The organism is Kribbella jiaozuonensis, from assembly GCF_005233875.1.
GTDB classification, from domain to species: Bacteria; Actinomycetota; Actinomycetes; order Propionibacteriales; family Kribbellaceae; genus Kribbella; species Kribbella jiaozuonensis.
Genome location: NZ_SZPZ01000004.1, coordinates 168970 through 225798, shown reverse-complemented (window position 1 = coordinate 225798; position 56829 = coordinate 168970). Strand labels below are relative to the sequence as shown.

Below are 56829 nucleotides of genomic sequence, written 5' to 3'. Positions count from 1 at the left end.
GTCGAGGACGCCGCGGACCTCGTCCTCAGCGAGCCAGTTGAGGTCGGCGCCGTCGGCGTACGCCGCTTGCATCAACTCCACGCGGAGGTGCTCGGGGAGCGGTGTGGCGTCGGACGGATGCCGATCGGTGTGGCGGTGCGGGATGTGTGCGGCCAGGTCGGACAGCTCGTCGTTCCGGGCGGCCGTGGGCTCGAGGACGATGCGGGCCAGCAGATCGGGTTCGTCCGGGTACGGCGCCAGCCCGAACCAGGTGCCGTACCCGAGACGCTCTGCGGCGCAGCGGAGGTTGAACGTCGCCGCGCCGGCAGCGATCCGCATCGCCCGACCGGTCGGGTCTTCAGCGGGCAGCGTCCGGGAACCGTCCACGTAGACGTCGATCACGTGACCTTCGACCTCGAACCGCCACGGCTGGGTGTTGTGCATGCTCGGTGCGGCGACGGCCGCCGCGAGCAAGATGTCGACGTCCTCTTTGGGCAGCTGCGCGGACACGGGGGGCTCCTCCCACTGGTTCTCCTACTTCAGCTTCGCCGGTAGGAGGTGGGTGGCGCTGCGGTCAAGAGTCCCGATCTGTTGGGCCTTTCGGCCGTCAGTTGTCGGCGATCGGCGCGCTCAGTTCGACGACGGTGCCGTGCGGATCGTTGTCCCTGATCTGCACACTGCCGCCGAGGGCCTGCGCGCGTTCGGTGAGATTGCGCAGGCCGCTGTTGCGCTTCCGCGGCCCGATTCCGATCCCGTCGTCCGAGATCCGTGCGATCACCTGGGTGCCGTCCACCCTGACCTCGACCGTGGCCGCGGACGCTTCGGCGTGGCGGACGACGTTCGACAGCGACTCCCGGATGGCGGCGAGGATCTGCGGTCGTACGGACGCCGGCACCACGGTGTCGATCGGTCCGGTGCAGATCAGCTGGGGCCGGAAGCCGAGCGGTTCGGCGTACTCCGCGACGAGTGCCTGCACGTCGCCGCGCAGCGAGCTGGACTCGGCGGTCTGCTGCAGTTCGAAGATCGCGGCCCGGAGGTCGTGGATGGTGGTGTCGATGTCGTCGACCGCGCGACTGATGCGTTGCTGGTGCTCGGGCTTCACCAGGCGATGCATGCCCTGTAGTTGCAGGCCGGTCGCGAACAGCCGCTGGATCACCAGGTCGTGCAGGTCCCGGGCGATCCGGTCGCGGTCCTCGAGGACGGCGAGCATGTCGCGGTCGCGTTGAGCCTGGGCGCGTTCCATCGCGAGGGTGGCCTGGCCGGCGAACATCCGGACCAGGTCGGCGCCGTCGGCGACGCGGGTGCTCGAACCCTGCTGCATCGCGACGGCGAGAACTCCGGCGGTGCCTGGAGTGCCGGCCGGTAAGGGAGCCAGCGTCGTGCGGGCCAGGGCCGCGCCCTCGGGGAATTCGGTCAGTCCGCCTCCGTCGTTCAGCAGCTGGGCCAGGTCGTCGATCACGATCTGTTCGCCGGTGGCCGAGATGACGCGGCTCAGAACGGGTAGGTCGGCAGGGATCCGCCGGCCGACGTACTGCGTGAACTCTGCCGGCCCATCGACGGCGCGCACGACCAACTCGTCGCCGTCCGCGAGCAGGACCGACGCCACCTGGGCGCCGGACACCTCGCGCGAGCGTTTTGTGATCAGCTGGAGCGCCTGGTCGATGTCGAACTCGCCGAGCATCAGCTGGGTGATCTCGGCGGTGACCTCGTGCCAGCGTCGGCGTTGCTCGGTATCGGCGTACAGGCGGGCGTTGTCGATCACGACTCCGGCCGCGGCGGCGAGAGCGGTGACGGTGCGTTCGTCGTCCTCGGTGAAGTCGGCGCCGCTGGTCTTCTCGGTCAGGTAGAGGTTGCCGTACGCGTGTTCGCGGGTGCGGATCGGGACGCCGAGGAAGCTCTTCATCGGCGGGTGGTTGGCCGGGAAGCCGTACGACCTGGGATGCTCGGCCAGGTCGTGCAGCCGGATCGGTTCCGGGTGCTCGATCAGCAGGCCGAGGATGCCGTGGCCCTCGGGGTACGGCCCGATGGCGGCGATCTCCGCATCGGTGACGCCGTGGGTGATGAAGCGGACCAGTCGCTTGCCGTCCGGCCCGACGACGCCGAGTGCGCCGTACCGGGCGCCGGCCAGTTCGCAGGCGGCGGTGACGATGCGGTCGAGGGTGCTGTTCAGGTCGAGATCCGCGCCGATGCCGACGACCGCGTCGAGCAGAGCTCGCAGGCGCTCCTGGTAGTCCATGATGTCGTCGACCCGGCTGAGGAGCTCCTGCAACAGGGCATCAAGCCGCACCCGGGACAACCCGGCGTACTCCAGTGCGCCCTCGTCCCAGCTTCCCCGCCCAGAGCCGGCCACGCGATCAGCGTACGTACGGTAACGGGGGATGTGAACTAGCCCGATCGGGGTCGCTGACCCCACGGCACCAGTCTGCGCCCATGGACCGACTCGATTCCGAGCCGAACGAGCTGAGGGTCGTCCATCGGCAACCAGGAGTGCAACGGCAGCCTCTGGCGCAGTTCGGCGGTCTCCTCGGCCGTGACGACCGACAGGTGCCCGATGGCCGTGACCGTCCAGCCGTTGTGACGCTCCAGATCGACGTCGTCCGCCTCGAAGGCCACCACATCACCCCGCTCGGCGGCGCGGAACTTGTCACCCTTCCCTGTGCTGAACACGATCGTGTCATCGTCCACGACGAAGTTCACCAACCTGATCGCCGGCAGGCCGGCGTACGTGTAGACCAGCCGTCCCAACGGAACCGACCCGAGCAACCGCACACAGTCCACCGGCCTGAGAATCTCCAGCCGCGAACGGTCGAAAAGCCGTGCTGTGCTCATGGCGCCCTCCTGAAGTGTCCTTACGTCCACGGTCGGCCGACAGCGAGCGCGGCAGTAGGGCCGAAAGTCCTCAATTAAACGCTGCAACGCCGATGGGGTTCGTCCACCGTCTTGTCCTTTGTGGGCTGCAGGGATTTGATGAGGTGATCCCGATCGGAGGTACGGGGAATCAGTCCTCGTGCGCCGTCGGGACGGGGGTGGGACCATGTCGACTCGTTGGTCGAAGGTAGCGATTTTTCTCGCAGTGATGTTGGTGGCAGTCGCAGTTCCGACATCAGCCCAAGCTACTTTTCCTGGCCGGAACGGGTTGATCGCGTTCACGGCAGGCACAGACGCCGGCAGCCAACTGTTCACCGTGCGCCCCGACGGCACCGGGCTTCGGCAGATCACGCATGTGGACGGTGACGCCGTCAACGTCGACTGGGCGCCGGACGGCGGCCGCATCGTCTTCTCCATCGGCGGCGAAGACTCGGTCCGGATTGCCGTCGCCCGACCGGACGGAACTCGGCTCCGTGTGCTGCCACAGCCCGCGGGCGTCTTCGACGACCAGCCGTCGTTCTCGCCCGATGGACGCACCATCTACTTCGAGCGGTTCACCGCCGCGACCAACGACGACGCGATCTGGCGCATGTCGAGCGACGGCAGTCATCAGCGCCGGGTGCTCGGCCCGTTCCCCAACGGTTTCGTGACCGATCCGAACGTGTCGCCGGATGGTAAGACCCTCAGTTTCCAGGGCTTCGACGGTTCGGTGACAGGTCCGCCGCCCAACCTGGAGCCGGCCCAAGGCCTGTTCACGGCCGATGTCGACGGTCGTCACATCAGGCAGATTCGTCCATATACGGCCGATGAGACGATCAAGGCGGACTGGGCCCCCAGCGGTCGTCGGATCGCGGCGACCGAGAACGCGAACCACTTCCATCCCGAAGACTCAGCGAACATCGTGACGATGCGCCCGGATGGCTCGGCTGTTCGAGAAGTCACTCATTTCCACGACGGCCAGACGAATGCGTACCTCGGATCGTATTCGCCCGACGGCCAGTGGATCGTTTTCAGACTAGAGATCGGCGGCCTGTTCGGCCTCTACCGCATGCACCCCGACGGAAGTCACCGAAAGGCGATCCTGAAACCGTCGGCATTCCGACCATCCCTCATCGACTGGGGTCCCTCGCACTAGTTCCCTATTCCAGACCGTAAGCTCGAATGGCGTTGCCGCGAGCAAGCATTTCGACGTAGCGACGGGCGTCGGTCGCGCCGATCAGATCGTCGGACAGCCATTCGTCGAGGATCCGGCCGACGGCCCGGCGCCAGAGCCAGGATCCGCACGCGTACAGCTCGGGCAGGCCGAATGCGTCCGAGGCGTAGAGCAGCTTGTGCATCGGCGCCATCTCCAGCGACTCCCGCACCAGCGTTTCGCTGGACGGCCCGGTGTGGCTGACTGCGCAACTGGTGTCCAGCCAAACGTGCGGGAAGAGCTGCGCGAGAATCCCGGCCTGACGGATGTACGGGTAGCAGTGCAGCAGCATCAGCTGAGCTCCCGTCGTACGTGTCGCGTGCGCGAATCCGGTGAGGTGGGACGGATCGCAGCGGTGCAGCACGACGTCCGGGTCGCCGTACCCGACGTGCAACTGGATCGGCTTGCGGAATTCCACCGCCCGCCACAACAAATGCCGCAGCAGCACCGGGTCCGCGAGACGCGGCGGCGAGCCGGCCTCGATTTCCGTCAGCCAGCGGCCCGAGGCCGCGGTTACCTGAGCCGGTTCGGGTGGAGCCGGGTCGAAGTCGAGACCGTACCGGTAGGCGATGATCGATTTGACGCCAACAGCGTTTGTGGCGGCCGCCTCGAGCGCGTCGTCGAAGGCGCTGGCGAAGCGGGCGGCAGTACAGCCCGGCGTGATCGACTCGGCGAGCGTTTCCAGGCGCACGATCTCGTCGGTAGCCGCGCCGGTCAGGGTCGCCATCTCGTCCGGTGTCGTGATCGTCGAAGCCCGGAAACCGGTGTCGAGCAGGTACCGCTCGGTTCCGCTCGAAGCCAGTAGCCGCGCGCTGACTTCCGTGCCTCCCAGCTCGCCGCGGCGCCGCAGATACTCCTCCGCGGTGCAATGCCGCGGCAGGTCGAGCAACGGCGCGCACACCGAGCGCACCGTGATTCCGAACGGGTTGTCGAACACCGACGTACCCGGCGGGGCAGGCCAATCCGATTCGGTGGCCAGCAGCTCCACCTCCGCATCGGTCGCGGTGCCGGTCTGTACGCCGTGGCAGTGGTGGTCGATCAGCGGCAGTTGGAAGGCCAGCTCGGCGACACTTTCACCAGTCCGCACAACCGGGATCGCTCCTTGATCGGTCATGCGGACCACGCGAACCGCAACCGGTCGGCTACTGAGGACGGATCCTGTCCTTCGAAGGCGGTCGCCTCGTGCCGCCGTACGGCGAGAAGCGCGGATAGCAGATCTGGGCCGAGTATGTGTTTGGCCTGGGCGGAACCCTGGAGCGCGTCCAGCGCCGCGGTCTGATCGGTAGGCAGTGTCCCGTGCTGCGCGTCGGCCGGATGGGTGGTGACCTCGGCCGGCAGCGGGGTCCTGCGCCGCAATCCGTCCACGATCAGGCCGAGCACGACCGCGGTCGCGAGGTACGGGTTGGCGGACGGGTCGATGCATTTGACCTCGAGGTTGGCACTGCCTGCCTCGACCGCGCACAGGCGTACTGCGGCCTCGCGGTTCTCCAGACCCCAGCAGGCAAACGCGCCCGCCCAGTGCCCGGGAAGCAGCCGCTGACCCGACAACACGGACCCGGCGAGTACGCCGACCACGCCGGGGAGCCCGGCGAGGATGCCGCCGATCGCCGACTCACCCTCCACGGTCAGCCCGTGCGGTCCAGGCCCACCGGACAGTACCGGCGTACCGTCGCGATCGAGCGAGACATGGACGTGAGCCCCGTTGCCGCTGCCACCTGCGAACGGCACCGGCGAGAACGACGCGGCAAGCCCTGCGCGTCGCGCCGCGCGGCCGATCACGATGCGCGCCAGTACGACCATGTCGGCCGCGGCGATCGGATCGGCGGGGGAGAAGGAGATTTCGTACTGGTTGTCGCCATACTCGGCATGGCACTGCACGACGTCGAGCCCGGCGGTTCGGCAGTCGTCGAGCAATCGCAGGAGGAAGTCCTCCCGGTCGAGTCCTGCGATCAGGCCGTAGCAGTTCCATGGGCGTTCGGTCAGCGCCGCGCCATCGGCGGCGGTGAGTACGAACTCGACCTCGCAGCCGACGGTCGCGGTTAGGCCGAGTGACGCCAGCTCGCCCACGGTCTCCCGCAGCCGCCCGCGTGTGCACAGCGTCGAGGGCGAGCCGGACTGTTCATAGAACTCCGCCGGCGCCCAGGCCAGCCCGCCGCCGAGGACACGCAGCGCGCGCAGGTCGGGACGCAGCCGCTGGTCACCGACCACACCCAGCTCCGGCGTGAACGCAATGCCGTTGTCAATGCAGAAGACATGCCAGCTCGGCGCCACCCCCAGCCCAGCCCGGTGCGCCTCCACGACCTTCTCGCGCGGCACGAACTTCGCACGAAGCACGCCACCGGGATCAACGGCGGTCACCGCGAGCACGCTCACCGCGGCCCGGGCAAGATCCGCGTCGAGCTCAACGAGCTCATGGTCGCCAAGGACGGAAAGAAGATGCGAGTCCATACAAGAGACCGTCTCACCTCACCCGCCGCTTGACCTCGTACGAGACGGCCCCGCGTGTCTAGGGGCGCGGACCGAAGTCGTACCGCTCTGCGGCGGGCCAGTGTCCCAGCCCACCGACAGGCCGGCGAACAGGATCAAGCCATCACGTCCATGTCGGGTAGGCCGGTGCTGCCCGCCCGGCGACGCCGTCCTGGCGGACAGACCCTTCCAAGCCGCATCGCATCCGTTCGCCTGCTTCCTCGCCCGCGCAGTACCGCTGCCCCAGCGCCAGCGAACGGTGCCACCAAGAGAAGCACCAACGAGATCCCAGACCCACTGCCAGCCTGGCGGATCAGTAGGTCGAACAGCTCCGTCGTCGAGGCGTCGATCGACCGGCTCGCAGTAACGAAACGGGTCGGGGACCAAATCGGGCACTCCTGTTGTTATATGCAGTGACGGCGCAGCCAGCGACGTCGGGAAGGGAGAAATCGTGTCGCACGACTACCGGAAGACGCCGGAGGCGGTCAGTCGCCTCACCGACAGTCAGTTCCGGGTGACGCAGAAGGACGGGACGGAGCCCGCGTTCCGAAACCAGTACTGGGACAACCACGAGGCCGGGATCTATGTGGACGTGGTGTCCGGGCAGCCGCTGTTCTCGTCGATCGACAAGTACGACAGCGGTACCGGGTGGCCGAGCTTCACCAAGCCGATTGAGGTGGACGCAGTTCGCACGAAGAGCGACAGGACGCTGTGGATGACCCGAACCGAGGTGCGGTCCTCGGGCGCCGACAGTCACCTCGGTCACGTCTTCGACGACGGCCCCACTGCAGCAGGCGGCCAGCGGTACTGCATGAATTCCGCCGCCCTACGCTTCATCCCGGTAGCGGATCTGGAGCGTGAGGGGTACGGCGAGTACCGGGCACTGTTCGACACGTCCACTGACACCAAGGCCGCAGAGGAGAACGCATCATGACCAGTGGAATCCATGACACCGGGCAGGTCACCCGCAGTCCCGGCACCGAGACGGCGGTCCTCGCCGGCGGGTGCTTCTGGGGTGTGGAGGATCTGATCCGGCGGCAGCCAGGCGTCCTCCAGACGCGCGTCGGATACACCGGCGGTCAGAACGATCACGCGACGTACCGCAACCACCCCGGGCACGCGGAAGCCGTCGAGATCGTCTTCGACCCGACGCAGACGACGTATCGGGACGTCTTGTCGTTCTTCTTCCAGATCCACGACCCGTCGACACTTGACCGTCAGGGCAACGACATCGGCACCAGCTACCGGTCGGCGATCTTCCCGCTCTCCCCGGAGCAGGAGCAGGTCGCGCGCGACACCATCGCCGACGTCGACGCGTCAGGCCTGTGGCCAGGCAAGGCCGTCACCACGATCGAGCCCGCAGCCCCGTTCTGGGAGGCCGAGCCAGAGCACCAGGACTACCTGCTCAACTACCCGGCCGGCTACACGTGCCACTTCGTACGCCCCAACTGGGTGCTACCACGGCGCGCGACCGCCTGATACAAACGCGAGTATGTGCCCGCCGCAGACGCGACGGGCACATACTCAGCAGGCAGTCACGACGACCACATCGGCCACATCTTCGAGGTAGAGGTCGGCCCATTGGGCGACCGTGTGGATGAGTTGTGTGTCCGAGGCCGGATACGCACCTTAACCACACGCCTCGAACTCGGCTCTGGTGAGGCGTATCGGACACCGTGACAACAGATTGATCCCGGCCGAGGACCCGCAGCGGTTCGCGGGCCTCGCGATGCAGATGACCGCGACGATGAACGAGGCCTACCCCTGCGCGATTCTGTGGGGCTTCGGGGAGGCGACGATCCCGGCCGATGCCCGGCCGGCGGCATTCGATGCCATTCGGCACATCATGAGTCTCGGTCTGTCCAGTTGCGATCGGCGGCTTGGATGGTCAGTGCGACGTATCCATGACGACACGCCGCTCGATGTCGTCGACGGGATGAGCGGCGCGGAGGGTACGTTCACGATCTGCTCGTTCTGGCTGGTGTCCGCGCTGGTCGAGATCGGCGACCTGGGCGAGGCTACGGCGCTGTGCGAGAAGCTGCTGTCGTATGCGAGCCCGCTCGGTCTGTACGCCGAGGAGATCGATCCGCTCACTGGACGCCAGCTCGGGAACTTCCCGCATGGGTTCACCCATCTGGCCATGATCAACGCCATCACCCACATCATCCGAGCCGAGGAGGCAGCCGGTACGTTCATCCCTCCCCGGCAGCGGTTCTGGGGTCATGCTGCCTGGTTCACGTAGTCGGGCAGCGACCAGCGGGGATCGTCATCGGTCAAGTGGTTGACCAGGGCGTTGACCGCGATCTGGTGGAGCTTGGGCTCGAGAATCCCGGCCTTGGTCGCCGCGTCGAGGACCTCGAGGTACGTCGCAACGGACTCGATCGTGAGACCGGCGCCGAACTCCGCGAAGGTCTCGTTGGCGATCTCGGCCGCGATGGCGTCGAGGTCGTGCGGCTCAACAGCAATACTGGATGGCGCGACGATTTCTAGGGGCTCGGGATCATCCAGCGATCGGGTGCGGGGACCAGTCGGTCGCCCATCGGACTTCCGTTGAGCATGGGGGTTCGAGGGGCGTGAGCGGGGCCGTGTAGCCGCCGCGACCAGTGTCGGCCGGTCCGGGCGCTGGCCCACTCGCAGAGGCGGGGGCCGGTTGACGTGGGTGGTCAGGGGGTCTGTGAAAATGTGGGTGCCCGGCGTGTCCGCCTCTTCGAGGGATTTCCGCAGCGCGTGGCACACCGTGCACCTTGACCAGGAGACAGCGCATCGATGCGATCACCGCAAGTCGAGGTGGCTACGGAGTCTGCCTGGCGTTACTTGATCGGGCATGTCGTGCTGCGATGGCTTTTCGTGGCCATGTTGATGTCGGGCTTTGCCCTGTCGTTGAGCTGGCCGCAGATGGGCCTCTTCCTGACTCAGGAGCTGCATCTGTCGGTGCGGGCCGCCGGGCTGTACTACGTGACGAACCTGGCTGCCCCGGTCGCCGGATTCCTCGTCGGTGCGCTCTCGGATCGATTCGACAAGCCGATCCCGCTCGCCGTGGGAGGTTCGCTGCTTGCTGCCGCGGGCTGGACCGTGATTGCGGTGTGGGAGCAGCCGTGGGTGCCGTACGTGGTGAACGTCGCGGTCCTCAGTCTGGCCGGGACCTCTGGTGGACTGCTGTTCACCGTGGCCCGTGGCTATCTGGAGCGGCATCCGACACCGTCGCGGTACGGTGTTCTCGCGCTGTTGCGGATCAGCCAGGCGGTCGGCTGGATCACCGGGCCGGCGCTCGGTGCGTGGCTCGCCACAATGGCCGGGCTGCGGGAGACGCTGCTGGCCACGGCCGCGTTGTCGGCCGTCGGGGTGGTTCCTGTGGTCCTGGCCGGTCGGCACCTGCCCTCGCAGCGTATGAAGCCGCGTTCGGATGCGACTGCTGTGGCAGCTCGAGAAGCCGAGCCGGCCGTGCCGCGAGGCCGGTTCGCGTTGTTGGCGATGTTCACGGCGGTCGGTGTGCTGGTGATGTCGGGTGAGTCGATCAAACTGTCGTTCCTCTCGATCTACATGGCCGAGACCCTGCGCGTGAGCGCGTTCGCCCGTGGTGCGGTCATCTCGTTGCAGCCGCTGCTGGAGGTCGTCTTCATGGCTACGTTGGCGCGGCTGGCCGGGCGGTTCGGCGCGCTGAGGGTGTTCGCGCTCGGCATCGTGGCAGCGTTCGGGGCCTACCTGTCCTACGCCGTCGCGCAGAACCTCGTCGCGATCGCGATCGGCCAGGTGTTCATGTCGGTCGCCGTCGCGGCGACGGGCGCGTTGGGCGTTGCGATCGCTCAAGACCTCGTGCCCGAACGGCTCGCCACCGCGACGAACACGTTCAGCAGTTCGGTGATGGTCTCCGGAGCGCTCGGCGGTCTCTACACAGGCATTGCGGGTGACAGCCTGGGTATCCCGCGTCTATTCGTGCTGCCGGCCGCGGCCGCTGTAGTAGCCGCGGTGCTGTACGGCGCGATGGTGTTCGCCCGGCGCGGGCCTTGGGGCCGTGGTCTGCGGCACTGACTTGGAGGGCTACATCGTCGGGGTGGCTATACGGGCCGGGCTCCAAGTCAGTTGAAAATCTGACCTACACGTTTCGGTGCCATCAGTCAGGCTCGCTCCCGTGGTGAGGGTCCGGGCTGGGGATAGGGACTCTCGGCGGCACGCGCTCGATGCGGGTCCAGCCCTTCCAGCCCCGTTCCTCCATGATCGCGAGTAGCCGCGCTGCTTCGGGCGCGGACTCGAGCATGACCGCATCCAAGAGTTCGATGAGTTGATCGTCGAACGGTTCGTCGCCCAGCTGACCGGCCTCGGCGGCGCGGAGGTACGGGCGTTCGAGGATGTCGGCGATCTCGACGAGCAAGGCATCGTCACCCTGGTTGTCGACGGCTTCGCTCACCAGGCTGTAGAGCTTCTGCGCATCGGGATCCTCAAGCTGCTGGTGCTTGGCGGCGATCACGGCATCGATCACATCGGGCACTTGCGCGGCGATCATGATCCACGCGTCGCGCTCCATCTCGAGGTAGCGCTCGCTGACGCCGTGACCGCGCAGCCGGTCCAGGTAATCCACGACGCTCTGCGGGAGTGCCAGCTGCTCGCCGACCGCCAGCCTGGCGAGCCGGCGGCGGCTGGCCTGCAATCGCCGGATCTCCGCACGCAGCTCCCTGTCGATCTCGTGTACGCCGTCCGCGAACTCCTGAGGCGCGGCATCGAGGAGTTCCTGTACCCGGGCCAGCGGCACGCCGGCGTCGGCCAGGGTGTGGATCCGGATCAGCCGTACGACGGCACCCGAGTCGTACGACCGGTACCCGGACCGGTCGCGCGCAGGCTCCGGCAGCAGCCCGATCTGGTGATAGTGCCGCACGGCCCGCACCGTCACACCGGCGTACGTCGCCAGCTGGCTGATGGTGAGCATGGGCCCAAGCCTGCCTCAGGCGGACTTCCGGCGATAGGCGACCATCGCCAGCAGGTACGCCGCGACAAGTACGCCGACGCACCAGGCCAGCGCAGTCCAGATGTCGTTGCCGACCGGTTGCTGAGCGAACAGTGCACGGATCGTGTTGACGATCGATGTGACCGGCTGGTGCTCGGCGAACCACCGCACCGGGCCGGGCATGGTCTGCGTGGGCACGAACGCCGAGCTCACGAACGGCAGAAAGATGAGCGGGTAGGCGAACGCGCCCGCGCTCTCGACCGATCCCGCGGTGAGCCCGGGGATCACGGCGAGCCAGGTCAACGCCAGCGTCGACAGGAGCAGGATGCCGGTTACCGCGAGCCAAGCCTGTACGCCGGCGCTCGAGCGGAAGCCCATGAGCAGAGCGACGCCGACGACGATCACCAGCGCGATCAGGTTGGCGACCATGGAGGTGACGACGTGGGCCCACAGTAGGCCGGACCGGGCGATCGGCATGGACTGGAAGCGCTCGAGGATCCCGCTCTTCAGGTCCATGAAGAGGCGGAACGCGGTGTAGGAGATGCCGGAAGCGATCGTGATGAGCAGGATGCCGGGCAGCATGAAGTTGATGTACTTCGTCCCGGTGGAGATCGCCCCGCCGAACACGTAGACGAACATCAGCATCAGCGCGACCGGGGTGAGCACAGTCGTGATGATGGTGTCGAGGCTGCGGGTGATGTGCCGCAGGGTCCGCACCGTCAGGGCGGTGGTGTCGGTGAAGAAGTACGTGCTCATCGACGGTCTCCGATGATGGCCAGGAAGATCTCCTCGAGCGTCGGCTGCTTCTCGACGTACTCGACCTGCGCGGGTGGGAAGAGCTGTTTGAGCTCGGCGAGCGTGCCGTTGGCGATGATCCGGCCCTGGTGCAGGACCGCGATCTGGTCGGCCAGTTGCTCGGCCTCGTCGAGGTACTGCGTGGTGAGCAGGACCGTCGTACCGGAGCCGGCGAGCTCCTTGACTGTCTGCCACACCTCGATGCGAGCCTCCGGGTCGAGCCCGGCGGTCGGCTCGTCCAGGAAGATCACCGGCGAATCCCCGATCAGGCTCATCGCGATGTCCAAGCGGCGGCGCATGCCACCGGAGTACGTCGACACCCTGCGCGTGGCCGCCTCGGTCAGCGAGAAACGATCCAGCAGGCCGTCCGCGATCACGACCGGGTCGTCGAGGTGCCGCAGCTTGGCCACAAGCACGAGGTTCTCCCGGCCGCTGAGGATCTCGTCGACAGCGGCGAACTGTCCGGTCAGGCTGATTGAACCGCGCACCTGCGCGGCCTGCGTGGCGATGTCGAAGTCGTTGACCATCGCGGACCCCGCGTCGGCCTTCAGGAGTGTGGCGAGGATCTTGATAGTGGTGGTCTTGCCCGCGCCGTTGGACCCGAGCAACGCGAAGATGCTGCCACGCGACACTTCGAAGTCCACGCCACGCAGAACCTCCAGCTTCCCGTACGACTTCTCCAGGCACCGCACCCGGATCGCCGGACCGACGCTCTGCCGGCTCTTCTCGATCAACGTCGTCATCACCTGTCTCCTTTGTGGAGCCGTTCCCGTCAGCTGGGAGAAGCGGCCTGCCACACAGGATGCAGGGCTGACGCCGCGTCAAGGTCAAGTCGCGCGGCAGGCCCGCCTGAAGCTGTAACCCGACGCCGCCCAGGGATTCCTGTTCCAGCAGCACTCGGAATTCGCTCACGATGTCGATGCTTTCCTCACCGAATGACGCGGACAAGGTGTCTCAGGTCGTGAGTGAGGCTCGGCCCGAGTTCGAGGACGTGCCGATCCGGGATTTTGCGCCGTCGCTCGTCGAGCGGGACGCCAAGCAGCGGTTGCGGGAGCCCTGAGTGACGCCGACGGAGAGGGAGGCGGCTGGTGTCGATGAGCGCGGAAGGGCCGCTGCAGGAGGCAGGTGCGGCGTTGCGGCAGGCGGTTGAGGTACTCCGTCACCGTCCTTCCCACGATGTGGCCGCCAAGATGCTGGTCGCGGAGTTTCATGAGCTGCGGAGCCTGATGTCGAGCGCGACTCTGCTGATGCGCTCGTTCGGGGTGTCCGACTTCGCCGAGGTGATGCACGCGCAGGCCGAGGGCGATCGTGCGAACCGGCTGGCCGAAGCTGAGGCCGGGCTGAAGGCGGCCTCGACCATCTGGGCGAGTGTGGATTCAGCGCACATCCCGTAGGCCGTACCCGGAAGGACGTCGGCCATGACCATCCCCAACACTCAGCACCGCGCCGTCGACGGAGTTCGGATCAGGTACGCCGACAGCGGCGGACCGCACCGGACGACGGTGCTGCTGACGAACCCGTTTCACCACGCCGGTCACGCTGATCAACGGCCGCCACGACCGCGTCGTACCGCTGTCCAACGCGGAGTTCCTCGATGCCCGCCTCCCCAACAGCCGCCTAGTGGCGGTCGACTCCGGCCACTTCATCTGGGAGGAAGCCCCGGACCAATACGCCGCGACAATCGTCGAGGCGATCACGTCGAAGGACTGAACAGCTCGATCTCGATGCCGTCGGGAGAGTTGCACAGGGACGCCGGAGACGTATTTGCCGTGCTATCGGCCCGGAAGGGAACGGGGGAGGCCGAAGGGTTGGAGGGTGTCGTTCTCGAATCGGGTCATGGCCGTGATGTGGTCGCGGTTGAGGGTGAGGACGTAGAGGCCAGTTCCGTGGCGGGTGCCGTTCGGGGCCCGGAGGTAGGCGCCGAAGGCCGGTTGGCCGTTGGCGCGGGTTGGGATCAGGTCGAATCTGCGACCGGCGCCGAAGAGGGTGGCGCAGAACTGGCGGACGACTTCGCGGCCTTGGTACTCGAAGGGGAGAGGCGGCATGGACATGAAGACGTCGTCGGTGAGGAGCGCGACGAGGGCGTCGATGTCGGCGGTCTCCCAGGCCTGGACGAAGCTCGTGACGAGGGCGTTCTCGGCGGGTGAGTCTGCGGCTGGAGGGGGTTCCTGGTCGGCTCGTCGGCTCTGTACGCCGGCGCGTGCTCGTTTGAGGGCGCTCTTGACCGATTCGACGGTGGTGTCGAGCATTTCGGCGACTTCGTTCGCGTGAAAGCCGAGGACGTCGCGCAGGATCAGTACGGCGATCTGGCGGGGTGGGAGGAGCTGCAGCGCGGTGACGAAGGCGAGTGAGATCGATTCGGTCTGTTCGTAGCGGGCCTCGGGTCCGAGCGGTACGTGCATCGCGTCTTCGAGGAGTACGTCGGGGAACGGCTCGAGCCAGACGACTTCGCCGAGCCGGGTGGGTTCGGGCGGCTCGACGCCGGGAATGTCCCAGGCCTTCGCAGGCCGGCGGCCGGCTGAGCGCAGCGTACTGAGGCATCTGTTCGTGGCAATTCGGTACAGCCAGGTGCGGATCGACGCGCGGCCGTCGTACCCTCCGAGGCCGCGCCAGGCGGACAGCATGGTGTCCTGAAGTGCGTCCTCGGCGTCGTGGAACGATCCGAGCATCCGGTAGCAGTGCACCTGCAATTCGCGGCGGTGCGGCTCGGACAGCGCCCGGAACGCCTCGGCGTCTCCGGCCCGCGCTCGGCTGATCAGGTCAGCTCCCATCAACTCCACCTTCCTATCACCTGTGTAGACGTCGGCCGAAGGCCGAAAGGGGCGGTGGAGGAGCGCCTCCTTTGTGTACGTCGTGGCGTCAGTCCCAGTGGTAGTCGACAACACTGACAGAAGGAGCACTGCCATGGGAAAGCTGATCGTCAGCGAGAACATCTCGATCGACGGAGTGATCGAGGATCCGACCGGCGAGGACGACGGCGGGCGTGGCAACTGGTTTGCGCGGATCGGAGACACGACCCGCGGTGTATGGGCCGAAGTCGAGCTGAACGAGGCGCTCGGAGCTGAGGCCCTGCTGATGGGGCGCCGCAGTTACGAGTGGTTTCTGGCGCGTGGCTGGGCGACGTCGCGTGCCGGTGCGTGGGCCGACAGGTTGCGGACCCTGCCGAAGTACGTCGTGTCGTCGTCAGCCCTCGAAGGTCCGGATTGGGGCAACGTGACCGTCCTGAAGGGCGACGTACCGGAGGAGGTCGCGAAGTTGAAGGAACAGATCGACGGCGACATCGTCCTGTACGGCAGCGGTCGACTCGTGCACACGCTGTGGGAGCACAACCTGGTGAACGAGCTGCGGCTGATGACCTACCCGGTCGTGGTCGGCACCGGCTCGCGACTCTTCACCGACACCAGCGACGCCACGGATCTACGCCTGATCAACACCCGACCCGTCGGCGAGGACCTCGCCCTCCACATCTATCGGCCCATCCTCTGACGCAGCCGCCCGGCCGTGCCCGCTCTGAGCGCGTCACGGCCGGGCCGTGAACCCCGACTGGACCAGCGTCGATCACATCTGTTCGTGGGCTGAGGCTGCCGGTACGGTCGACTGGAGGGGCTTGGAGGGGGGAGCGGTATGGCGCAATTGGCTCCGGTGGATCTTGGTGGGGGACTGGTCATATACGTCGAGACGACGGACAGCGCGGTGGTTGCGGGGGAATCGCGGATCGTTCCGGCGGGTGCGGAGGACGCGGCGGAGCGGGCCATCGAGATCGGCAACCGGCTTGCGGGGTCGGTGGCCATGCTGTCGAAGCGGATCATCGACAGTTTCCGGGCGCTCGAGCCCGAGGACCGGCCCGTCGGCGCAGAAGTGGAATTCGCCCTTGACGTCTCCCTGGAAGGCAATGTCTACATCGTGAAGGGAACCGGCAAGGGCTGCGTGACCATCCGTTCGCAGTGGCGGCTGGGCGAGAACGATGACGAGCCTCGCTGATGTAGTTGATGCGACTTGCCGGATAGTGAGTTCTGACGGTCGGACGGCTGGGAGTGGCTTCGCAGTTCTGCCCGAAGGCTGGGTCCTGACGTGTCATCACGTCATTCGGGGGCTGCCGGCCATTTACGTGACGCCGCAGGGGACCACGCAGCCAATGCCGGTCGTCTACGACGCCGCCCGGTCGAACCCGGAGGCCGATATCGCCGTGCTAAAGGTGCCTGGCCTCGACCAGGCACCAGTGCAACTAGGCGAACTTCGCGTCAACGTCGACGCCGCCGGTGTCGGTTTCCGGCCGAGTGAACTTGCGGCTCAACCGCGGGGCCGGGTGTTCGCAGGGCGCCTCACACTCGGCCAGGAGCTGCAGCTGCCCGTTCCACCGTTGCCCTCGGCGCTGGCGGCGCTACCTGAGGCGGAGCGCCCGCCCTGGATGCAGGATCAGACGCAGTACCACGGGGGAACCGTCGCGAACTTGGCTGTCTCCGGTGGGCTCGAACAGGGCGTCAGCGGAGGTCCCGTCTTCGATGTCGACGCCCGGCGAGTGGTCGGGCTGTTCCGCGCCATCGAGGGATCGGACCAGGCGTACGTATTGCCGCTTGATCTGCTCGGCGCCACCTGGCCTGACCTTCTCAAGACCAACCGTTCGCAGGTCACTGACACAGCCGTCGACGCTCTGCGCGACAACTACGGCATCGGGCTGGTGCGCGAAGGAGCGAGGCCGCAACGTCCGCAACCCTGGCGCGACTTCGAACCGCTGCTCGCGATGCACCGCCGGTTCGCCGGCCGCGCCGACGAGCTTGCGCGGCTCGACAGCGTCCTTGGCGATTCGCGCGGCACCTACGTGCTGGTCACAGGCAAATCTGGCTACGGCAAGACCGCCCTACTGGCCCATTGGGCCCTGCGCCTCCGCAATCAGGGCGAGACGGTGGTGGTTCATTTCATATCGTCGCGGATCGACGGTGCCCTCACCGCACGCGACGTACTGGGAAGCCTGTCCCGGCAACTGATGGCAGTGCATCGACTCGGCGGCGAGATGCCTGCGCTGGACGTCGACCTACGGCACTTGGTCGCGGATCTGCTCTGCTTTCAGCCGGCAGAAGCGACGAATGTCGTCGTGGTTGTCGACGCCCTCGATGAGGCAATCGGAACGTGGAAGCCGGAGGGCCTCTGGCCCGGCTCGTTGCCCGACCACGTGTACGTTGCCTTGTCCGCCAGGGAGATTGCCGACACAGACTGGGTCAGCCGGCTGTCGCTCGACCCTGGCACAACCGCGGTCATACCCCTCGATCGCCTGAGCCGGCAGGAGATCGCCGAGCTCGTCGAGAGCGCGGTGGGCGAGGACGACCAGCTGGTGGAGCGCGTCGCGACCCTGACCGGTGGCGACCCGTTCTTCGTCCACGACCTTGTCGAGGACATCGTGCACGAGGGTGTCTCGGCGCTCGATCGGCTGGCCGGCCAGTCGATCGACCACCTCCAGTACCTCCGCGAATGGTGGAACGAGGCGCGCGCGAACAATCCCGGAGCAGGTTTCGCGGATCTCATGGGGACGCTCGCCGTCGCCCGGGCGCCGCTGCGTCGAGCCGAGCTCGCGCGGATCTCACCCGACGACGCTCTCGTCGGTGCGGATCTGCCAATCCTTATCGACAGCGCGCGGCGGTACATCGAGGGGACCGACGCCGACGGCTATCGGCTGGCCCACAATCGGATCGAGGAATTCGTCCGTACGACGATGGCTGACGCGATCGGGACCTACCGGCACCGGCTCAGCGAGTTCTGCGTCCGCGAGCCCGACGCAGCGAGCAGTGATCACGAGCGGCAGTACGGCTTGGAGCACGCCCTCCATCACTTGCTCGACGAGGGACGGGTCGATGACGCCTACGCGCTCCTTTCTGCCCGGTGGATCGCGCGCCACTTCCGCGAGACCGGCTCCTACCGGATGCTGGTGGACCAGTTCGGCGACCTCGCCGCCGGCCTGACCTCGGCTGACGCCGCCGCTGACCGACGATCGCTGGCGTTCCCCCTGGTCGCGGCCAGGGAGACCGTGCGCGATCTCATCGCGGCGCTGCCGAGCGACTTGCTGGTGGCGTGGACGCACCTTGGCGGAGCTCGCCAGGTACTTGCGATCTGTGAAGCGCTTGGCGACTACCGTGGACAGACGGCCGAGCCGTTGATCGCCGCCGCCGGTGCTCTCCTGGACGTTCCTGACCCACTCTTCCGGCCGGATGCCGTGCTGTTGCTGAGTCGGGCGATCGCGATGCTGCCGAGGGTCCGAACGAGCGCCTGGATGCTGGAGCGGCTGGACGAACTCGTGGTGGTGCTGGGGAAGACGACCGCCGACGAGGCGGCTGCCTTGATCGATCAGCTTGCCTCGGTCGCCGACGCGATGCCGAACGCGACCCGCCATGTGCTCAGCCTGGCGTCCGCGGCCGCGGCTGCAGCAGCGGTCCAGGATGCGGCGCGCGCCGGGGAGTTGCTGTCGACGGTCAGGCGCGAGGCCGAGTCGCTGTATCCGGAGGGCGACGCCATACTCGCTCGGCTTGTCGTGCTTCCGGCGATCGGTCTGGTCGAACCGGACGCGTTCGAGCCCGCCGTTCGCGCTGGGCTCGCGTCGATCCAAGCGGAACCGTCGTCATCGGTCGAGGACGACCTCCTTGGCCGATGGCTACGCAGCTGGCATTCCGTGGACACCTGGGCACGGGACATCCTGCTCGATGCCGGACCGCAAGGACTCGCCTCGTTGGCTGCGGCTGGGGACGCTGGCGCAATCGCCGTGCTCGCCACGAGGATTGGGGAGGGGGAGCTGGAGGCCAAACGAGCCGTGATCGACGTCGCGCCCGAGCTGTACCGCGTCGGCATCCCGCTTGCCAAGCAAGCTGTGACAAGCGCCTTGGAACCTGCTGGCCTATGGCAGGTGGCGGTCGGATACGCGTCCATAGGTCAATGGGATGCCGCGCTTGCCGCCGCGTCAGATCAGCTCGACGGTGGCCTGGCACTGGAACTCGCGCAGCACGTTCGAGAGCGCAATACCGCGGCACTGCTCGTCGCCGCCGCGGGCAGGCTGAAGGACGAGGAGCAAGCTGAGCTGGCCGCCTCCATCGCACGACAGTTGGCGGCTGTTGACCCTGATGCTGCCAACGGCTATTTACGCACCGCTCTGCACGGGTATCTGGCCACTCTGCCCGAAGGTGACGCGGACCTTGTCGTCCGACTTGCCGCGATCGCCCACGCTGATCAAGGCGAAGACGGGGACGCCGAGTGGCTAGCGGACCGAGTTGTCTGGCCTTCCAACGAGCTGAACACCTACGCCGACATGATCGCGACCTCCTTGGACCGACCCGATGCCCCACTTGTTCGTTGGGCCGCAGCGGTGCGGGAGCGCCTTGACAGCTGGAGCGACGAGACGTTCCGAAGCGAGGCGGTCAGCGCCGCGGTGAGTTGCGCGAACCTGCTGTCGGAGAAGGCGCCAGACGCAGCTCGAGAGTTGTGCCGTGCTGCCGAGATCGCTCTTCCGGTGACAGCCGATGCCGCCGACTTGGCGTCCGTTGGCGTCACATGGTCGGCGTTGGACCAGACCGAGGGGGAGCGCGTTCTTGACCTGGCGGCCGAACGAGTCGCCGCGACGCCCAGGGCGGTCCCCGGGTACCTCAGGGCGCTCGAGCGGCTGCCGTCACCGCAGGCGGAGGAACGCGTAAGAGCCGTTGGCGCCCTTGTGACGGAGGACGCCGACGATCACAAGGCGACGTTCGTGGCCAGGGCGGCCTGGGCTGCCTCGCTTGCCAGATTCGACTCCACGGCAGCGGCGGAAGAGATCTGGCAACTGATCGCCGTACTGCCGGAGACGGCTGAGCGATCCGACGAATCGTCGGAGGGGATTCAGCAGTTCGTGCAGTTGCTCCGTGACTTGACGGGCGGCTCGTCGTCCGAGCTGCCGGACCTTGCGCAGTCAGCCGCGGAAGCGGTGGCGGCGCTCGCGAAGGCGGAGCATCCGCGGGCCCACGAGGATGCCCGCGCACTCATCGAGGTAGCCCACGCGCAGACGAGACCGGACGTACGCCGAGATGCCGCACTCGCGGTGTGGCGAGGCCTCGCCGGATCAGCTTCGGCGAGTGCCGATCTTGCTTCGTGGCCGCCCTCGGTGATGGATGAGCCAGAGCGTAAGAAGGTCGTCGATGTCCTTTCCGACGCCGGCCGCTGGGACGTAGCCGAAACGCTGGCGGCGGACCTCACAGACTCCGGGAGTGCGCTCGAGGAAATCGAGAGCGCACGATCTGCGGCCGCGAGTCCGACCACTGTGCTTGAGCGCACCTTGCTCGAAACCGCTGACAGCTCACTCAAGGGCCTCACGGGCTGGGCCATCCAGATGGCTCACAGCGACGAGTGCGAAGAGGCTCTTGCCCAGTTGCTTGCTGCCGTCACTGATCCCGACTTCCAGGAACCGCGCTTGAGGGTGCTCGGCGACTTCGCTCCCTGCGCCGTACCGCTCCTGCTTGCCACGAGAGGCACGGTCGCCCTCGACAAAATGGTCGACGCTTTCGCCGAGCTCGACGACCGCCTCCGGGAGGCAGCCGCACTCTCCGCCGCCAACTGATTCCGTGTGCGGGTAGTCGGCAGCAATTTGGTTGTTGCAGGCAACCTGTCCCAGAACCACAAGAGCGGCACCGGAGTGCCGCTTGGTTGGGGTGAAGCGAGTGTTTCAGTGTCCGAGGCCGGACACGCACCTTAACCACACGCCTCGATCTCGACGCGGATCCCGTCAGTAGAGCACCGTGATCGTTGATCTTGCAGGAGAGCGCGTGGCGGTGCGTGGTCGGGGATATCGCTGCATTTACTTAACTGCGGCGATGGGCACATGTTAGGTGCTTACAGGCCGACGCTGCGCGATGAGATCGCCCGGCACGTGCGAGACGAGCGCTCAGCGTTGACGCGCGGGATGCCTCGGGTCACCGATCTGCCAGTGTCTACGGCCAGTTCCGGCGCGGAATCCTGTCTGTGCATGGCCTGTACTCGGTGAAAGCCTGCTGAGTCTGCAGCCAAACGCTGCCGGTGTCGATGTCGCCGGCTCGGACGTTTACCTCGGGGGATGTGCCGTCGAAAGTTCCCCGCCATCAACGAACAACCGTCCGATAGCTCGGCAGATGACTGAAGATGACACCGGCAGTTGGGAGCTGACTGTGTTCGGTCGCGTCGGCCGTGGGAACCTGGACGCCACCGCCGATGGGTTCAATCCTGCCCGCCTGATCGGGCGCGCGTTCTTTGCGGAGCTCACGAGGGCGGATCTGGCGGAGACGGTGGAGGTGTGGCTGCGGCAGCCGTTGGTCAGTACGAATCCGGCGCCACGAAGCCACGCCCGACGTGGTGCGCGCGGTCGCGCGGGTTCTCGGTGTCGCGCCGGAGTTGTTCGCGCTCGGTCGTCCGGCTCGGCACCTCGGACGCACATTTCCGAAGCTTGCGCTCGACGCGCGCGAAGGATCGTACGAAGGTGGCGGCACATGCCGAGCAGCTCAGGGAGCTCACTAATGCTTTGGAGAAGCGAGTCGTCCACGCTTGAAACCGGGGCGACACAAACAGATTGGTTCGGGGGACTGGCTCTGATCCGGCGGCTGGTCGCGGACGGTGTTCCGCAGCGGAAGGTTGCGCGGGAACTGGGTGTCGGGCGGTCGACGGTGGCGCGTGCTGTGCCGTCGGACGGCCGCCGAAGTACGAGCAGGCGGCGGTGCCGACGTCGTTCATGCCGTCCGAACCGGCGGTGCGGCAGTTGCTTGCCAAGACAGCCGACATGCCGACGACGATGATCGCTGAGCGGGTTGGTTGGGCGGGATCGACCAGCTGGTTCCGGGACAACGTCCGCCGGGTGCGGCCCGCCGTGCACTTCCGGTTCATGGTCGGGCGGCCGGCCGAGTGCCAAGGGTTCGATCACGCAGCGCATGCCGGCGAACTCTGCTGGAGCTCGTCGCACCTGGCGGAGCTGCTCGGGCAACCTGACAAGCGGCCCCCGTCTCTACATGGTGCGCTGACAGTGCCAGGACATGCGCTCTGGACCGACGGATGACTGAGCTGCGTGCGTTGCTGAGCAAGGGGCTGCGGCCCGGCGTGTACCGCTGGCGTTCCGACCTGAGCATTGATCAGGTGCGCCGCGACGTGACGGCCGCCGGCTGGAACTTCGTCCTGCTCGACACGACCGGCGTACACGACAAGCCCGGCTTCCTCGACGTCTGTGCGACGGCCTTCCACCTGCCGCGCTGGTTCGGACGGAACTGGGATGCCCTGGCCGACTCCCTCAGCGACAGGTCGACCGGTGAGCGCGAGCTGGTCCTGTGGGAAGGCTGGCGGGAGCTGCTTGACCACGACCACGACGCGGTCGGCACGGCGCTGCAGATCTTCGCAGAGGACGCCAACGAATCGGGCCGGCTCCGCGTGTTCCTCCGCGAGGCGAAGGACGTACCGGACCTCGTGAGCGAAGTGCCGGTCGTCTAGGCCGTACGAAACCACCTGATCTGGTGATTCGCGCGCGACTGCTCGGCTCCTACAGTCGGGATTGATTTCCTCACCGCCGAGGTATGGCCGAGTACTCCATCCTGTGGCAGGCAAGGTCGGCGGACACCCGCAGCAGGGAGGAACGGGCATGATCAAAGACCTGATCGATCTCGTCAAGCAGGACCATCGGGAGGTTGCGCGGCTGTTCGACCAGCTTGACCGGTACCGGCACCGCCGGCCAATGCTGCGCCCAGTGTTGTCCACCCTGCTGGTCGCGCACGACCGCGCCGAGGAGGACGTGGTCTACCCGCGGGCACGCGACGCCGGTGGTGCGGCGGGGGTCGGCTGTAGACAGCGCGAACACCTCCGCACCGAAGACCTGCTGGTCAGGCTGGGACGCGCCGACCCCGACGACGCGGTCTTCGACAGCATCCTGACCGACCTCGCCGACAGGGCCGACCACCACTTCCGGCGCGAGGAGACCGAGGTCCTGCCCGCCCTGCGCGATCGGCTCGCCGAGGATCAGCTGGTTGAGCTCGCGGAGCCGTTCATCCGTAGCCGGGAGCACCACTTCGGCGAACGCCCGGGCGAGCGCCGGCCGACCGATCTGCGCCGGCAAGCCGCCAACATCGGCCTGGCCGACGTTGCAGACCTGGCGGACAACGACCTGGCAGACCTCCTGCGCAAACTCGCCGACGAGTGAGTCAGCCCAGGAGCACGTCTCCAGGGGCAACGGTGTGCGACTACGCATTCGGGGGATGCTTGCCCGCCGTACAGATGGAACCGTTCGCGAAGAGGCCACCTATCCGGCAAAGCCCTGACCGTCGAGGTCGCCAAGGATACGTGAGTGGGCTCCGCGGACGCAGCCACTCGCGACGGCGGAGGTGAGCAGGCGGTCATGAGCTAGGTCGGAACGGAGCTGAGATGACAGCCGCGGCGCAACGCGTCACATGTCCGAAGTGCCAGCGCTGCAACGATGTCCCGCCGGCGGGAAAGGGCGCACCGCGCTGCGCCGGCTGCCGGCTACCGCTGCCATGGGTTGTGGACGCAGGCGACGGCGACTTCGGTCAGCTTGCCGACACCGCCACCGTGCCGGTACTGGTGGACCTCTGGGTGCCCTGGTGCTCACCTTGGCGTTTCGTCAACTCGGTGCTCGAGAGGTTGGCGATCGAGAAGGCCGGTGAGCTGAAGCTGGTGAAAGTCAACGCCGGCGAGGCGCCCGCAGTGTCGCGACGGTTCGACACCCAGGCGAATTCCACCTTGATTCTGTTGAGCGGCGGGCAGGTGGTCGGGCGGCACGCCGGCGCCGCGCCGGCCGCCGTACTGAGGCATTGGCTGGAGGATGCACTGACCGGCTAGGTGGCTCGTGAACAGGCGGTGGACCCGCACCTGGCACTGATCCGTCCGGTTGCATCACGCACGCCGGAGGGTTGCGAGGGGCTGCGACTCCTTTGACAAGGAGCAGTTCCTGGAGCGCGTGCGGCACGAGTTCCGCTACAGCAAAAGGCCGAAGATGCGGAAGGCGTCTGCCCAATGCGCTGTCTGCGGATTCTTCACCTTAGGGTCGATGACCTTGATGGTGCGAGCAAGCGCGACGCTCAGCCCTCCCACGACTTCGGGCAACCGGGATTCGGCTTCATCGCTGAGAGTCACGTCGAGCGGTGGCCATTTCGCCAGCTGCGCCAAGATCGGCTGCATTTCGATGTCCTCGTCGATCTCGCGGAACAGGTGAATACTCTCCTGCAAACCCTTGGTGACAGGCAGGTCGCGCGGTTGGAGGATGTCTCGGCCGTTCGCCTTCGCCGTGCCTTGTCCGATCAGCAAGAGGTCGTGGAGTTTGTCGCTGACGAAGTCGCTGTAGCGCTTGAGGTCGTCCTTGTCGACGTCCAGACCCGCTGCGGCGCGGAAGAAGCGCTCGAACCTGTGCACAGCCATGACTGTCATGCCGTCTCCTCTTGGTGCGGGTGCTCGACCACCGGACAGTGCGTCGAAGGGACGCCAACCTTTGCCATGCTGCCGTGCCGAGACGTCCGCGTCACCACGCAAACGTGTAGAACAAGCGCCCGATGATCAGCCTTTGCGATCGTCTGAGGGAGCCGCTGTTCCGAGCGCACCGACCACCTCGGCGAGCAGGCTGCGCGTTTGTGGCAGTCGTCATGGCACGACCGCCGAATGCGCCTTCTCGGATGGTGTCTTTCGCCAGGTAGCCCACAGAGTGGCGACGCCCAGCAGCGACACCAGGGCGAGGAAACCGATGGACAGCACTGTGAACACGTGCACCTGCTCAGAGGTGGGCGTCGGTAGATAACCCATGGACAGGAGCCGGTACTGCCACGGCGTACCGGTGAGCACGTACGTGAGTGCGAGCGCGATGCTGTGCGTGTCGTCCCACAATGCGTGCAGCACCGAGACCCACAGATACATGAGCAGTACCACACGACTGAAGCAGAACCGACCGCCGCGCGCCTCCCGGAACAGCACTCCACCGAGGATGGCCGTCCACAGCCCGTGTCCGAACGGCGCGAGTACGCTCCGGATCAGCTCGGTCTCGACAAGAGCAGGCAACGACAGCCCTTTGACGGTCAGCAACGCGTTGAACGCGTACCCGGCCGACTCGAACGCTGCGAACCCGAAGCCGACCGCAGCCCCGAGCACGAAGCCGTCCCTGCCATGGCGCCGCGCCATGTGGCGGGTGACGAAGATGAGCCCGCCGAGCTTTGCAGCCTCCTCGATCAGGCCGACGCCGAGGAACAGCCACGCGGAGGGCTCCAGCAGGTAGGTCTCCAGCAAGGCTGCCGACAACACCCCCAGCAGTCCGCCGACCACGAAGGCTTTGACGATGAGCTCGGCCGTGAGGTGCTCGTCCCGCCACCTTTCGAACGACCAGGCGACGAATGTGACGGGGATGAGGAAACTGCCGAGCAGGATCAGCGTGGGTACCAGGTTGGCGTTGGCAGTCAGCAGCGTGACGACGAGGCAGGCGAGCCACAGTGTGAAGCCACCGCCGAAGATCTGAGCCCACTCACGACGGCTGCGTCGATGTGCCGATCTGCCGGCTGTGACGGCGGCCATGTCGGTTCACGTCTTCCCGCGCATCCGGTCGCGGACATCGTCCACGAGGAACGCGAGCCCGATGGCGAGGAGCCAGACGTCCTTGGCGATCGGGATGCCCTGATCGGTCGGGCGGAGACTGCCTTGCTGCCGCAGACCTGGGGTACGCAGGTACAGGCCGAGGAGGGTGCCGGAGAACGCGGTCAGGCCGGCGCCGACGATTGCGGGCGGTACCACCGGGACGAGTAGCGCCGTACCGAGTGCGATCTCTCCCGCCGACAGGGCTGCGACAAACCATCGCGGATCGAGCCGACGGAGGGCGGGGTACGCACCGGTGGCGAAGCCGTGGGTCTGATTGGCTGCCGCCTCGTCAGCGCGGAGCTTGACCAGGCCGGAATTGAGGATGAAGGCGCCCGCGGCGACGCGTAGCGGCACCTCCCAGGCCTTCAGTTGCAGATCCACGGTTTGCCTCCTGTCTCGGCGTGCCTCTGGTCAGGCCGGACTGCTGATGGCGGGCTGACGGTCCGCGCTGCCCTGGGTGACGCCGTTCTGCACGGCATTCTCCTGACCGGCGCCACTCTGGGTGATCTGGAGCCTGCGTGGCTTCGTCTGCTCGGCAACCGGAACGACGCGCTGTTCAAGTGCTCCGGCAGGAGAACCGACGACACGGTTCCGAGTCTCGCCAAAGAGACTGATGCCGTCATCCCGGAATCTTGTAGTCCACTGCTCCTGGGCGCCACGTGGACGGCAAACTCGCCTGCCGGGACGTGCGGTAGTCTGCGGTTGATGCAGTAGGTATCCGTGCCGAAGTACCTATGCTCCAGCGATCAGGAGCCCGACCGCCGGCTGTTCGCCGGTAGAACACGTGTCGTACCGTCCCAGCGGGATGCGTTCTTCCTATGCCTGATCGGCCTGTCTACAGTATCGGGGCCCTTGTTCGGATGCTCGGCATCCCGGCGGCGACGCTGCGGACGTGGGAGGACCGGTACGGCATCGTAGTGCCCGAGCGGAGCCCGGGCGGCCACCGTCTGTACTCGCGGTTGCAGGTCGAGCAGTTGCGCTTCGTCGGCGACCGATTAGCGGACGGAATGGCCGCCAGCGACGCATATCGCCTGCTGCAGAGCCGCCTGTCCAGCGGCGTACCGTTGGAGCCTGCCAGGATTCCGGGCGGAGACGGGCTGCTCATCATGCTGGCCGAACAGGATCCGTTCGCCGCCGACTTCTCCGACTACTTCTTGCGGATGGAGGGGTACGGCGTCACGCTTGTCTCCACAGCCGAGCGGGCCTTGGCCGAATCCGTACGGAGGACTCCGGATCTCGTACTGATCGATCTGCTGATCTCCGGCGCGCAGGGTCTGCGGCTTTGTGCCCAGATGAGACAGCAGTTCGATGTTCCGGTGCTGGCGATCTCGACACTCGATCTTCGGGACGACGCGCTGGAGGCGGGCGCGGCCGCTTTCCTGAAGAAACCGCTGGAGCCGCTGCGACTGGTGTCGGTCGTCCGGGATCTGCTGGGGCAGAGCGCCTACCTGCGGTCGGATTCCGTTGCGGAAGCCAGCCCATGAACGACCGAATGACCTCGGGATCGGATCTGCTCGATGTCGTCCTCGGCGGCGGACTGCCCCGCGACGCGATCATCCTGGTGATGGGCGCCCCCGGTGCCGGCAAGACGATATTCGCGCAGCAATGGGTCTTCGCCAACGCCACCCCTGAAGGGTCGGCGCTGTACCTGTCCACGGTCTCCGAGCCACTGGAGAAGATCCTCCGGTACGGTCAGACGCTGTCGTTCTTCGATCCGGGTGCAGTCGGGCACAGCGTGTGGTACGAGGATCTCGGGGGAGTACTCCGCGACCGCGGCCTGCCGGGAGTTCTCGAGCGCGTGCGCGAGCTCATCCGGGTCAGGCGGCCTGCGATGATCGTGATCGACAGTTTCAAGGCGATGCATCCTTACGCCGGCCGGAGTGGTGCCTTTCGCCCGTTCCTCCATGACCTCGCCGGCATGCTGAGCGCCTTTCCGGCGACGTCGCTGTGGGTGGGGGAGTATCAGGAGGACGAGATCCAGCGCTCTCCCGAATTCGCTGTGGCCGACGCGATCATCGCCCTGAAGAGCGTTCATTCCGCCGAACGCACATCCCGGTCTCTGCAGGTACACAAGCTCAGGGGCGGCGGCTTCCTGGCGGGGACGCATTCCTACCGCCTGTCGGAGGACGGCATCACGGTCTATCCCCGACTCGCGGACCCGGCGGATGCGAGGGACTACGAACTCCACGGTGAGCGTGTTCCGTCCGGCATCCGGGCGCTCGACGACATGCTCGACGAAGGCTACTGGTCGGGGGCGTCGACCCTGGTGGCCGGACCTACCGGTATCGGGAAGACCCTGATGGGATTGCATTTCATCTTCCACGCCGTCAACCAGGGCGACGGCGCGATCATCGCGACGATGCAAGAGGATCCGTCCCAGCTGGAGCGAACGGCGTCGCAGTTCGGCTGGTCCGTGAAGTCCGACAACCTGACACTCATGTACCGCAGCCCTGTCGACCTCAACGTGGACCAGTGGGTGTACGAGCTTCTCGACATGATCGAGACGACGGGTGCCAGCAGGGTTCTCCTGGACAGCCTCGCGGACCTGCAGGCTGCAGCACCCGATAAGACGCGCTTCAGGGAGTACCTCTACTCGTTGCTGCACAGGTCGTCGCGTCAGGGTACGAGCCTGATGATGACCTATGAGCTCCCTGAGCTCTTCGGGGTATCCAAACTCTCGGACGTGGCCGCGTCGCACATGGCCGACAACGTCGTTCTGCTGCAATACAAAGGGGCCACCGGAGAGATGTCGCGCACGCTCACGGTGCTCAAGACGCGGGCCACCGACCATCGGTCCGGAGTGAGGGACTTCCAGATCACCGCAGACGGGATCGTGCTTGTGCCCGCGCAGACCGCTGAGTGACTTTGGGGCTGGCCAGAGTGCTAGGCACGCGTAGTTGCCTTCGGCACTTCCTCGACAACCCTAGCGGGTCGTCAGCTATCGGAGAGACTCTCCAGGTACAACGACGCGCTCAATGAGTGATAGGGAAAGGCTCCCATGTACACGCAAAAGCCTCCGGATGGTCGGCTTCGCGGTCGGGTGGGAGAGCTCAAGTCGGTTGGCAGCCTTCTCGACTCGGTGGCGACCGGGTGCGGCGCAATCCTGCTGGTGGACGGTGCGCCGGGCATCGGCAAGACCCGGCTTCTCGACGCGGCCGAGGAGCGGGCAACTCACCATGGTTTCAGCCTCGCGAGCGCTCATGCTGATGAGTTGCCGCGGCCGTCGCCGCTGGCGCCGTTGTTTTCCGGACTGGACCTCGAGCCACCAGGCGATCGACCTGTCCGGGCATCCGCCACCCAGGGGCACATGCTCGCGTGTCTCGAAAAGTTGGCGGTTCACACCGGGAAGCTCGCCGCTCGGAGTCCGGTATTCATCACGTTGGACGATGTTCAGTGGGCCGACGCGACGACCATCATGGCGTTGCGAGAGTTACCCACCTGGCTTGCGGAGTACCCCGTCGCCTGGGTGCTGGTCCGTCGGACCGGGACGCAGCAACCCTGGACAGACTGGTTGTTCAGTGAATGGGCGCACCTGGGAGCATCCCGGATCGCACTCGGACCGCTGGCGGACGATGCCGTGGTCGACGTCATCGGGGACCTGTTGACCGCGCGGCCGGACAACGATCTACTCGCCATGGCTCGCGGTGCGGCGGGGAATCCGCTCCTTGTGAGAACCCTCCTGGACGGACTGCGCGACGAGGGCGGCGTCGCCATCGCCGGCGGCCGGGCACGACTGCTGTCCGAACAGCTACCAGCGCAGGTGCGAGGTGTTGTCCATGACTGGGTCATGCGTCTGAGCCCCCGGGCGCGCCAACTCCTCGACGTCGCGGCGTTCTTGGATCGGTTGTTCGGCGTTGACGACCTCGCTGACCTCCTCGGCTGGTCGAAGGAGCAAGTACGGCCGCCGATTCACGAGATCGTCGCAGCCGACCTGCTCACCACCGTCGAGAAAGATGTATTCGCCTTCCACCACGATCTGGTCCGGCAGTCGGTGGCTGATGGCGTTCCGGTGGCTGTGAGTGGCGCCCTGCGTGGTCAGGTAGCCAGGACACGTCGAGTGTGCACGGCCCTGGCTGCGCCCCGGGGACTCGGCCTGTGTAGCGGCGCTGCAGCCACCGAGGCATGGGACGCCCTGACCGGTGCGGAGCGGACCGTGGCAGAGCTGGTGGCCCAAGGGCTGACCAACCGTGAGGTAGCCGCGCGGATCTTCCTCTCGCCGCACACCGTGTCCTTCCACCTGCGCAAGGTGTACCGCAAGCTCGGCGTCCGAAGTCGCGTGGATCTGACGCGCGCGGCGGTCCACCGCGAACACGATCGACGATCGGGCGCTGACCGCACGGCCGACGCGCTGATGTAATGGGACGGCCGACGCGGTTCGACGTCCCGAGTACGGCGACTTCCAGCATGCCGCACAGACCCTTACACGGCCGGGAGACGGAGTTCCGCCGCCTGAGTGAATCCGTCGTCGCGGCTGCGGCCGGCCATGCGGGTGTCGTCATCGTTGAGGGTACGGCGGGCCTGGGCAAGAGCCGGCTGGTGCTGGAGGCGGCGACCTGGGCACGGCACGTCGGGATCGCCGTAGCCCCCGGCGTCGCCGACGAGGTGCATCGCGCATCGCCGCTGGCACCGTTGCTCGAGGCGATGCGTGGCAGCAGTCCACCGATCATCAGTGATGCGAGGTTCGATCCCGCGCACGTACTCGACTTCGGTGCCTTATGGCTCATCGACCAGCTCGAGAGTGCGCTCAGGAGGACGACCACCCGTCAGCCTGTCCTGATCACGCTGGACGACATGCAGTGGTCGGACTCCCTCACGGTGGTCGCCGTCAGGGCCCTGGCCGAACGTCTGGCGAACAGCCCGATCATGTGGCTACTCAGCCTGCGTCGCTGGCCGTCCGTGCCGACGTTGGACACGTTGATATCCGACCTGGTCGCGGCCGGGGCTGTCCAGCTCCAGTTGGCGCCCCTGCCGTCGGCGGCTGTAGCGGGGGTGGCCGGTGATCTGCTGGGTGCAGTGCCGGATACCACGCTGCTGGAACTGCTGGACAAGTGCGCCGGCAACCCATCCATGGTCGTGGATCTACTCTCGGCGCTCGCCGAAGACGACGAGCTCATCATCGACGCGGCGTCCGCCCGGCTTCTGCCCTCCCGGGAACAGCGGCTCCGCGGATGGCTCATGCAGGTGGGTCCGCTGACCCGGCAACTACTGAGCGTTGCATCGATTTTCGGCCGGACATTCGACGTACCGCCCGTCGCGCGTGTTATGCACTGCAAGGTTGCTGAGTTGTTGCTGTCGATCCAGGAGGCGCTCGGGGTAGGTCTGCTCGTGGAGGAAGGCGCGCAGTTGAGCTTCCAGCACGCCCTCATCCGCGAGGCGGTCTATTGTGCGCTCCCGCAGGGTGCACGAAAGCGCCTGCACCGGGAGGCTGCTGATGCATTACTCGCCACCGGCGGTTCGATGTCCGAGGCGGCAACCCATGTGATCACAGGAGCCGAGCCCGGAGATGCCCATGCTGTCGGATTGCTGGTCCGTGCCTCCGACGAGGTCTCGGCCGATGCTCCCGGCACAGCTGGGGACCTGCGGCTGCGGGCTGTCGACCTGATGCCGGCCGCCGATATCAACCGCCCACAACGTGTCGTGGAGGCCATCGGGCTGCTCCTCCGGGCAGGACGGAGCGCAGATGCCCAAACGCTCGCCGAGGTCGCCTTCCAGGGTGACCTGCCAGTCGAAGTCGAGGCGAGGCTTCGCTGCCAACTCGCCGATTCGCTCGGGATGGCCGGTTATTCGGCCTCAGCGTTGCACCACACCACGACCGCGCTCGGCCTCCCGGGCGTCGACGACCTGACGCGAGCCCTGCTGTTCGCCGCAGCCTCGAAGGCGCATCTGTTGGCCGGCGACGCCACCGCGGCGCTGCGGGCAGGCGAACAGGCGATCACGGTCGGCAGGACGCCGGTTCGCGTTGGCCGGGCTCTGCTGACGATGGGTGCGGCCGAGCGGGTGCGCGGCCGCTTGACGAGATCGCTCGAACTGGTCGATCAAGCTGTCGACGTGATGGGCTCCGATACGGCGGAGGCGCATTGTCCTGAAACCTGTTGGACGCGGGGGCGCACGCTGATGGCGCTCGATCGCTTCGAGGAGGCACAGGCTGCCTTCGATGCCGGGAACCGATCGGGGGGCGCGCCCGGCATGGACGTGTTCGGCTACACCTGCCGTGCGATGCTCCAGCTGCATCGGGGCCGGCTGGACGATGCCGTTGCCGAAGGCACTGCGGGCCTGATCCGAGCCGAGGAGCTGGACTCATGGACGCAGGTGCCCGAGTTGTGCGCCGTAATCGCGGAGGCTTACGCCTATCGCGGTGAGTTCGGGCCGGGGCGCCGCCAGTTGCGACGTGGGATCAGTGTGGTAGGTGAGCCAAGGAGTGTCGGGGCCCAGCGGTTGGCATGGGCGACGGCAGTGCTCGACGACACGGCCGGCGAGGACCCTTCGCGTGTGCTCGCAGATCTGGCCTCGGCATGTGATCAGCTGCCGGACGGCCTGCAAGTGCTCGCGTTCGATCCCATGGCAGGACCGTTCCTGGTAGGGCTGGCAATGCGAGCGAACGACGCGGAGCGGGCGGGTGTGGCCGCCGAGGCGACGGAGCGCCTCGGCCACATCAACACCGGCGTGATCTCCTTCGACGCGGCGGCTACTCAGGCCGGCGGCCTGCTCGACGATGACGTCGACCGTCTGGTAGAGGCTGCGCGGGCGTTCGAAGTGAGTCCTCGGCCTCTGGCCCGGGCGCGTGCCGCTGAGGATGCCGCACGCGCCCTGCAGCAGCGAAGTCGGTGGGCGGAGGCCGTCGAGGAGCTCGCAATGGCACTTGCCGAGTACGACGGCGTCGGCGCGGTCGCGCTAGCTCAGCGCGCCCGAGAGCGCCTGGCCGAGGCGGTCACAGCCGGACGAGTGCCGGTAGTCGGGCAGCCCGCCTTCGGCTGGGCGAGCATGACGGCGGCCGAGCTGCGAGTCGCGCGACTAGCTGCGACCGGACTCACCAACCGTGCCATCGCGGACGAGCTCAACGTGTCCCCCCACACGGTGGAGTCACACCTACGGCACGTGTTTCGCAAGCTCGACATCCGGTCCCGGGTCGAACTGACCCGCCTCGTCCTGACCCGCGAACCGTCGATCGATGGGTGATCGCGCTCTACGCAGTCGCGGGATGCCGCGGGCCGAGGTGCTCGCGAAGATGAGATGACCCTCAGGCAGGAGTAGAGCTATGGAGCGGCAGGCTGTCGGACAAGAACTAGCCCCTTTGCTGATCGAGTTGGTAGATCTCGCACTCACCGCGAAGCAGGCACATTGGAATGTCAGTGGCATGTGGTTCAGGCAACTCCACACGCAGCTCGACGTACTCGCCGATGACCTCAGGCTTTGGTCCGACGACGTCGCCGAGCGCCTGACGACGATCGGAGTCGCCGCCGATGCGAGGGTTGAGACGGTTGCGGCGAGAACGCCTTTTGCCAGCTTCCCGAGCGGCTCGATTGACAGTACGAAAGTGGCGTCGCTCATCGTCGAGAGGCTGGAGAAGGTCGTCGAGAACAACCAGACCAGGATCGCGAAGCTCGGCGTGGTCGACCTGGTCACCCAGGAACTGGTCATAGGGATCACCGGCGGGCTGCAGAAGCAGGAATGGATGTTCGCCGCCGAGCAACCCGGCCGGCCGGCCTAGAACTGCCCGGATCGAGCACCGACTTTCTCGGCCTCCGCATCCAGGCGACCCCGTCCTCGTCGACATCGGCGCCCAGCACCACCTCGTGGCGGAAGCGCCCCCACGAACGGGTCCGGCGACGCAACCATCCCGTCCTCCTTGTCAGCCTCCGACGGGGGACGACCCCGCGCATCCCGGTTCTGCGCAGTCCTGGGCACGGGTGCGTCTGAGTTGATCGCAGGTACGCCGTCGCCGGCCGCCGGGAGCAGAAACCACCTGAATCAGGGATGTGTCGTGGGCGTCGTGGCGAAAGGGTGGCGGCGCCGACCCCGTCAGAAGGGACCTGTCATGACCACGCCTCAGCAGACGCCTGCCCTCATCCGCGGTCAGAGCATCGCTTCCTTCACCAGCTACGCCGAGGCCCAGCGCGCGGTGGACTACCTGTCGGACAACGGCTTCCCGGTCGAGAACATCACCATCGTCGGCTCCGACCTGAAACAGGTCGAGCGGGTCCTCGGCCGAATGACGAAATGGAAGGCAGCACTGGCCGGTGCAGGCTCCGGCGCCTGGTTCGGTGCGCTGGTCGGCCTGTTGCTGTCATTGTTCGCCGACAGCGGCACCGGCGTTGTGGTGATCCTGCTCTGGGGGTTGTTCTACGGGGCGATCTTCGGGGCGGTCCTTGGATTCGTCGCGCATCTGTTCACCTTCGGTCAGCGTGATTTCTCCACCTCCGGGATCACCGTGGCGAGCCGGTACGAGCTCTACTGCGTGCGGGAGCACGCAGCTCGTGCCGCCGAGATGCTGAACCAGATGCCCACCCGTGGCGCCGAGTGATCGGCTGGAGCGGCCGGCAGCCCGAACCACATGTTCTGGGGATGTGCTTCCTGCCCCAGGAAGCCAGGTTGGGTTTGTCCGTGACAAAACAGACGAAGGCCCGGAGCACACAGGAGGAAGACCATGGCGAAGGCCGTCGGCATCGACCTGGGCACGACCAACTCAGTGATCGCGGCGATGGAGGGCGGCCAGCCAACGGTCGTACCGAACGCCGAGGGAGCCCGGACCACGCCGTCCGTGGTGGCGTTCACGGACGCCGGTGAACGGCTGGTCGGCCAGTTGGCGCGCCGTCAGTCCGTACTCAACCCCAAGGGCACGATCACCTCGGCGAAACGATTCATCGGGCGGAGGTTCGAGGAGGTCTCCTCAGAGCTCTCCGCCGTCTCGTACGACGTCGTCGCCGGGCCGGACGGGGCAGTGAGATTCGAGATCCGGGACAGACTGCACGCACCGGAGGAGATCTCCGCCCTGATCCTGCGCAAACTCGTCGAAGACGCCGGGAAGTTCCTCGGCGAGAAGGTCACCGAGGCCGTCATCACCGTGCCGGCGTACTTCAACGACGCCCAACGTCAGGCGACCAAAGACGCGGGGCGCATCGCGGGCCTCGAGGTGCTGCGGATCATCAACGAGCCGACAGCCGCAGCGCTGGCCTACGGGATGGACAAGCTCGAGAACGAGACAATCCTGGTGTTCGATCTCGGTGGGGGTACCTTCGACGTCAGCGTGCTCACCGTCGGCGACGGAGTTGTCGAGGTCCAGGCCACCGCCGGTGACCCGCATCTGGGCGGCGACGACTTCGACCGCCGGGTGGTCGACAAACTCGCCGACGACTTCCAGCGTGAGGTCGGGGTCGACCTGCGGCAGGACCCGCAGGCCTTGCAACGATTGTTCGAGGCCGCCGAGAAGGCCAAGGTCGAGCTCTCGTCGGTCACCCAGACGACGATCAATCTGCCGTTCATCACCGCGAACGCCCAAGGACCGCAACATCTCAACACCACGCTGATGCGGTCCACCTTTGAGCAGTTGACCGCAGACCTGGTCGATCGGTGCCTGGGGCCGGTCGAGCAGGCGATGGCCGACGCCAAGATGACGGCGAACGACATCGACGAGGTGATCCTGGTCGGCGGTTCGACCCGGATTCCGGCGGTCCAGGCCCTGGTTCGTCGGCTCACCGGCGGCAAGGACCCGAACATGACGGTGAATCCGGACGAGGTGGTCGCCATCGGTGCCGCCGTGCAGGCCGCGATCATCAAAGGTGAGGTCAAGGACGTGCTGCTGCTCGACGTTACCCCGCTGTCGCTGGGGCTGGAGACGATGGGCGGGGTGATGACGAAGGTGATCGAGCGCAACACGACCATCCCGGCCCGCCGGAGCGAAATCTTCAGTACCGCCGAGGACAATCAGACCGCGGTGGACGTGGTGGTCCTGCAAGGCGAGCGGGAGTTGGCTGCGGACAACCGGGTGCTGGCTCGCTTCCGCCTGGAGAACATCCGCCCGGCACCGCGCGGCGTACCGCAGATCGAGGTCACCTTCGATATCGATGCCAACGGCATCCTGCACGTGGCCGCCAAGGACAAGGACACCGGCGCGGAGCAGAAGGTCACGATCAGCGAGACCTCCAACCTGGACCAGTCCGAGGTCGAACGGATGGTCGCGGACGCCGAGGCGCACCGCAGCGATGACAGCCGGCTGCGTGAACTGGTCGATGCGCGCAATGCGCTGGACTCGGCCGCGTACCAGGTGGACAAGGCGCTCGCCGACCGCGGCGATGCGGTGGCCGAGCACGACCGAGCCCGGGCCGAGATGCTGGTCGGCGACGCCCGCGAGGCGCTCCAGGACCAGGAAACGCCACTGGAACGGCTGCGTTCGCTGACAGGTGAGCTTCAGCAACTCGGCCAGGCTCTGAGCTCGAGCACGGCGCCGCAGGGCTCCAGTGATACGCCGCCGGCGGACGATGGCGACGAGGACGTCATCGATGCCGAGTTCTCGACGAGCTGATCCGAATGGCCGATCAGGAGACCGATACCGGTGCGGCGCCGTCACGAGTCGACGAGGCCCTGGAGGAGGCACGCGAGCAGGCCGCCGAGATGGAAGACAGATGGCGGCGCACAGCGGCCGAGCTGGACAACTTCCGGAAGCGGGTAGCGCGGGAATCCGGACAGCAGCGGGACACCGAACGCGCCCTGGTCGCCGCCAGTTGGCTGCCGGTCGTCGACAACCTGGAGTTGGCGCTGGAGCACGCCGACGCCGGCGACGAGGCGATTCTCGAAGGTATCCGGGCCGTCCGGGACCAGGCCCTCGCAGTACTGTCCGGACTCGGCTACCCCCAGGCCGACGACAGCGGGAAACCCTTCGACCCGGCGCTGCACGAGGCAGTCGGCACGACGCCCAGCCCTGAGGTACCGGCCGGCACGATCGTGCACGTCGTCCGGCCGCGGTACGGCGACGGGAAACGGGTGCTTCGTCCGGCCGGCGTGGTCGTCGCCGCGGAGGAGGGCTGATGCCCAGCCCGGACTTCTACGCGACCCTCGGGGTCTCGCGGGACGCAAGCGCCGACGAGATCCAGAAGTCCTACCGTCGGCTCGCTCGCAAGTACCACCCGGACGTGAACAAGGACCCCGACGCGGAGGAACGGTTCAAGCAGGTCTCCGAGGCTTACGACGTACTGTCGGATCCCCAACAGCGCAAGCGGTACGACGCGTTCGGTGACGACTTCCGCCGGGTGCCTCCCGACGTCGACCCCGACACCTACGCCCGGTCCCGCGCCGGTGCCGGCCGGCCCGGGGGCGGCGGCCGGGCCCGGGACGGTACCTGGGATACCGGAGGGACGCAGTTCGATGCCGAGGGCATCGATCTGGACGACCTGCTCGGCGGGGTGTTCGGCGGCCGGACCCGGCGCGGCTGGGGCCGGATTCCGGGCTCGGACCAGGAGGTCGAGCTGGAGCTGACCGTCGAGGAGGCCTACCGCGGCGGCAACCGGAAACTGACCGTGCACGGTCCTACCGGTGCGGACCGGACCATCGACGTCAAGATCCCGGCCGGCGTGGTGAACGGTCAGCGGATCCGGCTCGGCGCGCAGGGCGGCCAGGGCACCGGTGGCGCACCCGCCGGAGACCTGTACCTGGTGGTCCGGATCGCAAGCCATCCGCGGTACCGGGTCTCTGGTCGTGACCTCACCGTCGACCTGCCGCTCGCTGTGTGGGAGGGGGCTCTGGGTGCCTCGGTGTCGATCGAGACTCCTGGTGGTGAGGCGACGGTGAAGGTGCCGAAGGCCAGCTCGAGCGGACGCAGGCTCCGGCTCAAAGGCCGCGGTCTTCCGAACCCCCGTGGAACGCCGGGTGACCTGTACGCCGAGGTCAGATTGATGGTTCCCCCGAGGCTCACCCGCGAGGAGAGGCGCCTGTTCGAGGAATTGGCCGGGACGTCGAAGTTCGACCCGAGGAGGCGGTCATGAGCCACCAGTTGACCAGGCCCAGCCGGTTCGCGCTGGAGAACTTCGCGCGGGTGACCGGCGCACATCCCGAACTGCTGAGGCGGTTCGTCGCCCTGGGGTTGCTCGAGGCAACGACCGACGGCACCGGTGAGTTGTGGTTCGGGCCGTCGCAGCTGAGCCGGGTGGCCCGGATCCAGCGACTCCGGGCCGGGCTCGACCTGAACTATGCGGCGCTGGGCCTGGTGATGGACCTGCTGGATCGCATCGCCGTGCTGGAAGCAGAGCGCAGACGTTTCGTCGGAAGAGGAGCCAGGACATGGATATGAACCGCCTCACGCAGAAGTCGCAGGAGGCTCTGCACGACGCTCAGACGAAAGCCCTGCGGTTCGGGCACAGTCAGATCGACGGCGAGCACTTGCTGCTGGCGCTGCTGGAGCAATCAGACGGTCTGACCCCGAGGCTGTTGGCCCAGGCCGGTGCGGATCCGGACGAGCTGCGGGACAGATTGGAACAGGAGCTGAGCCGGCGTCCCAAGGTCAGCGGTCCCGGCGCGGAGCCCGGCCAGGTGTTGATCACCCAGAGGTTGTCGCGGCTTCTCGACGCCGCGGATCGGGAGGCCAAGCGGCTCAAGGACGAGTACGTCTCGATCGAGCACCTCGTGATCGCGTTGCTGGACGAGGGCCGGCAGAGCGCGTCCGGGCGGCTGCTCGCCGAGCAGGGGTTGACCCGGGACGGCTTCCTCTCGGCGCTGACCGCCGTACGGGGGAACCAACGGGTCACCTCGGCGATGCCGGAAGCGTCGTACGAGGCGTTGGAGAAATACGGCCGGGACCTGGTCAAGGACGCGTCGGAGGGCCGGTTGGACCCGGTCATCGGCCGGGACAACGAGATCCGCCGCGTTGTGCAGATTCTGTCCCGCAAGACCAAGAACAACCCCGTGCTGATCGGCGACCCGGGCGTCGGCAAGACCGCGATCGTCGAGGGTCTCGCGCAACGAATCGCCAACGGCGACGTACCGGAGGGGTTGCGGGACCGGACCGTGTTCGCGCTGGACATGGCTTCACTGGTTGCCGGGGCCAAGTACCGCGGGGAGTTCGAGGAACGGTTCAAGGCCGTGCTCAACGAGGTGAAGGCGGCGGAGGGCCGGATCTTGTTGTTCGTCGACGAGTTGCACACGGTGGTGGGTGCGGGCGCGACCGAGGGCGCGATGGATGCGGGCAACATGCTGAAGCCGATGCTGGCCCGCGGTGAGTTGCACATGATCGGCGCGACCACGCTGGACGAGTACCGGATGCACGTCGAGAAGGACGCGGCACTGGAACGCCGGTTCCAGCCGGTGGTCGTCGACGAGCCGACGGTCGAGGACGCGATTTCGATCCTGCGCGGCTTGCGTGAGCGGCTGGAGGTCTTCCACGGCGTGAAGATCCAGGACGCAGCGATGGTCGCAGCCGTCGTACTGAGCCACCGGTACATCTCCGACCGGTTCCTGCCGGACAAGGCGATCGACCTGGTGGACGAGGCGTGCGCGATGCTGCGGACCGAGATCGACTCGATGCCGGCCGAGCTGGATGAGCTGACCAGGCGGGTACGCCGGCTGGAGATCGAGGAGGCCGCGCTGGCCAAGGAGGAGGACGCCGCCAGTCGGCAGCGGCTGGACGAACTGCGAAAGGAACTGGCCGATGTACGAGCCGAGGCTGACGCGATGCACGCGCAGTGGGAGGCGGAACGGCAGGCGTTGCGCAAGGTCCAGACGCTGCGGCAGGAGATGGAGCAGGTCCGGCAGGAGGCCGAGCAGGCCGAGCGCGACTACGACCTGAACCGGGCAGCGGAACTGCGGCACGGCCGGCTACCGGAGCTCGAACGTCAGCTCGCGGCCGAGGAGGAGCGATTGGCGAAGAAGCAGCACGGCAACCGGCTGTTACGCGAGGTCGTGACCGAGGAAGAGATCGCTTCGATCGTGTCGCGGTGGACGGGCATCCCGGTCAGCCGCCTGCAGGAGGGCGAACGGGAGAAGCTGCTGCGGCTGGACGAGGTGCTGCACGAGCGGCTGGTCGGGCAGGACGAGGCGGTCCAGTTGGTGGCGGATGCGATCGTCCGGGCCCGCTCGGGGATCAAGGACCCGCGCCGGCCGATCGGCTCGTTCATCTTCCTGGGCCCGACCGGGGTGGGAAAGACCGAGCTGGCCAAGACGCTGGCGGCGGCGCTGTTCGACACCGAGGAGAACATCGTCCGGATCGATATGAGCGAGTACCAGGAGCGGCACACGGTCAGCCGGCTGATGGGAGCGCCGCCCGGATACGTCGGCTACGAGGAGGGCGGCCAGTTGACCGAGGCCGTCCGGCGCAAGCCGTACTCCGTGGTCCTGTTCGACGAGATCGAGAAGGCACACCCGGACGTCTTCAACACGTTGCTGCAGATCCTCGACGACGGCCGGCTGACGGACGCCCAAGGCCGGACCGTGGACATGCGCAACACCGTGATCATCATGACCTCGAACATCGGGTCGGCGTACCTGCTGGACGGAGTGACCGCGGACGGGCAGGTCAAGGAGGACGCGCGGGATGCCGTGATGGACGAGCTGCGACGGCAGTTCCGGCCTGAGTTCCTCAACCGGGTGGACGAGATCGTGCTGTTCAAGCCACTCACGATGGCCGAGATCGAACGCATCGTGGACCTGATGTTCGACGACCTGCGGACCCGGCTGGCGGATCGCCGGATGACGCTCGAGGTCGCGCCGGACGCGGCCCGGCACATCGCCGCGCAGGGCTTCGACCCGGTGTACGGCGCCCGCCCGCTGCGGCGGTTCATCGCGCGCGAGGTGGAGACCAGGATCGGTCGCGCCTTGCTGGGCGGCAACGTGCTGGACGGGGCGGTGATCCGGGTGACCGTCCAGGACGGCGACATCGTCGTCACGCACGAGAACCCCGTGGAGGCGGTGGCATGAAGGTCGTGACCTGTCCGAATTGTCAGCGCCGCAACCGGGTGCCCGCTGCGGCGGAAGGCGCCCCCCGCTGCGGCAACTGCCAGCGGCCGCTGCCTTGGATCGTCGATGCCGGCGACAACGATTTCGCCGAGATCGTGGAGCAGGCAAGCCTGCCAGTGTTGGTCGATCTCTGGGCTCCCTGGTGTGGACCCTGCCGCATGGTCAGTCCCGTGCTCGAGCAGCTAGCCACGGAGAAGGCGGGCCAGCTCAAGCTGGTCAAAGTCAACGCCGACGAGGCTCCGGGGCTGTCCCAGCGCTTCGAGGTGAGATCCATTCCTACCCTGATGGTGTTCCGGCACGGCCAGGTTGTCGCCACGCAGATCGGTGCCGCCCAGGCGTCGGTCCTGCGGCCATGGCTGGAAGGCGCACTGGCCAAGGAGCCGGCCCCGTGACCAGCGTGCCCGGACGGTCCCTATGAAGGAAACGCCCGACCTGTACGGCGCTTACCCCCGGCTGGAGGACTATCAGCTGGCCGAGCTCACGCCGCTCGGCGAGCGGCGCACGACCAGTGCGGGCGAAGTGCTGCAGCAGGCGGGGGAGTCCTCGGACGAATTCATCGTCGTACTCGACGGGACAGTCGCCATCGTGCAGGACACGACTGAGCCGGAACGGGTCATCGCCGTCCACGGGCCGCGCCGGTTCCTCGGCGAGATCGGCATGCTGACCGGACAGCAGTTCTTCCTCAGCGCGGTCGCGCAGGAGCCGGGCGAAGTGCTCGCCGTACCGCCCGAGCAGTTGAGGGAGCTGGTATCGCGAGATCCGCGGCTGGCCGATCTCATCCTGCGGGCGTTCCTGATCCGCCGGTCGCTCCAGCTGACCCTTGGCGCCGGCTTCGCGATCATCGGGTCCCGGTTCTCGGCCGACACCCGTCGGCTGCGCGATTTCGCGGCGCGCAACCGGCTGCCACATCACTGGATCGACCTGGAGAACGACGCGGAGGCCGAGCGCCTGCTGCGCGAACTCGGTCTCGGCCGCGACGATACCCCGGTGGTGATCTGGCGGGGCCAGGTGCTGCGGAACCCGGACAACGAACGACTGGCCACCGCCGTGGGTCTGCGCACTGCGATGCCGGTGCGGTCGGTGTGCGACCTGATCGTGGTCGGCGCAGGTCCGGCCGGTCTGGCGGCCGCGGTGTACGGCGCCTCAGAAGGACTGGCCACTGTGGTCCTGGACTCCGTGGCCACCGGCGGCCAGGCGGGCACTTCGTCAAGGATCGAGAACTACCTGGGTTTCCCGGCGGGCGTCAGTGGCGCGGAACTGGCCGACCTCGCCGAGATCCAGGCGAGGCGTTTCGGTGCCGAATTCATAGTGCCTGCCACCGCCGTGGCGCTCCTGGAGCGGGATGGGCACCACGTAGTACAGCTTGAGGACGAAGCGCGCATCAGTAGCCGTGCAGTGCTGATCGCGTCCGGCGTCCGCTACCGAAAACTTGATCTGCCAGGACTGGATGACGTCACTTCGACCAGCGTGTACTACGCGGCGACCGAACTCGAGGCGAACCTGTGCCGGCACGATCCGGTGGTCGTCGTCGGAGGCGGCAACTCTGCCGGGCAGGCTGCGGTGTTCCTCGCCCAGCACGCTGCCCAAGTGGTTCTGGTTGTCCGGAGCAACGAACTCGGGCAGGACATGTCCCGCTACCTGGCCGACCGGATCGAGCGGACCGAGAGGATCGCCGTACTCGTGCACAGCGAGGTGCGTGCGGCCAGCGGTGACCGGATGCTCGACGAGGTCGTGGTGGAGGACTTGAAGACGGGGCAGCGCCACGTCGAACCCGCCAAGGCCTTGTTCGTCTTCATCGGTAGCCTCCCGCACGTGCGCTGGCTCAGCGACCAGATCGCGCTGGACGATCGTGGCTTCGTCCGCACCGGAAGCCAGCTGCCAGGTAGGAGGCAGGTGCTCGAGACCAGTAGGACGGGGGTCTTCGCCGCCGGCGACGTCCGGAGCGGGGCGGTACGACGAGTGGCTGCAGCCGTGGGGGAGGGCGCCCTCGCCGTGCGGATGGTGCACGAGCATCTTGGCCGCTACTCGTAGTTCGTGGCCGGAAGCAACAGAAGCGCCGAGGCCTGTTGGGCTCCGGCCGATCCGCGTCAGGAGTCGGCGGACTGCTCGCGGGCGAGGCGTTCGCGGCGGTCCTGTTCGCGCTTGGAGTACGCGGCCGCGCGAATCGACTCGTCCGACTCCAGACCGGAGCCGAGGCCACCGCCGACAGTGGCGGCAGACGCGACGAACCACGCCAGGACGAACAGGTCGCCAGGCCCGACCGGAGCGTTGACCGAGCTGCCGACCAGATCGGGGTCGAGGATGAAGTAGGCCCACGCCAGGTTCACGACGTACAGGGCGACATAGCAGATGAGCACGCCCACCGTCAGGGTCAGCAGCGTCGAGGCGTTGTAGAGGCGTGACCTTTCCCGCGCCGACGGGGAGTCGTCGTCGGGCCGGTCCCACAGCTCTCCGTCGATCACGAGCCACCCGACGACGAGGGCGATCGAGGCGACGGTTGCGACGACCAGCCGCCACCACGACAGCGAACTGGCCAGCAGCCAGACCGTGGAGTTGATCGTGGCCACGGCGCTGGTTGCCAGGGCTGCCACGAGCGCTGACTTCAGGCCGGGAACCAACAGCCACGGCCGGTTGGCGAGCACCATGCCTGAGAGCAGGCGCCAGCGGCCGCGCATGCGGGAAAGAGCCACCTGGTGCTCCTCCCGCGTGTTCGGGTCCGCCATGCCGGTGAGCAGCGAGCGCACCGCCCGACGAGCACGGGAGTGCATTCGAAGCCCGCCCAATGCGGGCAGTGACAGCACCGCCGCCTGTCGTTCCGGGTCGGCCTCGACCAGCAGGTGCCGGCCCTCACTGTCGTGCAGGGGCAGCTCCGTCAGACCGATCACCAGGTCCCAGTGTTGCCGGCGAGCGTGGTCCTGCAGCCGTGCCACCGCGATGTCGACCGCCTCGGAGCCTGTGGTGAACGGTTCACTCAGCACGGTGATCTGCCAGGCGTTGCGGCCGTCGAGCGGCCTCAGGTCGGTCAGACGTCGGGCGATCACAGTCGGCGCGGCAGGATCAGCCACGAGTCCGACGCGGATGGATTCCATGAACGTTCAGTACCCAGTCGTGCAACGACTACCCGATCAGGGGATGTTGGGTCCGGCGGTCGTGGTGGCCCACGAGATGGTGCAGGCGATCCAGTGACGGACCGAGCTGGAAACTCAGTCGGCGTTGACCTAACCGCAGGCGGGTCGCCGCCCGAATGGCGTCTCGTCGATGAGTGGAGAACCACCTGTTCTGGGGATGTGTGTCATCCCCTGCTGGACAAGATTTGTAAGGAACAGCAGCAGGACCCATAACAGCAGGAGGCCGAGCATGCTGGATCCTCATCTGACCCTGGTCAGGCCGGTCCGGCCACGTACACCCGAAGGGTGCGAGGAGTGCCTCAAGCTGAACTCGCCCTGGGTGCACCTGCGGCTCTGTCTGAGCTGCGGTCACGTCGGCTGCTGTGACTCGTCGCCGCTGAAGCACGCGCGCGCCCACGCGGCGTACGACGGACACCCGATCGTCCAGTCGTTCGAACCGGGTGAGAACTGGCGCTGGTGCTACTTCGACGAAGTCTTCGTATGACGGACCGAACTCTCGGCTCGGACGAACCCGGACGAGCACTGCGGAAGGATCACCGATGGCAACGATCACAACGACACGGCACGACGACGAGATCCAGCAGGAAGTTCTCGCCGAACTGGCGTGGGACGCCCAGGTCCAGCCCAACGAGATCGGCGTCGCGGTACAGAACGGCATCGTGACACTGACAGGCTGGGTGGATTCCTTCATCAAGAAGTGGGCCGCCGAGCAGGCCGCCCACCGGGTGCGCGGAGTCGTTGCGGTGGCGAATGATCTCGAGATCCGGTTGCCGACCTCTGAGGAGAGGACCGACGCTGATATCGCTGCCGCGGCCGTGCGCGCCCTGGAATGGGACGCGATGGTGCCGATGCGGAATCTCGAGGTGACCGTCTCGAAGGGATGGGTCACGCTGGGCGGAGAACTCGAGTGGCAGTTTCAGAAAAGTGACGCCGAGCGGGTCGTTCGCCGGCTGGCGGGAGTCCGCGGGGTCAGCAACCTGATCGAGGTCAAGCCGCGGATCAAGCCCGCACCGGATGTGTTGAAGCGCAGGATCGAGGACGCGCTGGTGCGGAGTGCCGAGACGGATGCCAACCGGATCTCAGTCGTGGTCGACCGCGGCAAGGTGACCTTGGAGGGGACCGTGCGGTCCTGGGCGGAGAAGGAGGAGGCGGAACGCGCAGCCTGGTCCGCACCAGGTGTCACCTCGGTCGACAACCGCATCGTCGTGCGACTTCCTTGACCAGAACATTCAGCTGGTGCACGACCAAGCTCGCCGACACCGGAACCACCCACTCATCCCGCTGAGGATCGGCTCATGTTCAACCACCGTCAGGACCTTCAGTTCACCACGGTTCCCGAGCACGCGGACGCCTTGTTCGCCCGTCGTCTGGAGGACGTGCTCGGAGGCCAGTACGACGAGATCGGCGTCGCGATGCACTACATGTTCCAGTCTTGGGACATGCATGTCCAGGGCAAGTATCGCGACCTGGTCTTCGGCCTCGGCTCCGAACAGGTCGCCAACGTCGAGATGCTGGCCACGATGATCGCGCAGTTGCTGGAGCATGCTCCAGCAAGTGTTCTCGACACTGCGGTCCGGCTCGACCCGACGGTCGCCGCGGTGATCGCCGGCACCGACCTTCAGCAGGCGATCGCAACCGGTGCCGGTCCTCAGGCTGCGGACAACCCGTGGAAAGTGGCCTCCAGCACCGTCAGCAGAAACCTTGCCGCCGACTTCCAGACCAATGCTGCCGCCGAACTGAACCGCCGGATGCAGCTCTCGCGGCTGTATCGGATGACTGACGACGCCAACATCCGGTACCTGCTCTCCTTCTTGCTGGCACGAGCCGCGGCCAATGAGCGGTTGTGCCGATCCGTCTCTGCAGAATTGAAGGAAGGAGCGTCGGCCCAAGCCATCGAAAGCTGACGGCGGGCGGGAGGTGGGTGTGCGTCAGTGACGGCAACTCGACAGAGTCTGCGGTGATGGAGGAAAGGGCCGGGTCGCGTCTCAACCGCGAAGACACTGAGCGGCTGCTTGCCGGAGGCAGCTTCTTCTGGATCGACCTGCATCGACCGTCGGCCGAGGACTTCACGATCCTGCGCGACGTCTTCCGGTTCCACCCACTGGCGCTCGAGGACAGCGAACAGTTCGATCAGCGGCCGAAGATCGAAGAGTACGACGACTTCGTCTTCCTGGTCCTGTACGGCGCGGTGCCGGACGACGGCCGCCTCGTCGAGGTGCACTGCTTCTACTCCGAGCGTTTCCTCGTCACCATCCACCGTGACACGATTCCGGCCGTGTCCGCCGTACGGCGCAGATACGAGGCCGGTACCAGGTCCGCCGAGGATCCCATCTGGCTCACCCATCGATTCGTCGATGCCCTGGTCGACAGCTTCATCGCCATCCTCGCAGGCTTCGACGACCGCATCGAGGACATCGAGGACCGAGCTTCGACCCCGCTGCGATGCTTGGTGCCGAACACCAGATACAGCGGCTGGCCGCTGCCAGGGACGACCTTGAACTGCAGTTGGAACGTGAATCCGGCCCGGCGCAGGGCAGATCGATATGCGTTCAGCCACGTTTGCCATCGATCGCTGGGTCTGTCTCCCTGGCTGGCCTCTTGCCAGAATCGACGGCCGCCGAAGACTGCGTCGAACTGGTCCGGATCTTCTGACTCACGGCGGTTGAACCAGTTCGGACCGAAGGTGACGACAACCTCGCTCGACGGGTTGCGGGCGATTTGCGCGATTACGGGGTTCAGCGGAACGTTGACGTTGCCCCAACTGTCGAAGACGGCGAGGATCGGGTGCTCCCAGGCCCCGGTTTCGCCGAGGAGCTGGAGAGTGAGCGCGGCTGCCTCGCCGCGGCGCAGTACGACGGTCACAGGCAGCGCCGCTAGGTCGCCGAACCGCGCGGTCAGCTCGCCCTGCAGATGCTCAAATCGGGCCTTGTCCTTCTCGACGAAGATCAGCTTCACCCGGTCGCGAGTCAGCAGCATTCGATCGGCGGCCCGATGGTGCAGCAACCGGTCGAGGACGAATACTGGCGAACCTTCCTCGCCTCGGAGGTAGCGGCCGGGGCCGGCAAAGGCGTCGACATATGTGACTCGTGGACGACGGTAGCCCTCGGCTGTGGGTTGCAACATCTTCGGCCACCAGGCGTCGAGGTATCGCTTGTACAGGCGATGCTTGGCAGCGGTCGCCGGTTCAAGTTTCCACAGAACACCCGCCATGTCGCACCGTTCCCTTGTGCGCACGTGAATGCAATTACGCTACGTCAACGAGCTCGACTCCGCGCATCGTGCCGTCGTGTCTCGCGCATGATCGGGAGCGCGTGGAAGCCCAGAATCTCGAGAGCGCGATGCACGACATCTGCTGATCCCGGTTGAGACGGAACGTCGGTTTGGCTCAGGTTGGCGTGGCGAAAGATGGCGTCCGGGTGGCCGCAGAAGGTGACGCTTTTCGCACATTTGTAGCTCTGGGTGCGGCACGTTTCTACACCGGCGCCGAGGGGTCGCTCCTCAAGTGCAAGAAGTGTGACGGCGTTCTGCCCTGCCGCGATCGCTGATTCAGCGTATGTCGCACGCCGTTTAGCCGCTTGTTGTGGCACGCGATGAGTGCCACAACGCTTCCAACAGGCTTGCCTGCCAGGTGCGAGCGCAGCTCGCTGGAGCCAGCACGACGAGATCGAGCAGTGTCGTTCGGTCAGGTGCTGTACGGACGAGAAGTGGAACGCGCGCGACAGCCTCCACACTGCAGCGATGCCGGAACCGTAGCAGCCCAGTCGCACTCTGCCGTCGCGAACTCTTCCGCTCGTCACGCTCTGTGAGATACCGTCAGCAGCTCGCTTGGGGGAGTGAGTTTCTGGGGGCAGGATGAACGATCAACCGATGCCGACACTGAGTTGGGACAGTCTCCGGCCGTATGTGACGGTGGTGGTGCTGCAGTGCCTTTCGACGGACCCGGTTGCGGCCTTCGGTGAGCTGGAGGCATACCTGGCGACGCCAGGCCGTCGACAGGGTCGCCAGACGGTGGACATCGTCGCGATGTCCCGGAGTTCGGAGGCTGCAGAAGGTCTAGTCGCTCAATACGGCGTTGACCAGCTTGGCGGCTTCGTTCGGCGAACTCAGCGGAAGCCGTCGTGGGATGGGTCAGGCGCAGGCTTCCTGGACGTGGCGCATGATCTGACAGTCGTCCTGCGGCGCGGTCAGCTGGTCGCTGTGCGCGCCGACGGGATTGTCGAGGAGCGGTTGCAACGTCGGCTCGGCCAGGAGCCGCAGCTGCCGTTCCAGCGGTTGGAGCCAGGCGTGCTGGAGAACGCGTTGCTTCAGGGCGAAGCAAAGAACCTGTGGCTTCGCGGCACTCACCGGCGGAGCAAGCTGCGTCCCGACGTGAAGAACCTTGGGGGTGGGTCGCTCGAGGACGTGGTGAGTCCTTGGGAGGATTCGTCGTTCGCGATGGGCTCGGCGAAGGCCGCGCTGTTGGATGATCCGGGGCGTGTGGTGCTGCGAGGTGTGGTTGGAACGACGCCACGCCGGTCATCGGTGTGGTTCAAGGGTTCCGCAGACTTCCCCGAGTTCGTGACGGCCGTACTGGAGCTACTGGCCCTGCTGGAACAGGAGATCGCCACCGGGTCGGCACAGCCTCGTGCGCTGCGAGTGTTCGCTCGGCAGGTGACGGACCTGAGCGGTGTCAGCGGGGCCTACGATATTTCGGTTGTGGATCCGGAGTTTCTCAGCGGAATCATCGCCGACGAGGTGTTCGATGCCGCAGACCTCCTCTCCGACGCCACGCTGATCGTCCATGGCGGTCCGACCGCCGACTTCAAGCTCGAGGTCGGCCTCCATGGCTCCACCGGAGGCAAACTGGCTGCGACAGTCAACCAGACGAACGGCAAGTACACCCTCACCGTTGGGCACGATGCGATCACGCAGCCGACCGACTCGGGCGCTGTGGCCGAGGTGTGTGGGGCGTTGCAGTATCCGCGGCTGCTCAGCATCTACTACAAGTCCGGGCACGCGTACGTCGACGGCGAACTGTGGACGACCCGGATTCCCAGGGATCCTTTCCCGAACTGGGACTTCCAGGACTTCTCCGGCTACCGCATCAAGCAGGAGAAGCCCGCCACGAAGTCTCCCCAGCAAATCCACCAACTGACCGGTGAGGCCGGGGACTCGTTGTTCCACTGGGTTGTCCAGCACTACCAGGACGGGTGGCTGACCTGCGACGACGGCTCGGGCGAGGTGGCGGACTTCGTCCACGTATCGAGTTCTGGCGTGCTGACCTTCATCCACGTCAAAGGTGCGGAGAACGACTCCCCGCACCGCGGAGTGTCTGCCGCGGCGTACGAGGTTGTCACCAGTCAAGCCGAGAAGAACCTGCTCTGGTTTGCTGACCTCGAATCTCTCCGGGCCCGGCTCGACAACCCGCCGGTGGCGAAGCCGGCCACATGGATCCATGGCGCGAAGGCTCCTGATCGGCTCGAGTTCCTGGACGCGTTCGACAGCCGCTCGGCTTCCGATCCGCTCCGTGTCGTCATCGTCCAGCCCCATGTGAGCGAAGCGACGTACAACCGCCTGCGAGTGGCTCCGCTCCCGACCCAACCGAACGACGACCTCATGCGGCTGTTCCGTCTGGAGAATCTCCTCCGCATGACCCGCACATCGGCGGTTGGGGCCAACGCAGACCTGACAGTCATCAGCAGCAAGACCTAGGTGTGCATCGTCCGAACGGGAACGACCGATACTCCCCGCCGGCACCGCACCGGAGTGAGAACATGGCTCGATGATCCAAGCTCAGGCTTGAAGTCGAGCGGCGGGTACTACTGCAGGCTCGACGGTGTTCGTTCGGGGCGGCCGGGGCATGGGCGACCAGCCCGCCTCGGGTGGGGTCACTCTTGTGTCGGGCAAACGGCAATCGCACGAGCATCAGCTGAGGCAGCGTCCCACTGGCCCCGGACGCCAAGCGTTGAACCCGACAAGTAGGAATCGGACCGCCTCCGGACCCCGGAGGGTGCGCGCCCCGGACTCTCGCCTTCACGTCCAGGAGGCAGTATGGGGCATTCCAGGCGGGTGCTCATCGAGAGCCGTGGGCCAGGCCTGCGCGGCCGTGTCGCTCGACCTGACAGACAGACCCGTCACCTCGCCGAGACCGGCGACGGTGCTGCGCGACGAATGAGCCGATCAGTGCTGACTGCCAGAGCTGAAGCCGGACGGTCAGCATCAGGCTCGGGGCTAGCGCGTTCGATCTCACTCCTGCAGCGGCGCATCGCGGCCCTCGCGGACGATGTCCTCAACCCGCTCGGCGTTCTCGTTCGTACCGATCTCGAGGACCGTGACTGCCTTCGCTTCCGGAAATTCTGATGGCCTGAGTTCCTGCAACGCCGCCCCTCAGATCTGCATGCTCTGCCGTGTCTTGATTGTCTTGCCTGTGGCCAGCGTCGCCTCGATGGAGACCGCACGGCCTGTCTTCCACACGTCCGATGCGGCGCTGACCCCTTCGCGGATCATCTCTATGGGGGCAAACCAGCTCTGCGAGGCGCCCGCTTCGATCCGGTGGGGGAACGTGGGACCGATGGCCTCGCCGATCGGCACGAAGCCGACGCCAGACTCGTGTTTTAGTCCAAACTTCGTCACGGTCATCGGCGCCCGGCCGTGGTTCACCACCTCGATGCCGATGATCTCCGGACCGTTGTAGCCCTGACGTCGCATCTGCTTGACGGGGAACGGAGCACCGTTCTTGCCGATCGGGCCGACCATCGCTGTCCCTGTCCCCGGCCCGACGATGATGCCGTGCATCATCGTCGCCCGTGGCCGCGCCGTCGACCAGAACCAGGTCGCGATCTGCCAGACGCACGAGACGAGGGCGATCACGAAGCCCAAGATCGCGATGATGAGCGTTACGACGTCCATGATGTTCCTTCTACTGCGCAGCGCAATGGTGCGGGTTCGACGCATCGGTGTGGCAGCTGGTTCCGATCGATAGGCACAGCAAAGCGCTCACCTCCCCGGCTAGGTGAAGCCGCGCTCCCTGCCCGAGGTCAAGCAGTTCGCCGGAGGCATCTGCGAGGGCCGCTCAGTTCTCGACGGTTCGCAAACCGGACAGGCGCATCAGGCTCTCCTACTCGTTCCTGTTGCGCTGATTTCAGTAGTGGCTAGCCCATCAAGACGTCAGCCCGTCGGTGTAGGCGATGACCGCGTCAGCGTACTCGTCCTCGTTGAGCGTGGCGCAAGCCGCAGGTCGGTCTCCCGATGCGCTGGAGCTGGCCTTCAGCGCAGCGACGCATTCTGCGATGACGGCCGGATCGGTGGATGGTGCAACGGTCTTGACCGGCGTAGCAGTCGGGTACTCGGTCGGCTTGGCGTCTCCCAATGACAGGAGCACCGGCTCGCTCAGTTTGTCTCGGGTGTACCTCACCTCGCCACGCGCGGATACCTCGATGGAGTAGAACTCTTCGCCTCCAGGTACTCCGGTGACTGTGAACGGGAGCGTGCATCGATAGGGCCACGGCGCACCCTCATCATTCGGATTGACGAGCAGCTCCGAGACCCTGGCCGCGCGCACGGTACCCATTGCCAGGACCTCGCCCGTTCCGTTCCTCGTCGTGACCTGTGCGCCGTTCGCGATGTCCTCGTAGCCAGCATCTGGAGTGCAAGGATTGCCGATCTGTGTGACCGTGCTGGTGTCGGTCGAGATGGCTGCGCTCAGCGTGATCGTCCGGTGATCGTGAACGCCGGACTTGATGCCGGAGCTTCGGCCTGATGGTTACCGCAGCCGGACAGCAGCCAAACGGCAGCGACCGCGGCGACGGTTGCAATTGCTCGCATAGTCCCCCTCGCTTCGGTCATCGCTGTTTGGTGGCTGGGTGTTGCATCCGTTCATGACTGCTGCTCCGAGTCGGCGTGCCGTTCCCAGACGGTGCCCGGCTCCCAGCCCGACCGGTCCCACTGTCGATCCATGGGGCGGTTGGGTTGGGCTGTCGGGTACCTCGATGACCCCGGCGTTCTGCACCAACTCTTCGAGGCCGGCGGATTGGTCTCGGCGGCGATCTGAGCAGTCGGTCTGAGACTGCGGACTGCCTGGTCAGACTGCTGCCAGAGCCGACGGTTCGTCCCTGTGCGTAAGCCTCTCGTAGACTCGAAATGTTGCTGCAGGCAAATTCCTGCTCCGTCACAGCTCCGTGAGACGCTGACAAGCACTGGTCACGGTTGATCATCGACGAAGGATGAAACTGCAGGTCAGGAGGCAGATAAGCCTGTCCCAATCGGGATGGCCGCCAGGGTAAAGAGATCTACACCATCTTCCAGGACAGCTCGGAATCTGGCTCCTGTCGTTGGTCGGGTTGGTCCGGAGGCGGAGTTGCATGATCGTGCATCTCGGTGGTCTCCGACTGGTCAGAGGTTGATGGTCCAGTTGTCGTCCGGGCCGATGAGGACGTTGCGATCCGGGCCGAGTTCGACGGTCAGGTTGTGGAGTGGGAAGTTGGCGGCGGCTGTCCATTGGGCTTGGACGCGTTCTAGGTCGTCCCACAGGCGGCGTGGACCAGTTTGATGGATGGTCTTGGTTTCGCTGTCGGCGCGTGCCCAGGAGCCGTCGTCTGCTAGGAGCCACAGGAGTTGGCTGCCGTCGTCGCGGGTCGCGGAGCGGTTCTCGATGTCCGGGGTGTCGAGTTCGTACAGGCAACGCAGCTGCCAGTCGTCCCAGAGGTCGGGTAGTGGGCCTGCTAGTTGGCGGGTCTCGTCGCCTGGTTGGTCGCGGGCGGCGTTGAAGACGTGGTCTAGGCGGGCTGGGTAGTCGGTTTCGTGGCGGGTGCGCATGAAGGTGGCTGGGTCTGGTTGGACGTGTCCGCGGGTGATGCCATCAGTGTGTTTCTCGGCGTCGATGAGGAGTGAGGTGCCGGTGATGGTGGTGACGATCTTGCCGCCGGGGCGGAGAGCCTCGAGCCAGGTGGGTGGGATGGGGCGGACGGAGACGGTTGCGATGATCCGGTCGTAGTCGGTGTCGGGTAGCGAGCCGGTGGCGTCGGCGACCTCGAGGTGTGGTGTTCGGCCGAAGTTGGCGAGGCGCTCGCGGGCGATGTCGACGAGGTAGGGGTCTACGTCGATGCTGGTGACCTGTTTGTCGTCGAGCAGATGTGCGAGGAGGGCGGCGGAGTAGCCGGAGCCGGTGCCGACGTCGAGCACGCGGTCGTGCTCGTGCGGGTCGAGTAGGTGGAGCATACGCACGATCAAGCCGGGCAGGGTCGAGGACGACGTCGGGAGACCCATCGGACGATCGGAGAGGTCGGCACCGTCTGCGTGGAGTGAGCCGACGCGGGTCACCAGCGTCTCGTCGGCGTAGACCTCGGCCCATGGTTGGTCCGGCTGTGGCGATCGGAGTCCCCAGGCGAATGGGTAGCTGTCGGGGATCGGCTCCCACCACCTCGGCACCAGTTGGTGCCGAGGTGTGGAGCTGACCGAGTCGTGCCACTCCGGTCCGGCCGGGGTTACCTCGTCGGCGAGCTTGCGAGCGGCTTCGGTCCAGTCAGTCACGGAGACAATCGTCCTTTTCTTGGAGGGCATCGGCCATTGCCTCGATGATCGGTACGCCGGCCTTGACCGCGAGCCAGTGCCATTGGCCGTTCGGGTTCACTTCGAAGAACACCCAGCGGCCGTCTGGGGTCACGGCGAAGTCGAGTGCTCCGAAGTACAGGCCTAGTTCGTCCATCAGCAGCCGGACGCCCTTCTCGACATCAACCGGGAGCTCGATCGGACCGTAGGTGAGGGAGGGATAGTCCGTTCTCCAGTCCAGTCTGGCAGCCTCGCTTCCGGCGTGGATCGCGACGGGGAACATCCGGTTCCCCATCACAGTCAGGCGTACTTCGCAGTGCTTGGGCACGCGTTCTTGGAACAGATGTGCGGTGCCGGTGACGCTCGTGTCGATCTGGTCGGCGTGGAGCACTGTGGTCGGCAGGTAGCGATGACGCCGTTCCGCGGTGAGTACACCACCACTGAGGCCCTTGTAGATGACCTCGTCGGTGCCGATGAACTCACGGGCGTAGTCGGGATCCGATGTGATGATCGTCCGCGGTACGTCGAGGCCGGCGCGGGCTGCCACAGCGAGCTGAACCGGTTTGTAGTTGGCGGCCGAGTCCTTGGCCGGATGATTGATCCATCGCACCGGAAGCGATCCCAGGACGCCGAGGACTCCGACGCGCGCCTCGGATACTGCGAACGCTCGTGCCTCGTCCGGCCAGCGGCTCGGCACACTGAACTCGGCGGGCCGTCGCCACCACACGGCGCTGATGGCCTCGAGGTCGACCGACCGATGAGCGGTCAGTTGCCCCTCCCAGCCGTGCGCTCCGAGGGTGGCGGCTATCTGGGACGACTGAGGGAAGTCGGATGTGTCGTAGCGGACGACCGGCGCATTCCGTCTGGTCAGTTCGTCGATGACGGCGTCGGCGGTGAGGTCGTCACGGCCGGTCAGCACCAAGACGGTGCCCATCGTCAGTAATTGTCAGTCGAATTGTCCGATCCGGGGCGCTGGCCGTCGGGGATCGGCGTCTCGGTGTTCGTTTCCGGCAGAGCTGCGGCGATGGCGTGGTAAGGGTTGCCGGTCGCGGACACGTTCAGCTGAAGGTTGGCGCTGTAGGTCATCGGCAGCTCCATCGGCGCCATATCTGGCCCCGACGCGAGGTGACGGACACCGAACGGAACTGCGCTGATCTCGTTGCTCATGATGGATCTCCATTTCTGGTGATGGTTTGGAGCGGCCGGCCCAGGACGGACTCGCTATCTCGTCCCGCGCCGGCCGGCTTTTGGGGTGCGACGGCAACGACTCGCTGACATCGCAGGTGCCGGCCCGGTAGGCCGTGGATTCGAAGGTTGATGACGTGCGCGTACTGCGCTGCGAGTGCTGTCGGGGCGATGTGCTCCTCGATCAAGTACTCGTCCAGCCACAGCTGCACGCGCCAGAGTTCCTGCTCAGTCATCCCTCAGGCCGGCCGGCGTCGAGCCACCGCACGACGGTGGAGCCGTTGTGGCCGTGTACTGCGAGCAGGGCGTCGAGGCCGTAGTCCCAAACGACCGTGGTGGCCCACTTGCCGCGCCATCGCAGCGCGACGGTTCCGTCCGACCACTCGACGCCCTCTGCGACGTCCCCGGTGCCGCTGACTCCGCTGACATCAATCGCGCGGCGGAGTACGAACCGGCGTGGGTCCGCGGTGTGGCTGGTCGACGAGTCGAGCTGTGCATCGACTTCCATTGGAGTTCCCCTTCGAGGTCCTTGATCCCCATCAAAGGACGCTCGACTGCGGAACGTAAGGAAGAAGGTGCTACCTGTCGCTGAACGTGAACCGGAAATTTCCGGGCGGAACGCTGTCGGCCGGTGACTCGCCGTACATATCGTTGGGCTGTGGAGGGAAACCAGGCCCTGAAGGCGCGTATGGCGGAGGTCGGCCTGACCCAGGCCGAGTTGGCTGAGGCGGTCAACGCTGATCTTCGGCGCGCGGGCTACGGGGGCACCGTCAGCGATCGAACGGTGCGGAACTGGTTGACTGGGAAGACACGGTGGCCACATCACCGCCAGCGCGATGCGCTCTCCGCAGTCTTCGGTTGTCCGATCACGGATCTCGGCTTCGTCGCTCCGGCCGAGCCGGGGCCTGTCCCGCGGCGGCGGTTCATCGGTACGTCCGCGGCGACAGTCATGGTCGCTGCTGGGGCGTCGACGCAGCGCGCTGTCCAGTCCCGAGTCGGTGCTGGTGATGTCGAGCGGCTGCTCTCCAAATTCGCGTTGATCGTCGCGAGCGATCATCAGTACGGCGGAAAGCTCACCATCGAGACCCAGGCGTCCGCGCTAGCCGGTGAAGCTCTTGCACTGCAGGCGCGGGGGACTGCGAGTCAGCGCATCCGTAGCGCGCTTTATGGCTGCGCAGCCTCATTCACGTCAAGTGCGATGTGGGCTGCCATCGACGGTCGGCGATTCGATACCGCGCAACGACACTTCGATCGCGCAGCAGGCCTGGCCACGATGTCAGGTGATCCGGCGATCCAGTTCAGGATCTGGTCCCACGCCGGCAGCCTTTACCGCCACATGGCCAGGCCGGTCGACGCGTTGGCTGCCAATGACGTCGCGCGTCGGTTGCCGATTGCGAGGCGAGATCCGATGTTCGCGTCGCTCGGCCACGCGAGACATGCCGCGATCCTGGGGCAGACCGGCGACCAGCGCGCCGTACGTCAGGCCGTTGGCCATGCCGAAGACGCCTTGGCCAGATCCGAGCCCAGCGATGATCGGCCGCTCTGGCTGAACGCCTTCTACGACCAGGCAGAGTTGGAGAATCTCGCGCTGGCAGGCTACTTGGCGCTCGGCGACTACGAGGTGGCCGAGGGCCACGCACATCGAAGCCTCGCTCTTCTGCGGCCCGGTATGCGGCGTACGCGATCGATAACCACCGCGCGGCTCGCCAAGGCACAGCTCGGCCAAGGCGACCTCGAGGAAGCAGTCGCGACCGCGATGACGATCCCGCTCGAGCCGACCGGCCTGCATCCACGCATCAACTCGATGCTTCGAGACTTCAGCAGCACACTGCAGATCGCTGCACCATCGAGCGACCCGGCAACCGCCTGGGATCAATACGCACACGACTCATTGAGGACGCTTCTGTGACCCCTGACGGTATTGCGTTGCGCCATTCCACCGTGATCGACGACGTGTGGAGCACGATGATCGAGGTGTACGCCGACGTGCGCGCTGATCAACTGCATCTGCCGCACTACTCGGTCGAGCGATTCGGCGAACAGCTTGCGCGGCACGCATCCGATCCCGGATGGGAAGTTGTCATCGGCTACGACGCGGACGAGCCCGTGGGGTTTGCGTACGCGAACACGCTCACACCCGACGACCGCTGGTGGCGCCGGATGACCACGCCGCTTCCCGACGGATGCACCGAAACGTCGACCGTCGCGTTGAAAGAGATCATGCTGCGCAA

General features: G+C 66.4%; 54 protein-coding genes and 3 pseudogenes (2 of these 57 cut by a window edge). 35 read left to right on the top strand and 22 right to left on the bottom strand.

Going from position 1 to position 56829, the window contains the following annotated elements:
- The 3 genes from FDA38_RS27160 to FDA38_RS42385 form a co-directional block, all read right to left on the bottom strand.
- Positions 1-489, bottom strand: partial view of an Acg family FMN-binding oxidoreductase gene (locus tag FDA38_RS27160; protein ID WP_137256971.1) — the 5' portion only. The gene continues 483 nt to the left of window position 1, outside the view; the window shows 489 of its 972 coding nt (coding positions 1-489); its start codon is at positions 487-489; its stop codon lies off the left edge, out of view.
- 97 nt (positions 490-586) lie between these two features.
- Positions 587-2329 carry a GAF domain-containing sensor histidine kinase gene (locus tag FDA38_RS27155; protein ID WP_202877849.1) on the bottom strand — a complete coding sequence of 581 codons (1743 nt, stop codon included), beginning with the start codon at positions 2327-2329 and terminating at the stop codon, positions 587-589.
- Between the two features lie 35 nt (positions 2330-2364).
- On the bottom strand, positions 2365-2808 hold the full coding sequence (locus FDA38_RS42385; protein ID WP_170989885.1) for a pyridoxamine 5'-phosphate oxidase family protein: 444 nt from the start codon (positions 2806-2808) through the stop codon (positions 2365-2367).
- 205 nt (positions 2809-3013) lie between these two features.
- On the opposite strand from FDA38_RS42385, the gene FDA38_RS27145 reads away from it, so the two are divergent.
- Complete coding sequence (locus FDA38_RS27145; protein ID WP_137256970.1) at positions 3014-3982, top strand: TolB family protein; 969 nt, start codon at positions 3014-3016, stop codon at positions 3980-3982.
- Between the two features lie 4 nt (positions 3983-3986).
- Here the strand turns inward: FDA38_RS27145 and FDA38_RS27140 are convergent, their stop codons facing one another.
- A complete protein-coding gene (locus FDA38_RS27140) occupies positions 3987-5126 on the bottom strand; it encodes an amidohydrolase family protein (protein ID WP_202877848.1) in 1140 nt (379 codons plus the stop codon).
- Positions 5127-5149: 23 nt separating this feature from the next.
- The gene (locus FDA38_RS27135) at positions 5150-6487 is read right to left on the bottom strand and encodes a type I glutamate--ammonia ligase (protein WP_137256968.1); all 1338 of its coding nucleotides are present in this window, start codon (positions 6485-6487) and stop codon (positions 5150-5152) included.
- 469 nt (positions 6488-6956) lie between these two features.
- Between FDA38_RS27135 and msrB the strand changes: the two genes are divergently transcribed.
- From msrB to FDA38_RS42710, 3 genes are all read left to right on the top strand, one after another.
- Positions 6957-7439 (top strand): peptide-methionine (R)-S-oxide reductase MsrB, encoded by a 483-nt coding sequence (gene msrB, locus FDA38_RS27130; RefSeq protein WP_137256967.1) that lies wholly within the window; start codon positions 6957-6959, stop codon positions 7437-7439.
- Entirely contained in the window at positions 7436-7984 is a 549-nt protein-coding gene (msrA, locus tag FDA38_RS27125) for a peptide-methionine (S)-S-oxide reductase MsrA (protein ID WP_137256966.1), read from the top strand. Before msrB ends, msrA begins: the two co-directional genes overlap by 4 nt.
- Before the next feature lie 178 nt (positions 7985-8162).
- Complete coding sequence (locus FDA38_RS42710) at positions 8163-8747, top strand: glycoside hydrolase family 15 protein (protein WP_202877847.1); 585 nt, start codon at positions 8163-8165, stop codon at positions 8745-8747.
- Here FDA38_RS42710 and FDA38_RS27115 read toward each other — a convergent pair.
- Positions 8726-9136, bottom strand: a complete 411-nt coding sequence (locus tag FDA38_RS27115) for a hypothetical protein (protein WP_137256965.1) — start codon at positions 9134-9136, stop codon at positions 8726-8728. The two genes, FDA38_RS42710 and FDA38_RS27115, sit on opposite strands and share 22 nt — an antisense overlap.
- A 135-nt stretch (positions 9137-9271) precedes the next feature.
- Here FDA38_RS27115 and FDA38_RS27110 point away from each other — a divergent pair, with 135 nt between their 5' ends.
- On the top strand, positions 9272-10534 hold the full coding sequence (locus FDA38_RS27110) for an MFS transporter (RefSeq protein ID WP_137256964.1): 1263 nt from the start codon (positions 9272-9274) through the stop codon (positions 10532-10534).
- Between the two features lie 82 nt (positions 10535-10616).
- Here the strand turns inward: FDA38_RS27110 and FDA38_RS27105 are convergent, their stop codons facing one another.
- Genes FDA38_RS27105 through FDA38_RS27095 form a run of 3 tightly spaced genes read right to left on the bottom strand, consistent with a single transcriptional unit; the run spans position 10617 to position 12982 of the window.
- Entirely contained in the window at positions 10617-11426 is an 810-nt protein-coding gene (locus FDA38_RS27105; protein WP_137256963.1) for a MerR family transcriptional regulator, read from the bottom strand.
- A gap of 15 nt (positions 11427-11441) precedes the next feature.
- Entirely contained in the window at positions 11442-12200 is a 759-nt protein-coding gene (locus FDA38_RS27100) for an ABC transporter permease (protein ID WP_137256962.1), read from the bottom strand.
- Positions 12197-12982: an ABC transporter ATP-binding protein gene (locus tag FDA38_RS27095; protein ID WP_137256961.1), complete on the bottom strand. Its 786-nt coding sequence runs from the start codon at positions 12980-12982 to the stop codon at positions 12197-12199. The genes FDA38_RS27100 and FDA38_RS27095 overlap by 4 nt, the downstream gene beginning before the upstream one ends.
- A gap of 170 nt (positions 12983-13152) precedes the next feature.
- Between FDA38_RS27095 and FDA38_RS43705 the strand changes: the two genes are divergently transcribed.
- From FDA38_RS43705 to FDA38_RS43465, 3 genes and pseudogenes are all read left to right on the top strand, one after another.
- Complete coding sequence (locus FDA38_RS43705; protein WP_407657409.1) at positions 13153-13299, top strand: three-helix bundle dimerization domain-containing protein; 147 nt, start codon at positions 13153-13155, stop codon at positions 13297-13299.
- Positions 13300-13327: 28 nt separating this feature from the next.
- A complete protein-coding gene (locus tag FDA38_RS27090) occupies positions 13328-13633 on the top strand; it encodes a hypothetical protein (RefSeq protein WP_137256960.1) in 306 nt (101 codons plus the stop codon).
- Positions 13634-13769: 136 nt separating this feature from the next.
- Positions 13770-13949 (top strand): annotated as a pseudogene (locus FDA38_RS43465) (alpha/beta fold hydrolase); the annotation flags it as partial.
- A gap of 62 nt (positions 13950-14011) precedes the next feature.
- On the opposite strand, the gene FDA38_RS27080 reads toward FDA38_RS43465, so the two are convergent.
- Entirely contained in the window at positions 14012-15010 is a 999-nt protein-coding gene (locus FDA38_RS27080; protein ID WP_202877846.1) for a sigma-70 family RNA polymerase sigma factor, read from the bottom strand.
- 133 nt (positions 15011-15143) lie between these two features.
- Between FDA38_RS27080 and FDA38_RS27075 the strand changes: the two genes are divergently transcribed.
- The 7 genes from FDA38_RS27075 to FDA38_RS27045 all read left to right on the top strand — a co-directional run bounded on the left by FDA38_RS27075 (position 15144) and on the right by FDA38_RS27045 (position 24050).
- Positions 15144-15725, top strand: a complete 582-nt coding sequence (locus FDA38_RS27075; protein ID WP_137256958.1) for a dihydrofolate reductase family protein — start codon at positions 15144-15146, stop codon at positions 15723-15725.
- Positions 15726-15863: 138 nt separating this feature from the next.
- The gene (locus tag FDA38_RS27070; RefSeq protein WP_137256957.1) at positions 15864-16220 is read left to right on the top strand and encodes a CU044_2847 family protein; all 357 of its coding nucleotides are present in this window, start codon (positions 15864-15866) and stop codon (positions 16218-16220) included.
- Positions 16204-20805 (top strand): serine protease, encoded by a 4602-nt coding sequence (locus FDA38_RS27065; protein ID WP_137256956.1) that lies wholly within the window; start codon positions 16204-16206, stop codon positions 20803-20805. The genes FDA38_RS27070 and FDA38_RS27065 overlap by 17 nt, the downstream gene beginning before the upstream one ends.
- Before the next feature lie 1125 nt (positions 20806-21930).
- Positions 21931-22266, top strand: a complete 336-nt coding sequence (locus FDA38_RS27060) for a hypothetical protein (RefSeq protein WP_137256955.1) — start codon at positions 21931-21933, stop codon at positions 22264-22266.
- Positions 22263-22691, top strand: coding sequence for a barstar family protein (locus tag FDA38_RS27055; RefSeq protein WP_137256954.1), 429 nt, complete (start codon positions 22263-22265; stop codon positions 22689-22691). The genes FDA38_RS27060 and FDA38_RS27055 overlap by 4 nt, the downstream gene beginning before the upstream one ends.
- A gap of 148 nt (positions 22692-22839) precedes the next feature.
- Entirely contained in the window at positions 22840-23394 is a 555-nt protein-coding gene (locus FDA38_RS27050; RefSeq protein ID WP_137256953.1) for a hemerythrin domain-containing protein, read from the top strand.
- A 221-nt stretch (positions 23395-23615) separates the two neighbouring features.
- The gene (locus FDA38_RS27045; protein ID WP_137256952.1) at positions 23616-24050 is read left to right on the top strand and encodes a thioredoxin family protein; all 435 of its coding nucleotides are present in this window, start codon (positions 23616-23618) and stop codon (positions 24048-24050) included.
- 135 nt (positions 24051-24185) lie between these two features.
- Here the strand turns inward: FDA38_RS27045 and FDA38_RS27040 are convergent, their stop codons facing one another.
- From FDA38_RS27040 to FDA38_RS27030, 3 genes are all read right to left on the bottom strand, one after another.
- Positions 24186-24635: a DUF1931 family protein gene (locus tag FDA38_RS27040; protein ID WP_137256951.1), complete on the bottom strand. Its 450-nt coding sequence runs from the start codon at positions 24633-24635 to the stop codon at positions 24186-24188.
- A 210-nt stretch (positions 24636-24845) separates the two neighbouring features.
- Positions 24846-25763 (bottom strand): PrsW family intramembrane metalloprotease, encoded by a 918-nt coding sequence (locus FDA38_RS27035; protein WP_137256950.1) that lies wholly within the window; start codon positions 25761-25763, stop codon positions 24846-24848.
- Positions 25764-25769: 6 nt separating this feature from the next.
- Positions 25770-26204, bottom strand: coding sequence for a hypothetical protein (locus FDA38_RS27030; RefSeq protein WP_137256949.1), 435 nt, complete (start codon positions 26202-26204; stop codon positions 25770-25772).
- Positions 26205-26641: 437 nt separating this feature from the next.
- Between FDA38_RS27030 and FDA38_RS27025 the strand changes: the two genes are divergently transcribed.
- The 13 genes from FDA38_RS27025 (at position 26642) to FDA38_RS26965 (ending at position 42791) form a co-directional block, all read left to right on the top strand.
- Positions 26642-27307, top strand: a complete 666-nt coding sequence (locus FDA38_RS27025; RefSeq protein WP_137256948.1) for a response regulator — start codon at positions 26642-26644, stop codon at positions 27305-27307.
- Positions 27304-28686, top strand: a complete 1383-nt coding sequence (locus tag FDA38_RS27020) for an ATPase domain-containing protein (RefSeq protein WP_137256947.1) — start codon at positions 27304-27306, stop codon at positions 28684-28686. Before FDA38_RS27025 ends, FDA38_RS27020 begins: the two co-directional genes overlap by 4 nt.
- 135 nt (positions 28687-28821) lie before the next feature.
- Complete coding sequence (locus FDA38_RS27015; protein WP_137256946.1) at positions 28822-30180, top strand: helix-turn-helix transcriptional regulator; 1359 nt, start codon at positions 28822-28824, stop codon at positions 30178-30180.
- A 47-nt stretch (positions 30181-30227) separates the two neighbouring features.
- Positions 30228-32999 carry an AAA family ATPase gene (locus FDA38_RS27010; RefSeq protein WP_170989882.1) on the top strand — a complete coding sequence of 924 codons (2772 nt, stop codon included), beginning with the start codon at positions 30228-30230 and terminating at the stop codon, positions 32997-32999.
- 115 nt (positions 33000-33114) lie between these two features.
- A complete protein-coding gene (locus tag FDA38_RS27005; RefSeq protein ID WP_170989881.1) occupies positions 33115-33531 on the top strand; it encodes a Dps family protein in 417 nt (138 codons plus the stop codon).
- Positions 33532-33858: 327 nt separating this feature from the next.
- Positions 33859-34344 carry a general stress protein gene (locus FDA38_RS27000; RefSeq protein WP_137256943.1) on the top strand — a complete coding sequence of 162 codons (486 nt, stop codon included), beginning with the start codon at positions 33859-33861 and terminating at the stop codon, positions 34342-34344.
- Positions 34345-34467: 123 nt separating this feature from the next.
- Positions 34468-36342 carry a molecular chaperone DnaK gene (dnaK, locus tag FDA38_RS26995; protein WP_137256942.1) on the top strand — a complete coding sequence of 625 codons (1875 nt, stop codon included), beginning with the start codon at positions 34468-34470 and terminating at the stop codon, positions 36340-36342.
- Between the two features lie 5 nt (positions 36343-36347).
- Positions 36348-36845 carry a nucleotide exchange factor GrpE gene (locus FDA38_RS26990; RefSeq protein WP_137256941.1) on the top strand — a complete coding sequence of 166 codons (498 nt, stop codon included), beginning with the start codon at positions 36348-36350 and terminating at the stop codon, positions 36843-36845.
- Positions 36845-37798: a DnaJ C-terminal domain-containing protein gene (locus tag FDA38_RS26985; RefSeq protein ID WP_137256940.1), complete on the top strand. Its 954-nt coding sequence runs from the start codon at positions 36845-36847 to the stop codon at positions 37796-37798. Before FDA38_RS26990 ends, FDA38_RS26985 begins: the two co-directional genes overlap by 1 nt.
- Positions 37795-38103, top strand: a complete 309-nt coding sequence (locus FDA38_RS26980) for a chaperone modulator CbpM (RefSeq protein WP_137256939.1) — start codon at positions 37795-37797, stop codon at positions 38101-38103. The genes FDA38_RS26985 and FDA38_RS26980 overlap by 4 nt, the downstream gene beginning before the upstream one ends.
- Positions 38094-40721 carry an ATP-dependent chaperone ClpB gene (clpB, locus tag FDA38_RS26975; protein ID WP_137256938.1) on the top strand — a complete coding sequence of 876 codons (2628 nt, stop codon included), beginning with the start codon at positions 38094-38096 and terminating at the stop codon, positions 40719-40721. Before FDA38_RS26980 ends, clpB begins: the two co-directional genes overlap by 10 nt.
- Entirely contained in the window at positions 40718-41152 is a 435-nt protein-coding gene (gene trxC, locus FDA38_RS26970) for a thioredoxin TrxC (protein WP_137256937.1), read from the top strand. Before clpB ends, trxC begins: the two co-directional genes overlap by 4 nt.
- A gap of 22 nt (positions 41153-41174) precedes the next feature.
- Complete coding sequence (locus tag FDA38_RS26965; RefSeq protein WP_137256936.1) at positions 41175-42791, top strand: FAD-dependent oxidoreductase; 1617 nt, start codon at positions 41175-41177, stop codon at positions 42789-42791.
- Between the two features lie 56 nt (positions 42792-42847).
- Here the strand turns inward: FDA38_RS26965 and FDA38_RS26960 are convergent, their stop codons facing one another.
- Positions 42848-43849 (bottom strand): hypothetical protein, encoded by a 1002-nt coding sequence (locus tag FDA38_RS26960; RefSeq protein WP_137256935.1) that lies wholly within the window; start codon positions 43847-43849, stop codon positions 42848-42850.
- A gap of 268 nt (positions 43850-44117) precedes the next feature.
- On the opposite strand from FDA38_RS26960, the gene FDA38_RS26955 reads away from it, so the two are divergent.
- The 4 genes and pseudogenes from FDA38_RS26955 to FDA38_RS43700 form a co-directional block, all read left to right on the top strand.
- Positions 44118-44372, top strand: a complete 255-nt coding sequence (locus tag FDA38_RS26955) for a UBP-type zinc finger domain-containing protein (RefSeq protein ID WP_137256934.1) — start codon at positions 44118-44120, stop codon at positions 44370-44372.
- Between the two features lie 55 nt (positions 44373-44427).
- Positions 44428-45108, top strand: coding sequence for a BON domain-containing protein (locus FDA38_RS26950; protein ID WP_137256933.1), 681 nt, complete (start codon positions 44428-44430; stop codon positions 45106-45108).
- Positions 45109-45183: 75 nt separating this feature from the next.
- Complete coding sequence (locus FDA38_RS26945; RefSeq protein WP_137256932.1) at positions 45184-45792, top strand: manganese catalase family protein; 609 nt, start codon at positions 45184-45186, stop codon at positions 45790-45792.
- Between the two features lie 56 nt (positions 45793-45848).
- A pseudogene (locus FDA38_RS43700) lies at positions 45849-46256 on the top strand (CorA family divalent cation transporter); the annotation flags it as partial.
- Positions 46257-46327: 71 nt separating this feature from the next.
- Here the strand turns inward: FDA38_RS43700 and FDA38_RS26940 are convergent.
- Positions 46328-47098 (bottom strand): annotated as a pseudogene (locus tag FDA38_RS26940) (three-Cys-motif partner protein TcmP); the annotation flags it as partial.
- 939 nt (positions 47099-48037) lie between these two features.
- Between FDA38_RS26940 and FDA38_RS26935 the strand changes: the two are divergent.
- Positions 48038-49579, top strand: a complete 1542-nt coding sequence (locus FDA38_RS26935) for a hypothetical protein (protein ID WP_137256930.1) — start codon at positions 48038-48040, stop codon at positions 49577-49579.
- 534 nt (positions 49580-50113) lie between these two features.
- Here FDA38_RS26935 and FDA38_RS43460 read toward each other — a convergent pair.
- The 7 genes from FDA38_RS43460 to FDA38_RS26905 form a co-directional block, all read right to left on the bottom strand.
- Complete coding sequence (locus tag FDA38_RS43460) at positions 50114-50245, bottom strand: hypothetical protein (RefSeq protein WP_267901768.1); 132 nt, start codon at positions 50243-50245, stop codon at positions 50114-50116.
- 9 nt (positions 50246-50254) lie between these two features.
- Complete coding sequence (locus FDA38_RS26930) at positions 50255-50776, bottom strand: phosphoribosylamine--glycine ligase (RefSeq protein ID WP_137256929.1); 522 nt, start codon at positions 50774-50776, stop codon at positions 50255-50257.
- 250 nt (positions 50777-51026) lie between these two features.
- A complete protein-coding gene (locus FDA38_RS26925) occupies positions 51027-51437 on the bottom strand; it encodes a hypothetical protein (protein WP_137256928.1) in 411 nt (136 codons plus the stop codon).
- Between the two features lie 821 nt (positions 51438-52258).
- Complete coding sequence (locus FDA38_RS26920) at positions 52259-53395, bottom strand: methyltransferase domain-containing protein (protein WP_170989880.1); 1137 nt, start codon at positions 53393-53395, stop codon at positions 52259-52261.
- On the bottom strand, positions 53388-54347 hold the full coding sequence (gene tgmB / locus FDA38_RS26915) for an ATP-grasp ribosomal peptide maturase (RefSeq protein ID WP_137256926.1): 960 nt from the start codon (positions 54345-54347) through the stop codon (positions 53388-53390). The genes FDA38_RS26920 and tgmB overlap by 8 nt, the downstream gene beginning before the upstream one ends.
- Positions 54348-54349: 2 nt before the next feature.
- A complete protein-coding gene (gene tgmA / locus FDA38_RS26910) occupies positions 54350-54580 on the bottom strand; it encodes a putative ATP-grasp-modified RiPP (protein ID WP_137256925.1) in 231 nt (76 codons plus the stop codon).
- A 250-nt stretch (positions 54581-54830) separates the two neighbouring features.
- Positions 54831-55106 (bottom strand): hypothetical protein, encoded by a 276-nt coding sequence (locus FDA38_RS26905; RefSeq protein ID WP_137256924.1) that lies wholly within the window; start codon positions 55104-55106, stop codon positions 54831-54833.
- 441 nt (positions 55107-55547) lie between these two features.
- On the opposite strand from FDA38_RS26905, the gene FDA38_RS26900 reads away from it, so the two are divergent.
- The gene (locus FDA38_RS26900; protein ID WP_202877845.1) at positions 55548-56507 is read left to right on the top strand and encodes a hypothetical protein; all 960 of its coding nucleotides are present in this window, start codon (positions 55548-55550) and stop codon (positions 56505-56507) included.
- A protein-coding gene (locus tag FDA38_RS26895; RefSeq protein WP_137256923.1) for a GNAT family N-acetyltransferase crosses the window boundary here: on the top strand, positions 56504-56829 show its 5' portion. The gene runs 232 nt beyond the window's last position; 326 of the gene's 558 nt are visible here — the first part of the coding sequence; the start codon lies at positions 56504-56506; its stop codon lies beyond the right edge, outside the window. The genes FDA38_RS26900 and FDA38_RS26895 overlap by 4 nt, the downstream gene beginning before the upstream one ends.

Coding starts and splice junctions, on each gene's coding strand:
- FDA38_RS42385 (WP_170989885.1), bottom strand. CDS start 2,808: ATGAGCACAGCACGGCTTTTCGACCGTTCGCGGCTGGAGATTCTCAGG.
- FDA38_RS27145 (WP_137256970.1), top strand. CDS start 3,014: ATGTCGACTCGTTGGTCGAAGGTAGCGATTTTTCTCGCAGTGATGTTG.
- FDA38_RS27135 (WP_137256968.1), bottom strand. CDS start 6,487: ATGGACTCGCATCTTCTTTCCGTCCTTGGCGACCATGAGCTCGTTGAG.
- msrA (WP_137256966.1), top strand. CDS start 7,436: ATGACCAGTGGAATCCATGACACCGGGCAGGTCACCCGCAGTCCCGGC.
- FDA38_RS27110 (WP_137256964.1), top strand. CDS start 9,272: ATGCGATCACCGCAAGTCGAGGTGGCTACGGAGTCTGCCTGGCGTTAC.
- FDA38_RS27105 (WP_137256963.1), bottom strand. CDS start 11,426: ATGCTCACCATCAGCCAGCTGGCGACGTACGCCGGTGTGACGGTGCGG.
- FDA38_RS27100 (WP_137256962.1), bottom strand. CDS start 12,200: ATGAGCACGTACTTCTTCACCGACACCACCGCCCTGACGGTGCGGACC.
- FDA38_RS27095 (WP_137256961.1), bottom strand. CDS start 12,982: ATGACGACGTTGATCGAGAAGAGCCGGCAGAGCGTCGGTCCGGCGATC.
- FDA38_RS43705 (WP_407657409.1), top strand. CDS start 13,153: ATGTCGATGCTTTCCTCACCGAATGACGCGGACAAGGTGTCTCAGGTC.
- FDA38_RS27080 (WP_202877846.1), bottom strand. CDS start 15,010: ATGGGAGCTGACCTGATCAGCCGAGCGCGGGCCGGAGACGCCGAGGCG.
- FDA38_RS27075 (WP_137256958.1), top strand. CDS start 15,144: ATGGGAAAGCTGATCGTCAGCGAGAACATCTCGATCGACGGAGTGATC.
- FDA38_RS27070 (WP_137256957.1), top strand. CDS start 15,864: ATGGCGCAATTGGCTCCGGTGGATCTTGGTGGGGGACTGGTCATATAC.
- FDA38_RS27065 (WP_137256956.1), top strand. CDS start 16,204: ATGACGAGCCTCGCTGATGTAGTTGATGCGACTTGCCGGATAGTGAGT.
- FDA38_RS27055 (WP_137256954.1), top strand. CDS start 22,263: ATGACTGAGCTGCGTGCGTTGCTGAGCAAGGGGCTGCGGCCCGGCGTG.
- FDA38_RS27050 (WP_137256953.1), top strand. CDS start 22,840: ATGATCAAAGACCTGATCGATCTCGTCAAGCAGGACCATCGGGAGGTT.
- FDA38_RS27045 (WP_137256952.1), top strand. CDS start 23,616: ATGACAGCCGCGGCGCAACGCGTCACATGTCCGAAGTGCCAGCGCTGC.
- FDA38_RS27040 (WP_137256951.1), bottom strand. CDS start 24,635: ATGACAGTCATGGCTGTGCACAGGTTCGAGCGCTTCTTCCGCGCCGCA.
- FDA38_RS27035 (WP_137256950.1), bottom strand. CDS start 25,763: ATGGCCGCCGTCACAGCCGGCAGATCGGCACATCGACGCAGCCGTCGT.
- FDA38_RS27025 (WP_137256948.1), top strand. CDS start 26,642: ATGCCTGATCGGCCTGTCTACAGTATCGGGGCCCTTGTTCGGATGCTC.
- FDA38_RS27020 (WP_137256947.1), top strand. CDS start 27,304: ATGAACGACCGAATGACCTCGGGATCGGATCTGCTCGATGTCGTCCTC.
- FDA38_RS27015 (WP_137256946.1), top strand. CDS start 28,822: ATGTACACGCAAAAGCCTCCGGATGGTCGGCTTCGCGGTCGGGTGGGA.
- FDA38_RS27010 (WP_170989882.1), top strand. CDS start 30,228: ATGCCGCACAGACCCTTACACGGCCGGGAGACGGAGTTCCGCCGCCTG.
- FDA38_RS27000 (WP_137256943.1), top strand. CDS start 33,859: ATGACCACGCCTCAGCAGACGCCTGCCCTCATCCGCGGTCAGAGCATC.
- dnaK (WP_137256942.1), top strand. CDS start 34,468: ATGGCGAAGGCCGTCGGCATCGACCTGGGCACGACCAACTCAGTGATC.
- FDA38_RS26990 (WP_137256941.1), top strand. CDS start 36,348: ATGGCCGATCAGGAGACCGATACCGGTGCGGCGCCGTCACGAGTCGAC.
- FDA38_RS26985 (WP_137256940.1), top strand. CDS start 36,845: ATGCCCAGCCCGGACTTCTACGCGACCCTCGGGGTCTCGCGGGACGCA.
- FDA38_RS26980 (WP_137256939.1), top strand. CDS start 37,795: ATGAGCCACCAGTTGACCAGGCCCAGCCGGTTCGCGCTGGAGAACTTC.
- clpB (WP_137256938.1), top strand. CDS start 38,094: ATGGATATGAACCGCCTCACGCAGAAGTCGCAGGAGGCTCTGCACGAC.
- trxC (WP_137256937.1), top strand. CDS start 40,718: ATGAAGGTCGTGACCTGTCCGAATTGTCAGCGCCGCAACCGGGTGCCC.
- FDA38_RS26965 (WP_137256936.1), top strand. CDS start 41,175: ATGAAGGAAACGCCCGACCTGTACGGCGCTTACCCCCGGCTGGAGGAC.
- FDA38_RS26960 (WP_137256935.1), bottom strand. CDS start 43,849: ATGGAATCCATCCGCGTCGGACTCGTGGCTGATCCTGCCGCGCCGACT.
- FDA38_RS26955 (WP_137256934.1), top strand. CDS start 44,118: ATGCTGGATCCTCATCTGACCCTGGTCAGGCCGGTCCGGCCACGTACA.
- FDA38_RS26950 (WP_137256933.1), top strand. CDS start 44,428: ATGGCAACGATCACAACGACACGGCACGACGACGAGATCCAGCAGGAA.
- FDA38_RS26945 (WP_137256932.1), top strand. CDS start 45,184: ATGTTCAACCACCGTCAGGACCTTCAGTTCACCACGGTTCCCGAGCAC.
- FDA38_RS26930 (WP_137256929.1), bottom strand. CDS start 50,776: ATGGACGTCGTAACGCTCATCATCGCGATCTTGGGCTTCGTGATCGCC.
- FDA38_RS26925 (WP_137256928.1), bottom strand. CDS start 51,437: ATGGGTACCGTGCGCGCGGCCAGGGTCTCGGAGCTGCTCGTCAATCCG.
- tgmB (WP_137256926.1), bottom strand. CDS start 54,347: ATGGGCACCGTCTTGGTGCTGACCGGCCGTGACGACCTCACCGCCGAC.
- tgmA (WP_137256925.1), bottom strand. CDS start 54,580: ATGAGCAACGAGATCAGCGCAGTTCCGTTCGGTGTCCGTCACCTCGCG.
- FDA38_RS26905 (WP_137256924.1), bottom strand. CDS start 55,106: ATGGAAGTCGATGCACAGCTCGACTCGTCGACCAGCCACACCGCGGAC.
- FDA38_RS26900 (WP_202877845.1), top strand. CDS start 55,548: ATGGTCGCTGCTGGGGCGTCGACGCAGCGCGCTGTCCAGTCCCGAGTC.